46 protein-coding genes (1 of these 46 running past the window's edge) are annotated in these 57,671 nt (G+C 43.4%); 27 read left to right on the top strand and 19 right to left on the bottom strand.

What is annotated here, in order from left to right:
* Positions 1-152: 152 nt before the first annotated feature.
* On the bottom strand, positions 153-926 hold the full coding sequence (locus tag GQS54_RS13585; RefSeq protein ID WP_166424522.1) for a GntR family transcriptional regulator: 774 nt from the start codon (positions 924-926) through the stop codon (positions 153-155).
* 231 nt (positions 927-1,157) lie between these two features.
* Between GQS54_RS13585 and GQS54_RS13590 the strand changes: the two genes are divergently transcribed.
* From GQS54_RS13590 to leuD, 4 genes are read left to right on the top strand one after another with little or no spacing between them, the layout of a single operon-like run.
* Positions 1,158-2,744, top strand: coding sequence for an FAD-binding oxidoreductase (locus tag GQS54_RS13590; protein WP_166424523.1), 1,587 nt, complete (start codon positions 1,158-1,160; stop codon positions 2,742-2,744).
* A gap of 5 nt (positions 2,745-2,749) precedes the next feature.
* Positions 2,750-3,634 carry an alpha/beta hydrolase gene (locus GQS54_RS13595; protein WP_166424524.1) on the top strand — a complete coding sequence of 295 codons (885 nt, stop codon included), beginning with the start codon at positions 2,750-2,752 and terminating at the stop codon, positions 3,632-3,634.
* Positions 3,635-3,639: 5 nt separating this feature from the next.
* The gene (gene leuC / locus GQS54_RS13600; RefSeq protein ID WP_166424525.1) at positions 3,640-5,043 is read left to right on the top strand and encodes a 3-isopropylmalate dehydratase large subunit; all 1,404 of its coding nucleotides are present in this window, start codon (positions 3,640-3,642) and stop codon (positions 5,041-5,043) included.
* Complete coding sequence (gene leuD, locus GQS54_RS13605) at positions 5,043-5,693, top strand: 3-isopropylmalate dehydratase small subunit (RefSeq protein ID WP_166424526.1); 651 nt, start codon at positions 5,043-5,045, stop codon at positions 5,691-5,693. The genes leuC and leuD overlap by 1 nt, the downstream gene beginning before the upstream one ends.
* 268 nt (positions 5,694-5,961) lie before the next feature.
* Here the strand turns inward: leuD and GQS54_RS13610 are convergent, their stop codons facing one another.
* Positions 5,962-7,161, bottom strand: coding sequence for a CaiB/BaiF CoA-transferase family protein (locus tag GQS54_RS13610; RefSeq protein ID WP_166424527.1), 1,200 nt, complete (start codon positions 7,159-7,161; stop codon positions 5,962-5,964).
* 308 nt (positions 7,162-7,469) lie between these two features.
* On the opposite strand from GQS54_RS13610, the gene GQS54_RS13615 reads away from it, so the two are divergent.
* From GQS54_RS13615 to GQS54_RS13630, 4 genes are all read left to right on the top strand, one after another.
* Positions 7,470-8,402, top strand: a complete 933-nt coding sequence (locus GQS54_RS13615; RefSeq protein ID WP_166424528.1) for a hydroxymethylglutaryl-CoA lyase — start codon at positions 7,470-7,472, stop codon at positions 8,400-8,402.
* A 26-nt stretch (positions 8,403-8,428) separates the two neighbouring features.
* A complete protein-coding gene (locus GQS54_RS13620) occupies positions 8,429-8,995 on the top strand; it encodes a carboxymuconolactone decarboxylase family protein (RefSeq protein WP_166424529.1) in 567 nt (188 codons plus the stop codon).
* 102 nt (positions 8,996-9,097) lie between these two features.
* A complete protein-coding gene (locus GQS54_RS13625) occupies positions 9,098-9,748 on the top strand; it encodes a glutathione S-transferase family protein (protein WP_240919944.1) in 651 nt (216 codons plus the stop codon).
* Between the two features lie 40 nt (positions 9,749-9,788).
* Entirely contained in the window at positions 9,789-10,781 is a 993-nt protein-coding gene (locus tag GQS54_RS13630; RefSeq protein ID WP_166424530.1) for an NADP-dependent oxidoreductase, read from the top strand.
* A gap of 80 nt (positions 10,782-10,861) precedes the next feature.
* On the opposite strand, the gene GQS54_RS13635 is transcribed toward GQS54_RS13630, so the two are convergent.
* Positions 10,862-12,940 (bottom strand): ATP-dependent helicase, encoded by a 2,079-nt coding sequence (locus GQS54_RS13635; protein ID WP_166424531.1) that lies wholly within the window; start codon positions 12,938-12,940, stop codon positions 10,862-10,864.
* Between the two features lie 740 nt (positions 12,941-13,680).
* Complete coding sequence (locus tag GQS54_RS13640; RefSeq protein WP_166424532.1) at positions 13,681-14,571, bottom strand: EamA family transporter; 891 nt, start codon at positions 14,569-14,571, stop codon at positions 13,681-13,683.
* A gap of 328 nt (positions 14,572-14,899) precedes the next feature.
* Here GQS54_RS13640 and GQS54_RS13645 point away from each other — a divergent pair, with 328 nt between their 5' ends.
* Complete coding sequence (locus GQS54_RS13645; RefSeq protein WP_166424533.1) at positions 14,900-15,190, top strand: hypothetical protein; 291 nt, start codon at positions 14,900-14,902, stop codon at positions 15,188-15,190.
* Positions 15,191-15,280: 90 nt separating this feature from the next.
* Here GQS54_RS13645 and GQS54_RS13650 read toward each other — a convergent pair whose 3' ends face one another.
* Positions 15,281-15,982, bottom strand: a complete 702-nt coding sequence (locus tag GQS54_RS13650; RefSeq protein ID WP_166424534.1) for a glutathione S-transferase — start codon at positions 15,980-15,982, stop codon at positions 15,281-15,283.
* A gap of 167 nt (positions 15,983-16,149) precedes the next feature.
* Between GQS54_RS13650 and GQS54_RS13655 the strand changes: the two genes are divergently transcribed.
* Positions 16,150-18,468 carry a peptidase U32 family protein gene (locus GQS54_RS13655; RefSeq protein WP_166424535.1) on the top strand — a complete coding sequence of 773 codons (2,319 nt, stop codon included), beginning with the start codon at positions 16,150-16,152 and terminating at the stop codon, positions 18,466-18,468.
* A 67-nt stretch (positions 18,469-18,535) separates the two neighbouring features.
* Here GQS54_RS13655 and GQS54_RS13660 read toward each other — a convergent pair whose 3' ends face one another.
* Both GQS54_RS13660 and GQS54_RS13665 read right to left on the bottom strand, forming a co-directional pair.
* A complete protein-coding gene (locus GQS54_RS13660) occupies positions 18,536-18,976 on the bottom strand; it encodes an OsmC family protein (RefSeq protein ID WP_166424536.1) in 441 nt (146 codons plus the stop codon).
* A 299-nt stretch (positions 18,977-19,275) separates the two neighbouring features.
* Positions 19,276-19,575, bottom strand: a complete 300-nt coding sequence (locus GQS54_RS13665) for a hypothetical protein (RefSeq protein WP_166424537.1) — start codon at positions 19,573-19,575, stop codon at positions 19,276-19,278.
* Between the two features lie 759 nt (positions 19,576-20,334).
* On the opposite strand from GQS54_RS13665, the gene GQS54_RS13670 reads away from it, so the two are divergent.
* The 3 genes from GQS54_RS13670 to GQS54_RS13680 all read left to right on the top strand — a co-directional run bounded on the left by GQS54_RS13670 (position 20,335) and on the right by GQS54_RS13680 (position 23,871).
* Positions 20,335-22,530 carry a TonB-dependent receptor gene (locus tag GQS54_RS13670; RefSeq protein WP_166424538.1) on the top strand — a complete coding sequence of 732 codons (2,196 nt, stop codon included), beginning with the start codon at positions 20,335-20,337 and terminating at the stop codon, positions 22,528-22,530.
* A 73-nt stretch (positions 22,531-22,603) separates the two neighbouring features.
* Entirely contained in the window at positions 22,604-23,419 is an 816-nt protein-coding gene (locus GQS54_RS13675) for an alpha/beta fold hydrolase (RefSeq protein WP_166424539.1), read from the top strand.
* Positions 23,416-23,871, top strand: a complete 456-nt coding sequence (locus GQS54_RS13680) for a hypothetical protein (protein WP_166424540.1) — start codon at positions 23,416-23,418, stop codon at positions 23,869-23,871. The genes GQS54_RS13675 and GQS54_RS13680 overlap by 4 nt, the downstream gene beginning before the upstream one ends.
* Before the next feature lie 152 nt (positions 23,872-24,023).
* On the opposite strand, the gene GQS54_RS13685 is transcribed toward GQS54_RS13680, so the two are convergent.
* On the bottom strand, positions 24,024-24,920 hold the full coding sequence (locus GQS54_RS13685) for a hypothetical protein (RefSeq protein WP_166424541.1): 897 nt from the start codon (positions 24,918-24,920) through the stop codon (positions 24,024-24,026).
* A gap of 127 nt (positions 24,921-25,047) precedes the next feature.
* Between GQS54_RS13685 and GQS54_RS13690 the strand changes: the two genes are divergently transcribed.
* The 4 genes from GQS54_RS13690 to GQS54_RS13705 all read left to right on the top strand — a co-directional run bounded on the left by GQS54_RS13690 (position 25,048) and on the right by GQS54_RS13705 (position 28,507).
* The gene (locus tag GQS54_RS13690; protein ID WP_166424542.1) at positions 25,048-25,827 is read left to right on the top strand and encodes an enoyl-CoA hydratase-related protein; all 780 of its coding nucleotides are present in this window, start codon (positions 25,048-25,050) and stop codon (positions 25,825-25,827) included.
* Positions 25,827-26,243, top strand: coding sequence for a PaaI family thioesterase (locus tag GQS54_RS13695; protein ID WP_166424543.1), 417 nt, complete (start codon positions 25,827-25,829; stop codon positions 26,241-26,243). The genes GQS54_RS13690 and GQS54_RS13695 overlap by 1 nt, the downstream gene beginning before the upstream one ends.
* A gap of 68 nt (positions 26,244-26,311) precedes the next feature.
* Entirely contained in the window at positions 26,312-27,223 is a 912-nt protein-coding gene (locus tag GQS54_RS13700; RefSeq protein ID WP_166424544.1) for a DUF1838 family protein, read from the top strand.
* A gap of 624 nt (positions 27,224-27,847) precedes the next feature.
* Positions 27,848-28,507, top strand: a complete 660-nt coding sequence (locus tag GQS54_RS13705) for an NAD(P)H-dependent oxidoreductase (RefSeq protein WP_166424545.1) — start codon at positions 27,848-27,850, stop codon at positions 28,505-28,507.
* A 218-nt stretch (positions 28,508-28,725) separates the two neighbouring features.
* Here the strand turns inward: GQS54_RS13705 and GQS54_RS13710 are convergent, their stop codons facing one another.
* From GQS54_RS13710 to GQS54_RS13740, 7 genes are all read right to left on the bottom strand, one after another.
* Positions 28,726-29,232 carry an EF-hand domain-containing protein gene (locus GQS54_RS13710; protein WP_166424546.1) on the bottom strand — a complete coding sequence of 169 codons (507 nt, stop codon included), beginning with the start codon at positions 29,230-29,232 and terminating at the stop codon, positions 28,726-28,728.
* A gap of 624 nt (positions 29,233-29,856) precedes the next feature.
* A complete protein-coding gene (locus tag GQS54_RS13715) occupies positions 29,857-30,996 on the bottom strand; it encodes a patatin family protein (protein ID WP_166424547.1) in 1,140 nt (379 codons plus the stop codon).
* Between the two features lie 457 nt (positions 30,997-31,453).
* Positions 31,454-31,795 carry a 5-carboxymethyl-2-hydroxymuconate Delta-isomerase gene (locus tag GQS54_RS13720; RefSeq protein WP_166424548.1) on the bottom strand — a complete coding sequence of 114 codons (342 nt, stop codon included), beginning with the start codon at positions 31,793-31,795 and terminating at the stop codon, positions 31,454-31,456.
* Positions 31,796-31,844: 49 nt separating this feature from the next.
* Positions 31,845-32,390 (bottom strand): hypothetical protein, encoded by a 546-nt coding sequence (locus GQS54_RS13725; protein WP_166424549.1) that lies wholly within the window; start codon positions 32,388-32,390, stop codon positions 31,845-31,847.
* A 186-nt stretch (positions 32,391-32,576) separates the two neighbouring features.
* Entirely contained in the window at positions 32,577-33,242 is a 666-nt protein-coding gene (locus GQS54_RS13730) for a hypothetical protein (RefSeq protein WP_166424550.1), read from the bottom strand.
* Positions 33,243-33,252: 10 nt separating this feature from the next.
* Positions 33,253-35,502 carry a molybdopterin cofactor-binding domain-containing protein gene (locus tag GQS54_RS13735; protein ID WP_166424551.1) on the bottom strand — a complete coding sequence of 750 codons (2,250 nt, stop codon included), beginning with the start codon at positions 35,500-35,502 and terminating at the stop codon, positions 33,253-33,255.
* Complete coding sequence (locus GQS54_RS13740) at positions 35,499-35,963, bottom strand: (2Fe-2S)-binding protein (protein WP_166424552.1); 465 nt, start codon at positions 35,961-35,963, stop codon at positions 35,499-35,501. The genes GQS54_RS13735 and GQS54_RS13740 overlap by 4 nt, the downstream gene beginning before the upstream one ends.
* A 443-nt stretch (positions 35,964-36,406) precedes the next feature.
* On the opposite strand from GQS54_RS13740, the gene GQS54_RS13745 reads away from it, so the two are divergent.
* The 3 genes from GQS54_RS13745 (at position 36,407) to GQS54_RS13755 (ending at position 41,757) form a co-directional block, all read left to right on the top strand.
* Positions 36,407-37,165, top strand: a complete 759-nt coding sequence (locus GQS54_RS13745) for a DUF6515 family protein (RefSeq protein ID WP_166424553.1) — start codon at positions 36,407-36,409, stop codon at positions 37,163-37,165.
* A gap of 115 nt (positions 37,166-37,280) precedes the next feature.
* On the top strand, positions 37,281-37,430 hold the full coding sequence (locus GQS54_RS13750; RefSeq protein WP_166424554.1) for a hypothetical protein: 150 nt from the start codon (positions 37,281-37,283) through the stop codon (positions 37,428-37,430).
* Between the two features lie 13 nt (positions 37,431-37,443).
* Entirely contained in the window at positions 37,444-41,757 is a 4,314-nt protein-coding gene (locus GQS54_RS13755) for a DEAD/DEAH box helicase (protein WP_166424555.1), read from the top strand.
* A 297-nt stretch (positions 41,758-42,054) separates the two neighbouring features.
* On the opposite strand, the gene GQS54_RS13760 is transcribed toward GQS54_RS13755, so the two are convergent.
* A complete protein-coding gene (locus tag GQS54_RS13760; RefSeq protein WP_166424556.1) occupies positions 42,055-42,276 on the bottom strand; it encodes a hypothetical protein in 222 nt (73 codons plus the stop codon).
* 630 nt (positions 42,277-42,906) lie between these two features.
* Between GQS54_RS13760 and gap the strand changes: the two genes are divergently transcribed.
* On the top strand, positions 42,907-43,920 hold the full coding sequence (gene gap, locus GQS54_RS13765) for a type I glyceraldehyde-3-phosphate dehydrogenase (RefSeq protein ID WP_166424557.1): 1,014 nt from the start codon (positions 42,907-42,909) through the stop codon (positions 43,918-43,920).
* A 263-nt stretch (positions 43,921-44,183) separates the two neighbouring features.
* Here gap and ppsA read toward each other — a convergent pair whose 3' ends face one another.
* The gene (ppsA, locus tag GQS54_RS13770) at positions 44,184-46,622 is read right to left on the bottom strand and encodes a phosphoenolpyruvate synthase (RefSeq protein ID WP_166424558.1); all 2,439 of its coding nucleotides are present in this window, start codon (positions 46,620-46,622) and stop codon (positions 44,184-44,186) included.
* 561 nt (positions 46,623-47,183) lie between these two features.
* Here ppsA and GQS54_RS13775 point away from each other — a divergent pair.
* Both GQS54_RS13775 and GQS54_RS13780 read left to right on the top strand, forming a co-directional pair.
* Positions 47,184-47,888, top strand: coding sequence for a 2,3-bisphosphoglycerate-dependent phosphoglycerate mutase (locus GQS54_RS13775; protein ID WP_166424559.1), 705 nt, complete (start codon positions 47,184-47,186; stop codon positions 47,886-47,888).
* A gap of 18 nt (positions 47,889-47,906) precedes the next feature.
* Positions 47,907-48,878 (top strand): ATP-dependent 6-phosphofructokinase, encoded by a 972-nt coding sequence (locus GQS54_RS13780; RefSeq protein ID WP_166424560.1) that lies wholly within the window; start codon positions 47,907-47,909, stop codon positions 48,876-48,878.
* Positions 48,879-48,955: 77 nt separating this feature from the next.
* Here GQS54_RS13780 and pta read toward each other — a convergent pair whose 3' ends face one another.
* Positions 48,956-51,100, bottom strand: a complete 2,145-nt coding sequence (gene pta, locus GQS54_RS13785) for a phosphate acetyltransferase (RefSeq protein WP_166424561.1) — start codon at positions 51,098-51,100, stop codon at positions 48,956-48,958.
* Between the two features lie 9 nt (positions 51,101-51,109).
* Complete coding sequence (locus GQS54_RS13790; protein ID WP_166424562.1) at positions 51,110-52,306, bottom strand: acetate kinase; 1,197 nt, start codon at positions 52,304-52,306, stop codon at positions 51,110-51,112.
* A gap of 727 nt (positions 52,307-53,033) precedes the next feature.
* On the opposite strand from GQS54_RS13790, the gene betI reads away from it, so the two are divergent.
* From betI to GQS54_RS13810, 4 genes are all read left to right on the top strand, one after another.
* Entirely contained in the window at positions 53,034-53,624 is a 591-nt protein-coding gene (gene betI / locus GQS54_RS13795; protein WP_166424563.1) for a transcriptional regulator BetI, read from the top strand.
* 1 nt (position 53,625) lies between these two features.
* Positions 53,626-55,089 (top strand): betaine-aldehyde dehydrogenase, encoded by a 1,464-nt coding sequence (gene betB / locus GQS54_RS13800; RefSeq protein ID WP_166424564.1) that lies wholly within the window; start codon positions 53,626-53,628, stop codon positions 55,087-55,089.
* Positions 55,089-56,759: a choline dehydrogenase gene (betA, locus tag GQS54_RS13805; RefSeq protein ID WP_166424565.1), complete on the top strand. Its 1,671-nt coding sequence runs from the start codon at positions 55,089-55,091 to the stop codon at positions 56,757-56,759. The genes betB and betA overlap by 1 nt, the downstream gene beginning before the upstream one ends.
* 103 nt (positions 56,760-56,862) lie before the next feature.
* Positions 56,863-57,671, top strand: partial view of a BCCT family transporter gene (locus tag GQS54_RS13810; RefSeq protein ID WP_240919945.1) — the 5' portion only. 409 nt of this gene lie beyond the right edge of the window; the window shows 809 of its 1,218 coding nt (coding positions 1-809); the start codon lies at positions 56,863-56,865; its stop codon lies beyond the right edge, outside the window.

Here is a 57,671-nt window from a genome sequence, read left to right on the forward strand (position 1 = left end):
AACTTAAATACTCTATGATGTTTGGACATAAAAAGACCCCCAGTAATTGGAATGTCCAACTATTGGGGGTCACTTCAGTTGTGGCTTTTTTTATATCGCGGTAAATTGCAGAACAATTGAATGGGGAGAAAAACGAACACCTTATCGACAGCTTAACTGGACGATTCGGGGGTTAAATCCATACGGTATTGAAAGCGCTCTGGGTGATATAAAGCATGTAAATAATCTACTAATTTTTCGTTTTCATCATAAGAGCGACGGGTTAGGCTTAGTAGCGCAAAGCCAACTTCGACACCTAACTCCTTGGCTACATCTGGCGTGGCAGCCGAGGCACTAAGAATTTGCTTTACATGTTTGATTTCAATGCCGTTTTTACGGAATATCTCGAGTCGAGTAGTTGACTCTAAGCTAGCCTTTTCGTTGAACTTATTTAATCCTTTACTCCAACTTATGTAATAGCCAAACGCTTCTTGTAAACGACTTCGCACCCGAGTCATTTTGAGTAGAGTTTCGCCTTCAACTAACCCAAATTCCTGAGCAATGTCCCCAGGTGGGCGAGCCGTTGTGAGCTCTATAACTCTCGCTGCTGAATGTTGACCCATAAACTCCAACTCTTGCAGCATGCCAACTAAAGGCGCTTTCACTGGCTTAGGTTGATACTTGTGAGTGACGTGAGTGCCTTTAGCGCGGCGTCTGGCGACCAGACCTTCTGCCGCTAGCTCGTCGAGAGCCCTCTTGGCAGTGATCCGTGAAATGCTAAATGCTTGTGACAAGCCGAGCTCGGTTGGCAATTTAGAGCCGTCTTCTAAACTACCGTTTAAGATACTTTGCTTAAGCAAACTGTATAACTGGTAGTAAAGGGGGGTAGGTGACTCATCATTTAATTTGGTTTGATTTAACATAGCGAATTGAGAATCAAATGACATGGGTGATCCATCTCCATCTAGTAATGGTGGGGTGTAAGAAAATGATATATCAATATAACAAGGTAACATAACTACCGCTGTAAGTCTTTTGTCAAAAGGAACGGAATGAGTTGTTGTCAGAGGTAAACTAATGTTGTAATGTCCTAATGATAGTACAATAGACATTAATCTCAATGTGACATCGATATCAACTTCATGTTGCTCGCGAATAAAATTGTAAGGAGAAGGCTTTTGAATACAAATACTCAACCTAAGACAGACATGTTAAATGCCATGATTTCGGTATTAGGCAAAGACAATGTGTTGATTGATGACTATTCGACGAGTTTGTATGCCCAAGACGTATATACCAAAAATATTCCGGCCGAGGTAGTGGTAAGCCCAGGTGATAAGCATGAGCTAAGTAGCATGTTGAAAATTGCCGCTGAATTCGAAATGAATGTGGTGCCTCGTGGTGGCGGTATGTCATATACCAAAGGCTATGTGCCTGCTAAAACCCATAGCGTGATGGTCGATCTTAGTCGAATGAATCGAGTGCTTGAGATAAACACTCAAGATATGTATGTCACCGTTGAGAGCGGCTGTACTTGGAAAAAACTTCATGAGGCGCTTAAAGGAAAAGGCGTACGCACACCCTATTGGGGCACGCTATCGGGCAGCAAAGCGACAGTAGGGGGTGGGTTGTCGCAGAACTCTATTTTTTGGGGATCTGGCCAGTTCGGCACTGCTGTTGATTCGGTTATTGGTTTAGAAGTAGCGTTAGGTGACGGAACGTTAATAACCACTGGCTCAGGGGCACAGATTAATGGCACGCCTTTTTTCCGTCACTATGGACCAGATCTCACCGGCATTTTTACCTGTGACAATGGTGCGTTAGGCTTTAAAGCGACGGCAACGTTTCGCTTAATCCCCGAGCTACCAGCGAAGGGATTCTTGGCCTTTGATTTTAAACAAGCTGATGATTGTATTGCGGCCATGAGCGAGATTTCGCGCCAAGGTTTAGCCATGGAATGCTTTGGTTTTGATCCTTTTTTACAAGCTTTACGCCTTAAGCGTGAAAGCCTAGCTAAAGACGTTAAAGCGTTAGCGGGTGTTATGAAATCATCCGGTTCGTTTTTGGGCGCGCTTAAAGATGGCGCCAAGTTGGCTATGGCTGGCCGTGGTTACATGAAAGATGTGGGTTACTCGGTACAAATCATAGTTGAGGATCGCATTGACGCCGCAGTCGACGCGCGTATGAATGATATTCGTGCCATTGCTAAGCAATATAACGGCAGTGAGATTGAAAATAGTATTCCCAAAATTACCCGTTCTAATCCGTTTGGACCGGTTAATAATATGTTAGGGCCAGAAGGAGAGCGATGGGTGCCTGTGCACGGTTTGTTCCCCCATTCTAAAATCAAGCAAGCACATGATGGCGTAGAAGCTATTTTTGCTAAACACGGCAGTGATATAGAAAAATTCGATATCGGAGTTGGCTATTTATTTGCAGTGGTAGCGAATAATTGTTTTGTATTAGAGCCTGTCTTCTTCTGGCCTGATGCGTACACTGAAATTCATGAAAAAAGCGTTGAACCTGATTATTTAGCTAAGGTTGGCAAGCATCCTGAAAATCTACCAGCCAGAGCAAAAGTACAGCAAATTCGTACCGAGTTAAGCACCTTTTTCAAAGAGTTAGGCGGTGTGCATCTGCAGATTGGTAAAACGTATCAATTCAAAGAAGGTTTGCAACCAGATACCTATAAAATGATTCAGGGTATAAAGGCTATGGTTGACCCAAATGGCCGGGTCAACCCCGAAACATTGGGTTTGGAGTAAACCCCATGAGCAACGCACCTGTGTTTAAACACTACGTTACTTTGGGCAGCGATAAGCCTTGGCAGATTCACTATCGTAGCCAAGGCCAAGAAAAGCTGCCAGTGATTATTCTGTTGCATGCGTCGCCTATGTCGTCAGCGATTATGCTACCTATTATGAACGCGTTATCTGATTCATTTAGAGTGATTGCGCTGGACACGCCTGGCTATGGGCAATCTGACCCATTACCACAAAATGATGTGGTTATAGCACAAACCCCAAGTACTAGTTTACAGCCCTATGTGCAGGCACTAAATGAGTTCATTAACGCTTTAGAACTTGAGCAGCCGATAATATATGGCTCGGCAACGGGGGCACAGATTGCAATTGAATATGCAAAAGCGCACCCGAACACCATTAAAGGCATGGTGCTTGAAAATGCAGCGTGGTTTAAAGAAGATGAACGTAACGCCATTCTAAAGCAGTATTTCCCTGATATTAAAGCTCAAAAGGATGGCTCACATTTAGCCTTAGTATGGAAAATGTCGAGTCAGTTATTTCATTATTTCCCTTGGTTCGATACCTCAGAAGAGGCCCGAGTTGGCAATGCTGATATACCTGCACAAGTGATCCAAGACACCCTTATGGGCTATTTAACGGCAGGTGAAAATTATCATTTGGCTTATCGTGCCGCGTTTATGAATGAACGCCCAGAGCAGTTGAGTTCGGTGACCGTGCCAACGCATATAATTCGCTGGCCTACGAGTCTGCTTAAGCAATACGTGGACCGGTTGGACGAGGCCGATTTGCCATCAAATATTCAAATGCGACCTGCACAGGCTAGCATAGAAGGGCGTTTTGCTGCGCTAAAAGCGTCAGTGCAAAGCCTTAGTCAACCATCAGGTGAATAAGTATCATGGACAGAACATTATTTGAAAAAATTTGGCAGCATCATCTGGTTGAAGAACTAGATGATGGCGCGGCGCTGATATACATTGACCGGGTTTTTTTACATGAGCGTACCGGCTCAATCGCCCTTAAAAGTTTAGAGGCTGATAAGCGCTCCGTAGTGACGCCAGAACACGTATTTTGTACCATGGATCATATCGTGGATACCATTGCTGGTAGAGGTGATAACACCAAAGTCCCCAGCGGAAAAAACTTTATTCTTGCTACCCGAGAAGCGTGTCTTGCGGCCAATATTAAATTGTTTGATGTGAACGATCCCCAACAAGGCATAGTACATGTGGTGTCTCCCGAGCTAGGCATAGTGCAACCCGGAGCCACATTGGTGTGTCCTGACAGTCATACTTGTTCACAAGGTGCCTTAGGTGCCTTAGCGTGGGGAATAGGCTCTAGCGAAGCAGAACATGCCTTAGCCACCAAAACCCTGCGTGTCAGTAAGCCCAAAACGATGAAGGTCAACTTCAACGGAGAGCTTGGATTTGGCGTGAGTGCCAAAGACATGATTTTACATCTGATAGGCGCATACGGCACGGCAGGCGGGGCAGGTTATATTATCGAATTTTGTGGCACAGCGGTCGATGGCCTTGATATTGAAGGGCGTTTAACGTTATGCAATATGGCAGTTGAGTTTTCAGCTTTTACTGGCCTAATCGCGCCTGATGAGAAGGCCATCGCTTATTTAAATGGGCGTGAATACGCACCCAAAGGTAAGTTATGGGAGCAAGCTGTTATGTTTTGGCAATCATTGTTTAGCGATGAAAATGCCAAATTTGATCACGTAATCGACATCGACTGTGCCGATATTAGCCCGACTATTACGTGGGGGAATAGTCCACAGCATGCCTGTGGTGTGAACGATGTGGTACCGAGCATAAATAAAAATGCCACTCAAAATCAGCTTAAGGCGATGAATCGTGCTTATCAATACATGGATTTACAACCGGGTATGGCCTTAAAAGGTTTGCCCATTGGCGCCGCTTTTATTGGATCGTGCACCAACAGTCGACTATCAGATCTACGCTTAGCCGCTAAAGTGTTAAAAGGACGTAAAGTCGCATCAGGTGTGAACGCCATATGTGTTCCGGGCTCAACTACCGTTAAGCGCCAAGCTGAAGCAGAAGGGTTGGATAAAATATTTATTGCGGCAGGTTTTGAATGGCGCGAGGCAGGATGTTCGATGTGTTTCTTTGCGGGAGGGGAAAGCTTTGGTTATCGCCAGCGCGTCGTCACCAGCACTAACCGCAACTTCGAGAGTCGACAAGGTCCTGAAACGCGTTCGCACCTAGCGAGCCCGGCAACGGTTGCTGCTTCGGCTATTGCCGGCTGTATTGCCGATGTTAGGGAGTATTTATAATGGAGAAGTTCACTGTTCATCAAGGCGTGGCTGCCCCTATGTTGCAAATTAATATCGACACGGATGCGATCATTCCGTCTCGAGAAATGAAGTTAGTGTCTAAACAAGGTCTCGGTGAAGGCTTATTTGCAGGATGGCGCTACACCTTACCCAATGGCCGTGAACCAAGCCCTGATTTTGTATTAAATCAAGCTCAGTACCAAGGCACCAGTATTTTACTCGCTGGCGATAATTTCGGTTGTGGATCATCACGTGAGCATGCTGTGTGGGCGTTAAAAGAATATGGTATTAAGGCGGTTATTGCTCCCGGGTTTGGCTCTATTTTTTATCATAACTGCATCAGAAACGGTATTTTGCCCGTGGTACTGCAAAATGATGAAGTGCTGGCACTGGCTAAACATGTACAACAAAATCCACAATCGAATCAGTTGAACATTAACTTAAATGAATGCTATGTGAGTATGGTTATAACCAAAGGTAACGCTGCCATAGAAGGTACGGAACCCCAACGCTTTACCTTTTCGATTATGCCAGCCCAACAAGCTATGTTGCTTGAAGGTTTAGATGGCATAGCCTTAACGCTAAAGTCAAAGTCTAAAATTGAAGACTTTAAGCAGGCATATCAACGTCAATATCCTTGGCTCGCCTAGATACTAACTTTATTTTTATAAGGTGATTTGTACGAAGTGCTGCGTGAAATAACCATTCAATAGAAGTACGTTCAAAAGATAGTCATGATATATAAGCAGATTGTCTAAAGTGGACCCAATAGTTGGACAAACCAACTATTGGGCTTTTTTATGTCCTGTATCACAGATTATACAGGCATAAAAAAACCGCTGATTACTATGAGTAACAGCGGGTTTGTCTAGGATTCGAAAATAAGTGCTGGGTAGTTAAATGGGTATTGGCCTCGTACTAAGCCTTGACTACACCAAGTGCTAATAACTTCTTGATGTCGTCATCGCTAAAGCCTGCATCTTTTAAGGTGGCCACCGAGTTACCCTTATCAGTGGGGATATCATGACGCAAAGGCATACGAGCATTATTCATTTCAAGCGGTAAGCCCGGTAATTTGGTTTTATGTCCATCGGGTAGCGTAACGTCAATTAACCCACCAGCGTTTAAATGAGGGTCGTCAAACAAATCAGACGGCTTGTTAATCGGTGCGAACGGCAGACCAGATTTTTCTAACTTATTCATCAGTTCTTCTTTACTGAGCTTGGCAAATACTGCGTTGATCACAGGCAAAATACGTTCTCGCTGAGCCACACGTCCGTTATTTAATGCTAACGTCTGATCCAGTGAGAATTCTTTTAGGGAAAATGCCTCGCAGAATATGCGCCATTGGGTGTCGCTGACCACACCGATAAAAACCTGCTCGTCATTGGCACAATGAAATATGTCGTAAATAGCCCATGCTGAGCGGCGTACCGACATTGGCGGCGGTGCTTCACCTGTGACCGCTTGCTGCGCCATATGCTGACCGACCATAAAGGCAGTGGTTTCATATAAAGAGCACGTCACGCTTTTGCCTTGATTAGTATGATGGCGTTCTTCAAGTGCGGCCAAAATACCAATAACGCCAAACATACCGCCAGTTATATCAATTACTGAGGAGCCTGCGCGCATTGGTTTATCAGGTAAACCAGTCATGTAGGCCAACCCACCCATCATTTGGGTAACTTCATCTAGCGCGGTGCGATGTTCATAAGGACCACTTAAGAACCCTTTTAATGAACAGTATATCAAGCGAGGGTTAAGACTTTTTAATTGCTCGTATCCTAGGCCCAATTTATCCATTGCTCCGGGGCGAAAGTTCTCAAGCAAGATGTCAGCGTCAGCTAACAACGATAGCGCGACTTCTTTTCCCTCAGTAGATTTAATGTCTAAACAAACACTTTTTTTATTACGGTTATACATCGAAAAATAGCCGGCACCGGAGCCTTTTAAGCGCCGCGTATTGTCACCACCAAGGGGTTCAACCTTGATCACGTCAGCCCCCAAATCGGCCAAAATAACCCCAGCGGTGGGACCCATTACCATGTGTGTGAATTCAACCACTTTAATGCCTGTCAATGGAAGTCGTTCTGAATTTGGCTTCACTGAATTTGTCATAAATCGTTTTCCCAACTCTGTTGATAACGCTCTGAGTCTTTAATAAAAGACGCGCTTCTTTTTGAAAAAGACTACCTTTTGTCTGTATGATATAATATTATAACAATAGAGTTTGAATGTAAAAGAACAAGATTAACATTTGTCAATTCAAGGCCACTGCTAGCGAGCTGTGGCCTTGCGTAAGACCATTCAAGCAACGTATTTTAATTTTGCACATCCTATTCTTGTGCCTGTTATGTGTTTTCAGGCAGCGGTAGGATCTCATTATTCAGCCTTGACTAACACCAAGGCCTAAAGTTGGAAAAAACATGGCAAAGTTTGATATTGAAATCAGTGAAGTCGGGCCTCGCGATGGTCTGCAAAGTATTAGCACCATTATGCCCACGGCTGATAAGTTAGCCTGGATTGATGCCTTAGCTGCAGCGGGTATCCCGGAAATTGAGGTTGGCTCATTCGTACCTGCTAGTGTGTTACCGCAACTAGCCGACACGGCTATAGTTGCCCGTTATGCTAGAGAAATAGCGGGTTTATCGGTAGCTGTATTAGTCCCTAATTTTCGTGGGGCGCAAAATGCCATCGAAGTTAGACCGACCAAAATGAGCATCCCTTTATCGGTCAGTGAAACCCATAGCTTGCGCAACGTTAAACGTAACCACCAGCAAGTGCTTGAGGAAGTAAAACGTATTGCTGAGCTAGTAAAGAGCTTACCTAAAGACCAACGCCCTAAATTTGAAGGGGGGCTATCAACGGCATTTGGCTGCACTATCGAAGGAATTGTCAGTGAAGACAAGGTAGTGGAATTAGCCGTCGCCTTAATGGAAGCAGGTTGTGACGAAGTCGGACTGTCTGATACCACCGGCTATGCTAACCCAGCGCAGGTGCAGCGCTTAATCAAAAAAGTATGGGCTGCTGTTGGCAAAGAAAACCTAACGGGCATTCATTTACACAACACTCGTGGTCAAGGTTTAGCGAATGCACTGGCCGCGGTAGAAGTGGGCATTACCACCATTGATTCTTCAATGGGCGGTATTGGTGGTTGCCCGGCAGCACCGGGTGCGAGCGGTAATATCGTGACTGAAGATTTAGTCTTTATGCTCGAAGCCATGGGCTTAAAAACCGGCATTGATTTTGATGCTATGTTTGCTGCGCGAAAATTTTTAGCCAAGGCATTACCGAACGAGCCATTATATGGCTTTACCCCTGACGCAGGCTTACCCAAGGGATTTCAACGGGCCTTGTAATCTAGCTCAAACAGGAAAATAACACTATGTCACGTTTATCTGCTTTACCCATTGACGCATTACCTGATGATATTTACGCCATTATGACCGCGGGTGAAAACATCATGGGGTTTACCCCGAACGATGGCTTGATCATGGCGCGATCACCCGAAATGCTCAAAGCATTTTTGGGCTTAGTGCAGTCTATTTATATGCCAAGTGCGCTGGACAATGATTTAAAAAAGCTATTGGGCTTAATGACTAGCAGCGCAAGTGGATGTCAGTATTGTGAAGCACATACCCAATACGGTGCATTGAAACACGGTATTACCGAACAAAAAATAGCGGCGATATGGGAATACCAAACGAGTGACTTATTTAGCCCAGCGGAACGTGAAGGATTAGACTTGGCGCGCAATGCAGCACTAGTGCCTAATGCGGTAACCGATGAGCAGTTTGCGCGCTTAAAAACGCATTTCAGTGAAGTGCAAATAGTGGAAATCGTTGGGGTTATCTCGTTATTTGGTTTTTTAAACCGCTGGAATGCCACGTTTAAAACGGATATTGAAGCAGCACCTGCCCTGGCAAGTGCGAAGTTTACGAGCAATGGATAACTATTAAGAGTAATTATTAAAAGAAATAGCGCTTATTAAACGCGTAGTCGTAAAAAGCCTATTAATAAACGCCGCTGTATGACGGTCAAAAATAAGGAGAATATGATGCAATTGATAAATCTCAACCATTCACCGTACGCGACACGAGTGCGCATATTGATCCGCAAAAAGAAGCTGGAAATCGATATGGTTGCACCGACTTTGGCGTTAAAAACACCTGAGTTTATGGCGGCATATCCACTAGGGAAAATTCCCTTATTAGCGCTAGATGACGGTCAATATCTACCTGAATCAATTGCTATTATGGAATATTTGGAAGATGCGTTCCCTGAGCATGCATGTAGACCGAATGAGCCGCTAGCAGCGGCTAAATCACGAGTAATGGCAAGCTTTACCGATACGCATTTGGCTCCAGCTTTGTTGCCGTATTTTAAAGCCATGATGCTGCCTGAGTTTACCTTTGATAAAAACGCACAATATGACGTGGTGAGAACAGCTTTAGAAAAACTCGATCAGTGGCTAAAAGCTAATATCGTGTTAGAAAATCATGCCTTAACCATGGGGGATATTGTTCTGGCCCCTACGTTTTGGTGGGTTGATGTCACCGTGGGTTTACACACAAAGAACGACATAACCGAAGGATTCGATTCTCTCAATCAATGGTGGGATTGGGTACGCAGTGATGCTGATGTTCAGCGCGGTATAAATGAAATGGCCAGCGCATTTGCAGCCTTTCAGAGTCAGCGGTCGTAAAGCGGCCTTTATCAAACAGTTCTTAATCGGAAGAGAAAACATGAAAGAAAATATGCAGGTGCAGCTAGCATCAACGCCAGAATCACAACCTCAGCCAGAGCATTTTACCTTAGTAAAAGGCGCAATGCCGCAAGCGGGTGATAAGCAAGTGCTATGTGAGACAATGTATTTATCCCTAGATCCCTACATGCGCAGTCAGATTGCTGGCCGCCATATGTCGGGTTCGGTTAATCCTGGCGATGTAATGCGCGGTGAAACCGTGAGTAAAGTTATTGAGTCTAATCACCCGGATTTTAAGGTTGGGGATATTGTGCGTTGTTTCGGCGGTTGGCAAAATTACTCAGTGCATGACGGTGACACGATCTTTAAAGTTGAAAAAGAAATCGACAACCCTTCTTATGCATTATCCGCATTAGGTATGCCAGGGTTAACGGCTTATGCGGGAATGGTTTGGCAAGCCCAGCCTAAAGCCGGTGATGTTGTGGTCATTCCAGCTGCCATCGGTGGTGTAGGCTCAGTGGCGGGCCAGTTGGCAAAAATATACGGCTGCACCGTTATTGGTATCGCAGGTTCTGATGAAAAGTGTGATTATGCCGTAAATAATCTGGGTTACGATGCCTGTATTAATCGTAAAAAGGGCGATTTAGGTGAGCAGCTTGATAAACTTTGCCCTAACGGTATTGATATCTTTTTTGATTTAGTGGGCGGCGATATGCTTCATACTGTTTCAGAGCGTTTAGCCATTGGCGCCCGAGTGATATTGTGCGGTCTAATGGCAGACTACAATAAAACAACTCGTAGCATGGGGCCACCGCCTGCGATGTGGATCAAAGCGCGAGCAATTGTTTATGGCCTAGTGGTTTATGACTTTGAGCCACGCCGAGACGAGTTTGTGGATGCGTGCTTAGGTTATATTAGAGAAGGTAAACTTATTGTACGTGAAGATATTGCACAAGGCTTGGCCGCCGCACCAGATGCATTCTGCCGCTTGATGCGAGGCGAGAATATGGGTAAAGCCGTGGTGAAAATTTAAATAAAAATTACGCAACATATTACGCGTTATTAGAATTGGTTGGGCTCTAAATAAGTAATTTTGAGTTCTAATCAATTCACCTAAGTCTGCCAAATACCCAAAACGGTTTTTTTGATATCAATAATAGCTAACGTAGCCGTTGCTTTTTCTTTTTCGTTAAGCTCTCGTCTAGGGTAGTGGGACGTTTGTAATAATTGCAAAATTGATTCTGTTAAAAATCTGCTTTTTGCTCCATAAACATGCCGATCCCCATGTCGCTGCTGCTCTGGCACCCAATACTTCATCGGTTGAATAAGATGAAGTTCGTCTTTTGCGCGGGTAATAGCAACGTTTAGCAACCGTCTTTCTTCTTCCAAACTACGTTTATCGCCTGCGGCGTATTCATTAGGAAAGTTGCCATCAGCGACATTTAACACATACACATTATTCCATTCTTGGCCTTTCGCACTGTGTACCGTTGACAGGGTAAGAAAATCATCATCAATTAAAGGTCGTCCAGCAAGATCTCCTGTTGCTTGAGGTGGGTCTAAAGTGAGCTCAGTTAAAAAACGCTCTCTTGATGGAAATTGTTGTGATATTTGTGCCATCTGTTCAATATCACCAAAACGGACAAAGTGGTCATCATAATTAATTTCTAACAATGCTTTATAAACCTGAACCACGGCATTCACTTGCTCTGACCAAACAATTTCGTTGTTATGAATAGCACTAACCACTTTGATCAAATCCTGAAATAACGACTTTGCAACGTGAGGCATAGGATAATCCATCAGCTCGTTTAATACGTATTGTTTGACCTTAAGAGTGTGAATGACTTTTTCCGCTATTTTAGGCCCGACACTGGGCAATAGTTTCAACAGCCTAAACGCTGATATTTTATGTTTTGGGTTATCCGCCCAGCGTATTATCGACAGCAAATCTTTCACATGGGCAGCTTCTAAAAATTTAAGGCCGCCGTGTTTTACATAGGGGATATTTCGCCGAGTCAGTTCTAATTCCAATCGGTCGCTGTGATAACTTGACCTAAATAAAATGGCTTGTTGTTTTAATTCGATACCTTGTTCACGTGCAGCCAAAACCTTTTCGACAATATATTGGGCTTGCTTCGTGTCATCTTCAACAGAGACTAGTTTAGGTTTTGTACCTAATTTTCGCTCACTGAATAATTCTACTTTGTAACCTTCTGATCCTTCGCCGAGCAACGCATTTGATAAATCCAAAATACCTTGGTGAGATCGATAATTTTGAGTTAATGAAATTACCCGTGCGGGAGGATTAAACTGCTGAGGAAACGTTAATATATTATCTACATTGGCGGCTCTAAAAGAATATATAGACTGGGCATCGTCACCGACCACGGTCAATCCCTCACCAGTAGGAAAGAATCCCATCAAAATGCCAGCTTGTAACACATTGGTATCTTGGTATTCATCGACCAATATATAATCAAACTGTTCACGTACATGTTGCGCAATTTCAGGTACTTGGGCCATGTGATAGCAGTATAAAAGAAGGTCATCATAATCTAGGCACACTTGTTCCATTTTTGCTCTAGCGTAGGCAGCAAATAGCATTTTTAACTCTTGATGCCAATCCCTACAATAAGGAAAGTGTGCGTCAAGAATATCTTCTATCGTTTGCTGGCTATTAACACAGCGAGAGTATATATCGAGGCAGGTTTTCTTTTTCGGAAAGCGATTTACGCTAGATGTGAAATTCAGTTCATGACGAATAACATCAATCATGTCAGCGCTGTCATTTCGATCCATGACCGTAAAGTCGCTTTCCAGACCTATGGCAGTTGCATGCTCCCTAAGCAAGCGGGCTGCAATAGAGTGGAAGGTTCCCATCCATGTTATTTTACTAGGTTGATAGCGGTTTTTGTCTTTGGCGCTTTTTTTATGTCGTTGTTGTTCGATGATTCGATTTGCTCGTAAAGATAATTCGCCCGCAGCACGACGAGCAAACGTCATTAGCAATATTCGGTCGGGGGATTCGCCATTTAAGATAAGCTGCGCCGTTTTATGTGCAAGCGTATTGGTTTTACCTGTTCCTGCACCGGCAATAATGAGTAAGGGGGACTTATTGAGCATGCCATTAGCGTCTGTACATTCAACTGCTTTTTGTTGTTGTATATTTAGCAACATTGTATCGAGCATTCTCTTACCTAATCATATTGTTCTTATTAGGCAATATAATTGATTTCTTTTTAACTGTATATAAAGCCAGTCATTAAGTGGTGTGATAATGATCCGCTTCTCGCTAAATCAACTCGGTATTCTAAAATAAGTGGGGCGTGTTGATGCGCTAGGCTGATTATAAAGACGGTCTTGTCTTTAGGTTTTTAGCCACATATTTACTCAGCGTAGCCTTATGACCAAATCAACGATATTACCTATCAACGCAATTTTAATGATGCTAACGCCGTTATTAACAAATCTGAAATTTTTAAAGCACTTAAAACTAAGTGACTAGCATGGGACTCAATTTCCGACTAATAATAACTCCATAACAGACAGTAGAACGTGGATCCTATTTTAGCGTTGGGCTGGACAGTGACTGGTCAGTGACTGGACAGTAGACATTATGCAATAACGCAACGTTGAACATTTGCCGAGATTGCTCAAGTTTATATGAAAATTCGCGCTAACAACGCCATCAAACCAACGGGTAAAGGTTACTTTTTTGACTGCACACAATAATTAAAACCGACTTGATGACAGGCTAATAATACATTCAGCGATTGCTCGTGTTCTAAACTGCTGAAGAGTTTTTAATCGTTTTTATAAAATAAAATCGACCACTAGGAGAACAGAGTACTGGCATATAAAGTTGCAATCCCGTTTGGCCTTATCAACACACGAACCGTTATATATTTTTAGTTTGCAACGACTGAAGGTTAACCCTTTACCGAGCTATTGTCAGTGTTAACAAGCAATAGCGCAGCTAACTTACGTTTTTCAATATACTGGCCTAACGAAGCACCAGCAATAATCATAATTAAGGTAATAAGGTTGACAGGTTTTAACACGACTTCAGGGATAAATATTGCCATCCAAACGACTGATAGCAAGGGGGCTAAATAAGCCAGCGCACCAATGACTCGGGTGTCTCCATGACGAATAGCATAATCCCACGTATAAAAACTTAACCCCATTGGCCCAAGGCCGAGTAAACCAATAACAATCAGGTCGCTACTTGAAGGAATAACGGCTTGAATGTCTGCCGTTAACGCATAGCTACTTAACGCAAGAATACCTGATATCAAACAAAACCCAGCGACTGCTGACATTGGCATATTGGTGTAACGGCGGTTAGACAGCGTATAAAATGCCCATAATAATGCTGCGATAAAAGCTTCACTATAGCCAAAAATATCTGCAGCATTAATGGTGATAGATTCTTGAGATAGCGTTAATAAAACGCCAGTAAAACCCAAAATAGCACCAACAATATGACCGATATTAAGACGTGATTGGGTAAAAAAAGGTGTGCCCAGCACAATAAAAAGTGGCCAAAGGTACTGGATCATATTAACGCTCATTGCTGGTGAGCGGCTAAACGCATCAAAGAGTAAAAAATGGTATCCGAACATACCAATAACCGCACTTAGCCAAACCTTCTTGGGTAACCTCCATTGCCGCCAATATCTCAGCCCAGGTAATGAAGCGAAAATAAGGACTAACCCCACTGATAGTAAAGACGGAATATGCGTTATCGTGACGGTTAAGACCGCCAAAGATGACCACATGATGATGGTCAATAATGCACTAACGTACGCTTTATTCATTTTCTACTCAAAATTATTGTTAGCTGTAAATGGTTGATTAATATATTTTATATTAGGCAATATGTTCATCAAGTGTACTTTAAGTATGTTGGATCCAGATTGCCGGTAATTAATGTGAAAGGGTTATAAACTTCCAGGCTAAATCATATCGCGTATCTTCGTATTTAACACTTGTTGAGTAGGAGTGACGCCGCTGAATTGGCTCTTAATCGTAAAATAAAGCATTTGGTAAAAAATGTATTCAATCTAATGGTAGTCAAATCGGCAATTTTTATGGAACAGGTGTATTCTTATTATATTGGTCGCTTTGAATAGTGATGCCCAACTAATGTTAAAACGTATATTTAGAACGCTTATTATCGTCACACCGCTTCTTTCATTTGACGCTATGTCAGGCGGTAAACCAATATGCTATCGGTTTGCTTGTGCCACATTCTCGATAAATAGCTACGGGATCACGGAAGTGATTTTTACTTCTCGGACAAAACAAGAGCTAAATTGCTGGGTTAAAGTGCAAGCCGCCCCGGTTAAATTTAAGCTAAAAAGCACATCGCGCATTTTCAGTGCGGGATATGGATTTTCATCTTCTCAATTTCTATGGCGTTGTGATTTGCCCTAACGTTTGACGACTAACGACTAACGCCTAACAATTAATATTACTTACGCGCTAAGGCGCATAATCTAGCCAATATACTGCCAACGACCGTCACTAGATATCGCCAAATGTTACCACCGTCTGTTCGGGCGACCATAATGGGTATTTAGCCATAACTTTGGTAAACATCGGACTTTGTAAATACTGGTTAAGCCAACGCTTTACGTTTGGATAAGGTGACTGCAAATACCACTGCCGCTCAATTCTGGCGAATTGTCGAATAAATGGCAACAGCGCTAAATCTGCCAAACTTTCATCATTATCAAGCAAATATGCATGCTCACTTAGGCGTTGCTCTAGATTTTGAATATAAACTTCGCATGCTTGTCGGCAGTCTTCCAAATTAGTTTCATGATAGCGCTTAGCGCACTTATACGCTTCTAAGCACGTTTTAAACTCATGGTCGAATAAGTCAATTAAGCTCAACATATCAACTAGTTTTGCTGGTGGCTCAATGTCGATTTTACCTAGCTGCGTACTTAAGGCTGCTGCGCGCAGCAAGTTTAACGGATCACGTTTGCCTAGCACCCAAAGCATAATATTGAGACTCTCATCAATGACTTCGCAACCATTTATATTCGAATCAAGCACCAAAACAGGCACGGTTCCTTTAGGTGATGCAGCAAGCATTTCTGCTGGCTTATTTTTGAGTACGATGTCTCGAAGCTCAACAGGTAATTTAGATTTATAGATAGCCAACCGCGCTCTCATCGCATAAGGGCAATTTCGTAAAGAGTATAGAATAGGTAAGGTCATCGAATGGTATTCGCCTTGGTCTTGTTCATATTTAACATAGGGCCTGTTGTCCATTGCTGTATGGGCAGATTTTAGCGGTATTCAGAGAGGGATTATACGGGTAAAATGCCCCGCTCAAATAATCTCGAACGATTACCGATACAGTCCTTGGCAATTAAGTTGAATAAATGAACTCTGAAATTGAATTATTAGCACCTGGCGGCGATGTTGACGCGATAAAAGCGGCCATCATCGCGGGCGCTGACGCAGTATATTGCGGCTTAGATACCTTTAACGCCCGTAACCGCGCGTCTAATCTCTCCTTTGAGGAGCTTGTTGGCGTCATTCGTTTAGCGCATGAATATCAATGCCAAATATTCTTAACGCTAAATATAGTGATTTTAGAACGTGAATTTAAATCTTTAAGCAAACTGTTGACTAAACTGAGCAATACCACGCTAGACGGCGTTATCGTGCAGGATATCGGTATGTTTTACATTTTGCGAAAGTATTTCCCTACACTTGATATTCACGCGTCGACCCAACTAACTACACATAACGTTGGACAAATTCCGTTTCTTAAGCAGCTTGGGGCGTCGCGGGTTAATTTATCTCGTGAATTAAACTTAAATGAAATCACAGATATGGCCGCAACTGGCCATCAGCATGATGTACTAACGGAAGTCTTCGTACATGGTTCACTATGTGTCGCATTTTCAGGGTTATGTTACTCCACATCCGCCAGTGTAGGTAACTCAGGTAATCGAGGACGTTGCAGTCAAGCGTGCCGTGAAGAATATGAAACAACGCCGTCAGGCAATAACTTTCCATTAAATATAAAAGACAATTCTGCCTTTTTCGATTTACCGGCATTAATTAATGCTGGCGTGCATTCGTTTAAAATTGAAGGGCGGATTAAAGGCGCGAGTTATGTGCACACCGTTGTTGATAGCTTTCGAAAACAAATAGATGGTTTTATCACTACGGGTAAGTTAACCCAAGACGGTGAGCGGTTATACAAGGTATTTAACCGAGATTTTTCCAATGCGTTTTTACGTGGTGACTTAAACCAGTCAATGTTTATTGAAAACCCACGAGATAACTCAAAAAACCATGCCATTGAGGCAAGCAATGCGATTTCGGTTGTGCAAATTCATAAGGTTGAGCAAAACTTAAACCTCGAAAAAGATCAGATTACTGCCTCGGTCTTTCAAAAAATTAAGCATTTGAGCATTGATAAGCTGACTCTTAACCTCGTTTTTTCTGGCGAAGAAGGGGGGCCGTTGACCGTTACCGTAACCACACTAGCAGCGTCGACCCTATCATCTATATCACCAGCCACGACGAATACCTATGTGCTGCAATCCGATGATGTGCTAACGAAAAATGACAAAGCACCGCTTGATCACGCTACCATCAATAAGCGCTTCAGAAGTTTAGACAACGCGGCATACATTTTGACGTCCCTAGATACTGCCCAATTAGCTGATAATGTTAGCATGCCATTTAAGGCGCTAACCTTACTTAAGAATGAAGTTGCACGGGTGTTAAATAGTGGTCAAAAAGTGCTGCCAGAAGTCCTACTACCCACATTGGACCGCCACGCAAAATTACCGCCAAAAAAAGCCAAGACTCGGGCTGACTTATCGTTGCTAATTTGTGACGAAGCCGACGTGAGTTTAGCTGATGTCACGGACGCCGATATTTACTTTAAGTTGCCAGATGCATACAAGCGTGGCTGTACTAAATACGTGAAATTTTTGCTTGATAACCCACGATTAATCCCTTGGTTTCCGTCAGTATTAATTGGCAAAGATTATGATGTAGCGCTTAATATTTTACAGCAGGTAAAACCAGCGCTTATCGTGACTAACAACACAGGTATTGCTTATAGAGCCTACGAACTCGGTATAAAGTGGATTGCTGGGCCGTTTTTAAACACTACCAATAGTTATGCATTGCTTGCGATGCAAGACGGATTTAATTGTAGTGGCGCGTTTATTTCTAATGAAATTAATAAGCAGCAAATCAGCAGTATCGCTCGGCCAAAGAATTTTAAAATGCTGTACAGCATTTATCACCCGATTTTATTGATGGCAAGCAGACAATGCTTTTTTCAACAAAGTGTTGGTTGTGAAAAACCCCGTATAGACAATGGGTGTATGCTTTCTTGTGACAAATCTACTAGCATCACTAACTTAAAAGGTGATTCGTTTGCCATTGATAAACAAAAAGCTGGTTACCCTAGTATCTATAACCAAGATCAGTTCTTAAATACTGAAATCATTGACGATCTGGCTGATTTGTTTGATGAATTTATGATTGATTTAACTAATATCGGCGCTGGCGATAAAGAATCTCCTGATAAGGCGCAACTTATTGGGCAGTTTGAACAGCTCCTTAGTAGCGACTCGGCCAAGGGGAATGATATCAGTGTAGTGATTAATCATTCACTTAAGACCATGGTGCCAGAGTCCACTAATATTCAGTACCACAATGGTTTGTAGAGCATAGTTTTAAAGCACGCATTGTAATAACCGGAGGGTAAACGCCTCCGGTAAACCGATTTAACCGTTACTCATTGGCTCGTATTATTTCGCATTCGATATGTGTTTCGCATGAAAGTGAATTATTAACCAGACATGACCCTTCGGCCTTCATCAGCAATTTTTCAGCTTTTTCGCTGTTTTCATTTGCAGGTATAAGCAACTTCACCTTCGAAATAACATGGGTGAACTGTACTTTGTGCTCTACTTTATTAAGCTCTCCGACAGATTCACATTCAATGGAAATCCATTCTAATTTTGACGCTCTGGCGATAGCTCTAAATGAAAGAATAAGGCAGTTTGAAACCGCTGCGATTAAAAGGTCTTCTGGTGACCATTTGTCTCCCGGTCCATTGAACTGTTTAGGGGGTGCTACTTCAATATTTGGTAATTGTTCAGCACTGGTCGTCAAATTTCCCACAGCTTTTCCTGCTGCTTTGACCTTGTATTGATGTGGTAAATCGCTCATTGAAATTTATTCCTAAGTTGAATGTTACTACGACCTGACCTGCTAAAAAGAGTTATGCGCACAATGCGGCTGCACAATACTCAACTTAGCGTGTTAAATGTGTCAAATAAGTATCCTCGTAAAAATGAAATTACTTACAATTATTTCACCAAACTAAACGCGCCTCGATTATCCCTATAGCATAACCTATGGCTAAATCTTCGGGATAATATTGTTCGAGGGTTTTCTTAATATCAGCAGATAATGAACTTGCATGGTAGTTTAAACATATTCCCTCAACGGCTTGCGTTCCTATATCGTTATTTATTATTAACAATTTCCGAGAAATGTAGAAGGGGAGGTGTGCTACTTTTTGCTTGATGCACGTCAAATTTAGCGAGTATAGTTCTTTCTAAAGTATCTGAACGGGCATGACTGGTATTTCTAGGTTTCGAACTAACTCGCCTACTGCTCCCACTGCATTGCTCAACTAATTCAGCACGTAAATCATGGGTTATTTTGGGTCCTTCAATTGAAAAAACCTTAATAGCATACTCAATAGCGCCAGATTGAATAGCCTCGTTTAATTCAGGCTTTAGGGGATCACTGAACATTTTCACGATAGTTATGGCTTCTTTTTTAGCTCGGGTTCAGTGGCCCAAGACTCAACTTTTGGCTGAAACGAGACGAAAAATAGCGTTACGCATATTGTCTCTCTAATCCGTGTGTCAGTTATTAATTTATCGAACTATTACGGTTAAATTATTTGTCTGAAGATCGCGATATTCCAAACCTTTACTCACAGAAAAACAGCCAGGAAAACTATCATCTGCTATTTTTCAGCGCCAGCCTTGAGCTACATCAATTTTCCAGCAAGGCCGCATAATTAAAAGGACACAGGTCTACGTCCATAAGAAAGTATTAAGCCACTATAATGAAGCAGTTGAAGTGATCGATTGGGCCAACTGAATATTCACATTACCGATGATGTCCTCACCCCTTTTTGCGTGTTTAATATCCGACTGTGTGCTTTTAAAAATAGTAATCCTACGTTTATAAATATCTCTGAAAAGCTTCTTTAACCTACTTGAAGTACCTTTTTAAAGTAGGCTTTTAATCGCTTCATAAATCTAAACGTTATTAAAATTATCAGTTTTTGAATTATTTGGTCTAAAGAATACAACAATAAACTGAGTGGTTAACTTACCTTAAACATGAGTTTACAACGCTATTTATAAGGTAAATATCCTAAATATCAATACGTTAGTTGTTTATCAACCCGTATCTACTCCTTGAATATTACAACCTTGACTTTGCTTATTGTTATAATAATATGTCATTAAGCTCATTCGACATTAAAATAATATAAAGGGGACATCATGAGTACGTTTATAAAGAAGGGGTACCTTGCTACCGCGATTGCTGCAGTCTTAGCGTCATCTATTTCTCCTGTTTTTGCGCAAGAAGCCGGAAAAACCGAAGGTGCTAAAGCTAAGGAACTAGAGAAAATTATAGTCACCGCGCAAAGACGTGCTCAGTCAATTCAGGAAGTCCCCGTTGCGGTTACCGCCATCGGTGCAGCCGACTTAGAGTTGAAACAAGTCACTAATGTATTGGACCTGCAATATGAAATTCCGAATATTAGTCTTGCGACTAATACAGGTACCGCCAGCGGTGCACGGATATTTTTACGTGGTGTTGGGGAAGATGAATCTCGAGTGTCTGCTGACCCTGCTGTGGGCGTTTACGTCGATGGAATATATGTTGGTCGTCAGGTCGGTGCGCTATTTGACTTAGTCGATTTAGAACGAGTAGAAGTGTTGCGGGGTCCTCAAGGTACGCTCTATGGACGTAACTCGAACGGTGGCGCGATTAAACTCATTAGTAAAGCACCAGAGTTAAATGAAAATTACGGTTTAGTTAAAGCTACAGTAGGCAGTGATGGTCGTTTAGACGGGCGCTTTACCGGTAATTTGGGGATTTCGGATACGGCGGCGATCCGCGCAACTGTATTAAGTAAATCACGAGACGGTTTTCATACCGTTAATCCAAATGGTGATTTTGCGGATCAAGCCGGAACAGAAGCGGGTGAGAAAGACACCAAAGCATTTCGCATCGCCTTGTACAACGAGTTCAATGAAGACTGGACTATGAACTTGGCTTTTGATTACACCAAAGATAATTCGGATCCGGTGCCTGACAGTGTTGCCGAAGCACACGATGCAGATGATAATTTATTCACCATTGAGCCTGTACCTGGTGTGACTTGCTCGGCGGCAACACCGGCTGCTTTTTTAAGCCTAGGGTGTTTCAATGACTATCGCAGCGAAGTTGAAACCAGCGGCGTATCGTTAAATGTACAAGGTCAAATTGGTGAATACGACATTAGCTTCCTGACTGGCTATCGCCAAATGGAAGATGACTTATCCAGTCGGATTGGTTTTCCCTACACACAGCAAACTGACCAAGACCAATTCAGTCAAGAAGTCACCTTGAGTTCTAATTACGAAGGGGCATTTAATTTTGTTACCGGCATTTACTACTTTACCGAAGATGTACAAATGGATTCGGTTTTTGTCTTTCCTTCCGAACTAGGAATTGAAACGGAAGCCTATGCTGCGTTTGTGCAAAGCACTTATGATTTTAACGAGACGCTAACCCTAACGACAGGTATTCGTTATACCGATGAAAGCAAAGAGATCGATGCCTTGATGCTTATCAGCGGTGGTAATCGTAATGAGCAACTCGATTTTAGCAATACTACTTATAACATCGCGCTAAACAATCAGTTTACCAAAGATGTGATGGGCTACGTGTCTTACTCTACTGGCTTTAAAAGCGGTGGTTGGTCACCGGATTGTTTTGCTGTTCAAAGCGCCTGTTTTTTACCCGTTGAAGAAGAAGAGTTAGACGCGTTTGAAGTTGGCGTACGCAGTGATTTACTTGATAATCGTCTTCGTTTAAACGCAACGTATTTTTACAATAGTTACGACAATTTGCAAATAGCTTCCTCTGTGCCAGGGCTGGGTTTCACCCGCTTTAACGTGGACGAAACGAGAATCAGTGGATTTGAGTTAGAAGCTCTGTTTGAAGTAACTGAAAGCTTAACGGTGAATGTTACCTTAGGTACTATCGATGCTGAATATAAAGAGCTCACACTGGCCCAAGCCGGCGGCTTAACCAACAACGGTTCAAGTCCTAGTTGCAACGGTGAAGTGTCGATCGAATGCGCCAAAGATCTAGAGCTCAAAAATGCACCTGATTACAAAGGTACCATTGGTTTTACTCACAGGATGCCTATCGGTGAGGGCTTGATTACAAGCCGTATAGATTTTTCGTTTGAAGATGACTCATACAGTTTAGTCGCTAATGCGCCATCACATGCGCTTACTTCTGTGGGGACCATTATCAATGCTCGCATTGCTTACGAGCCAGACAGCGAAAAATGGGCCGTAGCATTATGGGGTAAAAACCTCAGTGATGAAGTCTATGCAAGGGCAGCGGTTGCAGGAGATTTTACCCAATATGCGGCCGACCCGTTAACCTGGGGAGCTGATTTCGAATATCGTTTTTAATTTGATATAAGCCCTTGCTCGCAAGGGCTTTATTCGTTTTCTTTGAAGTAGATTTACATTCTCGGGGGATAATATGAGCAATCCTAAGGTGACACGACACTTTGCCGATGGTCAGTTCGGACAAATACATTACCGTATGGCAGGTAAGGCTTCGGCTAAACCTGCTATTGTGTGTTTGCATATGGTATCTAAATCGAGTCGTTCATATCAATACATTATGCCGTTTTTAGCCAAAGATCGGCTGGTGATAGCCATTGACTATCCAGGGTACGGCGAGTCTAGCTTACCCCATGATGAATCTCAGGCGACGATTGAAAACTACGCCCGAGCGATGTGGCAAGTACTCGATCATCTCAATATTAAACTAGCTGATTTAGTGGGGTATCATACTGGATGTATGGTGTCGGTGTGTGCTGCTCGGCAATTCCCTTTACGGATTAACAAGGTTATTAATATTGCTGCGCCGATTTTTCAAGAGGAGGAAATTCAGCTGTTTTGCGATAAGTATGCTCCCTTGCCAATTGATGAAGCGGGTACGCGATTTATCATTATGTGGCAACGTATTCTCAAGCATCGCGGCCCCGGTATGACTTTGCAGATGTGCGCCGATTCCATGGCAGAAAATTTACGTTTTGGTGACGCTTACGAATGGGGGCACATGGCCGCTTTTCAGCATGCTAAACGCTATATTGAAAACATAAAACAACTATCTCAACCATTATTCGTGATGAATTTAAATGATGATATGCACGAGCACAGCAAACGGGTTGATGAGTATTTGCAAAATGGTCTACGCAAAGACTATATGCACTGGGGAGCGGGATTTTTAGACGCGTATCCTGTGGATGTGGCAAATGAAATTATTTTTTTTCTTGAGGATGTCTCATGAGCAATCCCCTTAGTAAACTTATGCCAGCGGTACTTGAACACGCAGGCATATGGCAAGGAACATACCGGCACATTAATACCCAAGGTGAAACCTTAGATTTTCATAAAAGTCAGGTTGAATGTGTATTTCCTGAAGAAGGTCCGGTGGTTTATATCCAACGAAATCAATTTACCTGGGATGATGGGCGAGTATTCAACGTGGCGTTTGACGGTGTTATTCAGCACAACAAAATATACTGGGATACAGAAACGTTTAAGGGCTATGGTTGGGTCGCCAGCCCAAATATATTTTTACTTGAACTAGAACGTAAAGACGAACCTGGTGCTTGGTTTTACGAAAGCATTGTAATGGGTGCTGATAAAAAACATAGAGCCAGAACGTGGCACTGGTTTAAAGAAGGGGTGTGTTTTAAGCGAACGTTATGTGATGAACACTTACTGATAAGTGAGTAAACGCTATGCTATGAGCGTATCAACTTCATTTGATTAGTCCCAGACGAACGACACCGGGATAAACAATGCAAATATCGTTCTTAAGCAAGAAGGGCCAATCCAGGTGATTTGGCCCTTTTGCTTATGGTGATACTGATTCGCTATAAAGGCGCTTAGCTAACGGGGCGCTCAAGTAATTCGATTAACTCACCTGCCGGACCGGTCGCTAAAATGACTTTTGCGCTGGGGTAGTAAGCGTTGTCTATATGGTGAATGGGCAATTTAAGCCGTTTTGCTGCAAACTCAATGTTATCCACCATACACGTGATCATCGCAATGCCTGAGGGCAAAGAGTCATTATTGAGCACGCTGAGCTGTGCGTTGGTTACCTGATCAATTTCAAATAAGCAATTACCCGCCAATTGCAGGGTGGCAACAGGGTATTGGTGTTCAATGTCGTGCCCCCAAGCATTATTTAATACCGTAACTTTGGTATCAAATTTTAAGCCTGTAACCTGATTTAACGCCTCATAAAAGGCGAGGCTAGCATCGCGATTACGAGTACACAGTACAGGAATAAACAAACTGCCCGTGCGTGCTTGAGTCATGGGCAGGTTAAAAGGCGGCACTGGCTTATCGATTTGCGTGATATAGCTTACTTCATCACAGGGGCCAATGACCTGCATAGCTTTAATGGCATCGCTGATTTGTAAATAAGCGGGTTCGCCGATTATTTTAAATACGGTGGTATCAATCTCTTTACGGATGACGTCTACGTTCGCTACGTTCACTTCTAGGGCCATCCAGCCTTGCGTTTTTAAAGGGGTAGTTGAAGTGCTGTTTCTGTCTTCTATAATGCGCAACCAAGCGTGGCCGTTAGCGGCAGCTAATATATGCATTGGGTTATTCAACAGAGCAGGGGCGTTCCACAAATCGCACATTTTTTGGGTGACGATGTCTTCGCTCACCAAGGTGTAACCCATGCCCGACTGGTATGAATGACTGGAAAATTTAAGATGAGGCGCTAACAACGTTGCGCCGACGACAGGACCTAAAAGGGGATCACTCATATTGTGCTCTTTGTTATGGGACAATTGCCAAATCGCAATTTAAAATTACGACGAATAGATGATAATTTGGCGTAACGCATCGCACAACGCAACCTTGCGCTATACCGACACCGGAGCTTATTGATTTATGTCAACAGTCACCTTGAATATTAAAGGCAAAGTCGCCTATTTAAACCTTAACAGGCCAGAGAAATACAACGCGTTAACGCAAAATATGTGGCAAGCCATTGCAGATGCTTGCGATTCCCTCGCTGAGTCCCCGGCAGTGCGAGTTTTAGTGCTTGGTGCAGCAGGGGAAAAAGCATTTTGTGCTGGCGCTGATATAACTGAATTGCAAAGCATGTTAAGTAACCCACAGGCATTTGCCGCTAGCAACGACGTTGTGCAAGCAGCCCAGCAAAAATTAGCAGCACTGCCTTTTGCCACTATTGCCAAGATAAACGGCGTCTGTGTTGGTGGAGGTATGGGATTGGCCATGTGTTGTGATTTCAGAGTCGCAGTGACTGAGGCTAGCTTTGCCATTACGCCGTCAAAATTAGGATTGTTATACAGTGTGGCGGATACTAAACGCTTAGTGGACTTAGTTGGTTTACCTAGATCCAAAGAGTTATTGTATTTGGGCAAAAAAATCGATGCCGCAACGGCTGCTCAATGGGCATTGGTTAATCACGTTGTAACAAGAACTGACTTAAATACAACCACAGATACCTTAGTGCAAGCGATACTCAACGTCAGCGCGTATTCAGTCAGTGGAACGAAGCGCTCGTTAGCTCATATATGTGCGCTAACGACTAATGAAGCCGAAACATTAGCTATTCAAGGCGTATTTGATAACGCATTTCACGGCGATGATTTTAAAGAAGGCGCTGCGGCCTTTACCGAAAAGCGTCCAGCAAGGTTTTTATAATGACGAATATTGAATTTGATAGTAGCTTTGTCCAATGCCAAAAGCAGGATGGTTTTTCGGCGCATATGGGGCCATTTTTTGAGAAAAAAATCGAGGGTGTTATGCACCGTGCACTGAAAATTGAGGCTCATCATCTTAATCCTGAAGGGGTGGTACACGGAGGGGTAACACTGGCGTTTGCCGACTATATTATCTATCGCGCTATTGGGGATGAAATAGGCCATGACATTCGTTTTGCTACAATCAACTTAAACAGTAATTTGATTGCCGCAGGTAAAGAGGGCGACGTGTTGTATGGCGTCGGCAGCGTGGTGCGTAAAACCCGAAGCGTTATTTTTGCACAAGGACAAATATTCACTAATAAAAACATTATTTTACAAGCAACCGGTGTGTGGAAAATCATAGGTGCTAATTGATAATTCTCAATGCGCTAAAATTGGGATCACTTAGTCTAACTAAGGTCAAAAATAAGAGAATGGAATACATGAAAATACGTAAACTAGCATCACTCCTTTTGCTAGCAAGTGCCTCTTTTAGCAGTGCATTTGCCGCCACAAAAATTGATTTAAATACGCCTGAGGGCGCCAATACCGCAATGCGTAAAATTCAATGTTCAACCATTGATGATAAGCCGGTATTTTATTGGTGGAAAGGCAAGGTTTTTTCACGTCGTCAAGGCGAAGTAGACAAACATATTTTTAATGTTGAAGGCATGAATGTACGTACCTGTGGCACGGTAGACGGTGGTAAAAAAGGTAAAGCCTACCGTTTAGTGACACGTGAGATTTTACTCTATACCGATAAAAAAACGGGTAAGCCATTAGATACCTGGGAAAACCCGTGGACCAATGAAATCGTTGATGTGCATCATGTGTTAAACGATCCTGTTAATCAGCCTCCTAGCTTCCCACGAAACGAAGACGGTAGTGCGTCACCTTGGAAACAAAAATTTGGCGGAGACATCAACGGTGACTACTGGTGGATGACCTTCCCAGTTCCACTTTTTTATCATAATGACCTAGGTGGCGATTACCAGAAGCAAGTAGGCGGCGTATATCATGCCTCTGAGCTATTTAACTTCTCTGGCGATCTGGATAGCCTCACAAGCAATGACAAAGATACCGCAGATGTGCACGTAGGTTGGGTACGTATTTCCGATTGGCTACCCTTTATGATGATGAGCGGACGTGAAGGCTCTATCTATATACATACCGCGGGGCGCAAGGTTGAAAGTTTTGATGATATGGGAGAAGTAATGAAAACATTTATCAACGAACATGCTCCTAAATACAAAACGCCCCCTCCAACCGATGATGACCGTCCAAATGAAACCAGCTGGACAGGCTATAAAAAAGTCGTTAAAGGCGAAGAGTTTACACGCCAGAGAGCGCAATAAAACGCTCTGATATAATAAGCGTCGCAAAGTTTAAAAAGGTTAGCTTCCACGCTAACCTTTTTTTATGGCGTATTTCATTGAGCTTTTAGGTGCTTAGTCGCGCCTATCACTGACTCAACATAAAGTTCACGCTTCGAAATCGAGTTAACTAATTTGCTTTCCTGTTTAATATCCAAAACAGCCTGTCGTGAAGTCTATTAAAGATTGCGCCACCATTGAATAGCTAATAACACCGCAAAATGAAGCCACTGAGTGAACGGTCATAGCGTCAACGAGTAAGCATTTTTTTAATACGCCTGAATATGTGATTAAAAACCGGAAATGGTTCGATATACCAAAAGGCATTCTCACTCGGCCATGATAAACGCAAATGCAGTTTGGTTCTTGTTTTGACAACCCGAATCAGTTTTGTTCATCGGTAGCATCCTTATACATGTCCGAGTGGAATCATCACCTATTCTGTTGGTATGCAAATAGAATCGATGGACAGAAAATTTTTGGTGAAATTTCAAAGGAGGGGGCAACAAATGATATATAACAATCAAACTATGGCTGAGACACATACAATACCGCTATCATATTGGAAACGTTACTCATCCTATCTAGCAGCAAGTCGAGGTTAATATGAAATTCTTAGTTTTTTTGGGCACGGCGCGTGACAGTACCCCCCCGAAGCCTGCACGCTTGGGAGTTCGGGTAGCCAAGGCGATTTTGGCAAGTCTTAAAAGCCGATATGACAAGCATGAAATAGAGTTAATTGACGTTTTAGATTATCCCCTTGAAACTATCTTTAAACCTCACTTCGCCTATCCCAAAAGTAAGGTGCCTCGTGAACTCGATAATTTAGCGGAAAAGATAGCAAGTGCTGATGGATTTATTATGGTTAGCCCAGAATATAACCACTCAATGAGTCCTGCGTTGGCTAATCTTTTGAACCATTTTGGCAGCTCTTTGTTTGCTTATAAGCCAAGCGCAATTGCCACCTATTCAGCAGGGCAATGGGGCGGCATGCGCGCAGCTATCGGGATGCGAACGTATTTATCAGAGCTTGGCTGCTTACCCGTTTCAGCAATGATACATGTGCCCAAGGCGCAAGACGTTTTCAACGCTAACGGCTCTGCCCAAGCTGGGGTGGATCAAGACTCTTGGTTTGACTATTTTGACCGAACAATCAAACAGATGGTTTGGTGGGCTCAAGCCGCGAGGGAGCAGCGCGCAATAGTTGACCCCCATAAGTTAATCGGTGACTTTAAGAAGGATCCCTCACAACGAAACGTTTCCTGAGGAAACGATAGCTCACTTATTTTTTAGCTGAATTTATCTCTGCAATCGAAGGATGGGCTTATTCGGCAATGAATAACCATGCTCATTTCGGGTTATATATTAATGATGCAATGCCATAGCTGATCAGCTAGTGCCGTAAGCTAAAACATCAACTAAGGGTTTAGAGGTGCAGTTGATGTTTTATCAGATAAAATAGCATTTACGGACACGTCACTTTTTTATGCGGAGGTATTGATCGGCGGGGCGACTTTATTCATTAATTCAACTGAACGTCGCACACCGTCTTTTGAATAACCATCGTTTTTTAATTCCACTAACAGATCATTCAGCTGAGTTGCTGTATCTTGATCTTTAGTGTCATTAGCGATAGAAGATAACATGGTTTTAAAAGAATCAAACTGAGACTCTTTACTCGCATCTGGTTCCCCATATAGACTGATTTCCCCGTCCATACGTGCCATTATTTGCTCCATTTTTTGGTCACGTTCGTGTACAGCTTTCTTGTGCTCATCTTGAGATAAATTACCGTCGCCATTGCGGTCCATATTACTGGACATCTCAGCAGAATCAGTGCTTTCAATGTCTTGTGTAGTGAGAGCCTCCATAAACTCAGTCGCACTTACTGTTCCATCTTGATTGGTATCGGCAATATCAAATTGCTGTTGTGATTGTTCTTGCTTACTGGCAGACGGATCAACGCCTCCACCGATAGACATTATACTCATTGCTTGCTCCCGCTGGTTAAAATCAGTTATACCAAAGCATGAATAAGTCCAACTAATGTAAAGATTTCGTAAAGGTGTACTGGAGCTAAATAAGTCTTTGAAATTTATATAATAAAATTTTTTATCGAGAAGGAGGCTAATTAAAAAAGCTTTTTAAAATGGATTTTGCGAGGGTTGTGGCAATTGTTTGCCAGTTTCAGAAAGGCCACAAGGCAATATTTAACATACCACCCAACGTAAAAGTAGCAAAAGGCAGTTTTTATACGCTTAACGTTATTCAAACAACCAAGGATGGTCTGTTATGTTTTAACCTCAAAAACTAAATCAGTACAGTTGATTCACCTCATTACCCAAGCAAGTCATGCTCTTGTCGTCGCTTTACTTTGTACGATAAGAGCATGCATTCAGTGCGATATTATTAAGCCGCTATATATGGCCTTAAAATAAATATAATCAACGTTTTCAAATTCTACATAGGCACAAAGCCACCAGTAGGTTCCCAATGAATAATGCTATTTTTATAAAATTGAACTCACTACTTATACCGCATAAATCAAAAAATCAGGTGAGCCCCGTGGTTAAATAAAAAGCTAAATAAAGCAATTAAAGAAATATGATCCTAGCTTAAGCAGATAAGCGCTGGGAAGCGGCTGACTGTTGTCTAGACAATTGATTGCTGGCTAGTTGTTTCGCGACTAAGGCACTTGTTATACTCTGGTACTCGTTGAAAGCGCTTGGAGTTGAATCGTCTTTGATTATTTCACTCCGCTTATTTTGCTCAGTAACGTTGTGTTGAAGTAAATAGGCTTTACCGGCCGCAACACCAACTTTGTGGTCGTGTTTAAGGTCATTGTCTGTACTGCCTAAAAGCTTACTCTGTAGTTTTTCATCGGCAAATATTTGCACTATTTCAACATCCGATGGTGGGTTTGCAATAAATGCTAATTCTTGTTGATATGCTTTTTCGTGTTGTACTAAGTAATCAATGGTTTTGGGGCAATAGCCAGAAACACACACCAATGATCTGAGTTTGTGCACCCAAGCTGATTGTGCTTGAAAATGAGCATTGACCGTGCGTATCACCACTATTTTCCTGGCCCCTCGATTGTATGCTTCACGCACGGGTAATGGTGCAGCCAGACCTCCATCAAGATAAAAATCTGCTTGTGGCTGTACTTTTCCTAGCCCGATTGTATCGTCTGGGGCACTGGATTCATTGGCTGCGCGAGCGTCTAACCAAGGCGTTAGTTTCACACCTTGTTTGTACAGAAACGGCAGGGCGCTAGATGCTTTTAACAATTCGCGCCACTGGTGGCTTTCACCCGTTGGGCTTAAAAAGTAAGGCGCTCGGTCTCGTGAATTGGTTGCAGTAATCAACAGTTCTCTCTCGCCCAATGACTGCTTGGCAGTTGCAAAATCAATCGCTCGATTGGCTTCGGTGGTTTTGTCGAAGTACCAATCTAAATCTACTATGTGTTTGCCCACTAAGCCACGACCTAACTGAAAGAAGCGTTTGTTACGCGATAAACCGCGGATAAGCCGTTTGGCATAGCCTTTCTGCCGCGCTAAATAGCTAGTTAAGTTCTGCGAGCCCGCAGATGTACCAATAAACATATCGAATGGGTCGTAACCTTCTTCCAACCAAGCGTCAAGCACACCTGCGGTGAATATCCCTCGCTGCCCGCCACCTTCTGCAATCAGTGCTAGCTTAGGCTGCGCTGTATTGTTTAAAGCAATAGGGGCTGATACGTTTAGGAATTTCATGATGACCTTCTTATATTATTAACGGAATAGTGTCGGTGGTTTGATCGCTATGTTTATTTGTATGCAGGTAACTGGCTAGCGCGAATATGATGTTGGCTGTGCAAACAATGGGGCTATTGTAAGGAAGGTTCTTTGCTTGGGATAATTGAAAGAATCAATCGTCTTGATTGATAAACTTGAATGTGAGAAGTGATTTACCGCAATGAGCACCGACTTAAAGTTGCCTAAAGTGCTTTTATTAATAAGGCCCAGAGCAAGATAACGACCCAACTTAGCAAATAGACTGACGGCTAATATTTTATGAAACGGTCAAGTCTTGGTTGATAAACGTGCTGATCTAAGAACGTCGAGAAATTTAGCCATTTTTCATGCTCTCAAAGCGGCCCCATCTTATTTAACGACAAGGTCTGCCTTTTTTGAGTCTACAGTTTAAATGTTCTTAGAAACCAGTAATGACCTAGTATTCAAAATCTACAAAACTTGCCCGGTGAATATCTACTACCTCTACGGATACAAAAACACTGTTCAAAGCGAGTGTTTTCAATTCCGATAACACAGCATTGGATATTTCACTTTTTTGTTGATCCGTACGGCCGCTCAGAATATGTGCAGAAATATGTAAAAAGTCTTTTTGCTTACCGTATAAACGAAAGCCAGAGCGCTTTTCAGTTCGAAGTTTTATGGCCTCAGGCGGAAAGTGACCGCTGTTTTTTGCTCCTTCAAACACGCTATCCATTAGGGTTTTTTCATTGATTTGTTGCGCTAAAGACGCACTATATTCGATAACAAAATTTGGCATTCAAGTTTACCTCTTAAATCGTTAAAACGTGTTTTTACTCACGGCGCAATTATTGATCTGCGTAGCGCATTAGCCACTGTTGACGTGCGCCTTGGCGCTCTGAGTCTGTTGGTGTGTCACCACTGGCTAATTCAATGGCAATTTTCTCAATGAGTTTGTCGCGCTCGGCAATTAATTTATCTGCACTGTCAAATAAATCCTGGGCTTGGGGGAAATCAGCTTTGATATCCTCAATGTTGAGTAAGTCGTAATAGGCTTGTTCTACTGCATCATTAAACATACTGCGCTGGGCCTGAAAAATAACGAAGTTTTTGGCCATATCTGAATCAATATAGTTGATGTCCTCCTGTGACATGTCCGCTTCTTTGGCGACAGCTAACGCTTTGTCTAGCCATTGTGAAATGGCCTTTTCATCATGCTCTTGAAGCGCTTGCTTAACGCCATCGACTAAATCAGTGGCGGTCAAAATTTGCTGACGAGAGATAACGGGTAACTCTTGTGCTTGAGAAACTGGATTTTCAATTTGCCCTTGATCGGATAACCATAGGGTTGTGCCAATAGCGATTAAAATAACGAGAGCGACGATAACTTTCATGTACTTACCTTTTTGATTCCGCAAGCTATAGCTGCGATTTTACGGTGGAATTCAATACTGCATGCGCGCAGCTTATATTGAAAAATTAACGCGCGATAGGGTAGCATAAATATGTTAGATATCCGCTTAGCGCTGCTTAAGTTTTAGCGAAAAATAACGGCAAGAAGCGAATATATGCTTTGGGGGTTATTCAGGACAGGGTGCGCCAGCGCTGGCCCATAACATAACAAAGTCGGCGGTTTCTTGTGCAGAATAGGGTGCGGGCTCGCGGCCTTTACCTGGACTCCAGCCCCAATGTACCAGTTCGTCTTCTTCAATATGATGGGCAACATCTTCAAGTGTGCGCCCACCATTACGTGCGGGATCTTTAATCTGCTCGCAAATTTGCTTTGAGCTTTGCTGCCACCAAAACATTTCTACTGGGGCGAGCATCCATACTGGTGCGCCTGGAGGGCCGTGAGGCTCATCAGAATTACTCTGGGCATGGCAGGTGCTACACATGATTGTTTCAACACCAATGCGGCTTTGACCACCTGAAATATTCATTCCATGCACGCTGGTTTTGCCGTAATGGGGGCCTGACCAACGTGGTAGGTTGTCTTTGGGTACATGGCAATTTGCGCAGCGAGGGTGAGAGAATACTTCATACACTTTATTCCAAGCTTGCGTTGCATTTTGGCTATTAACTGCCTCAAGGCTGTTTGTTCGCTCAAGGCTGTCTTTCCGCTCAAGGCTGTCTTTCAGCTCAAGGCTATCCGTTCGCTCAAGGCTGTCCGCAGTTTGAGCAAAGGCGTAAAAGCCAGGTAGCAGAATGAGTACAGCGGCTCTTAGCATGAATGATTTGATTTGCATGGTGGCGCTCCTATACAAATTGAATGTGTTTGTTAAATGGCATTTCACGAATACGCATACCCGTGGCGGCGAAAATTGCATTGGCAAGGGCAGGAGCTGCAGGCGGAGTGCCTGGCTCACCGATGCCGCGAATACGCTCACCATTTTCAAGTATTTTAGTGTGTATCACAGGCGATTGATGCATGCGAATAGCGTCATAACTGTGAAAATTAGTCTGCTGCACTTTTCCATTTAACAAGGTAATTTCGCCCATCATTGCAGCCGCCAAACCAAAATTAACCGCTGATATTAATTGCGCCTCGATATTAAGTGGATCAATGGCAATACCCACATCAGCAACGACATAGACATTTAAGATTTTGATCCCTCGAGGCGTATTGACCACCTCGATAATTTCAGCTACTGGCACGCCGAAAGAGGTTACAAGCGCCACACCTAAGCCATGCTTAGGGGGAATTTCACGTCCCCAATTGGCCATTTTTGCTGCTGTTTGTAATACATTGCGGGTCGGCTGGTGGGTGACAAGCCCTAAACGCATTTCAATGGGGTCCGCGTTTGCTTTAATGGCTAGCTCGTCAATCATTGATTCATTGAAAAAGCCATTTTGCGAAGCGCCCACAGAGCGCCATGAACTAACCGGAATGCCCATGGGCACGCGATACCCGGTAACGCGATAGTTTTCTATTATGTAGGCCTGATCCCATAATGCCTGCACAATGGTGCTATCTGGCCCGGGAATCGACACGCCTAAGCGACTCATTTGCGATTCCATTACCGAAGGGGAGGATATTTTTACGTCCAAAGCACTGACACTATCGCCGTCAGTCACGCCTTCAAAGCGCGCCACAGCGAAGGGCCGGTAACTGTCATGAGTCATGTCCTCTTCGCGGGTCCAGGTGACTTTTACTGGCGTGCCCTCAAGTTGTTTGGCGACCATGACGGCGTAGATAATGAAGTCCATTTCTAAGCGTCGGCCAAAGCCGCCGCCTAAATACGTGGTGTGAATACGAATGTTTTCTTTTGCTATGCCTGACACCCGGGACGCTTCAGACAACGCATACGTGGCCATCTGCGTACCGACCCACACATCAAGCTCGCCATTTTTCATCAATGCGGTGGCATTCATGGGCTCCATGGTGGCGTGAGCAAGCAATGGCGCACGGTACTCGCGATGTATCGTCGCATCGCCAGCCTGACCAAGAATGGCTTCTACGTCACCGTCACTGCGCATTTGGCTGTCTTGATGTTCATCTGTAAAAGCAGCAATGGCTGATGCAAATAGCGCATCGGTTGTTTGCGCATAATCGGTTTTTGCCCAATCAAACTCGATTTTTTCTGAGGCTTTAAACGCATACCAGGTATTGGTTGCAACCACTGCCACCCCTATATCTCCCAGTGGTAAAATCGCCTTAACACCCTTCATATTCACGGCATTATTAGCCTTATAGGAATTGCATTTCGCACCCAGATTCGGGTTGACTTTAACCGTGGCGTAAAGCATTTCGTTTTGTAACACATCAATACCAAAGGTGGCGGTACCGGTGCACTTCTCGACCATATCCACTCTGGGAACAGGACGACCAATTTGCTTCCACTGACTTCGTGGTTTGAGTTTTACGTCATCAGGTAACTCTATGCTTGCCGCTAAGCTCGCTAATTCAGTGTACGAAATGCGTTGGCCGTCTTTTGTAATCACTTCACCGTTGTCGGTTCTCAAGGTGTTTTTCGGTAAGTTTAACTTAGCGCTCGCCGCTAATAGTAGCGCCTCTCTGGCAGTGGCACCTGCCATGCGCATTTTTTCAAAGGCATCCACGGTAGAAGACGAGCCACCCGTGACCTGTACACCGAAAAATTTTGCCGGTACATGCATAAAATTTCGCGCCATGTTTGCCATGGCACTGTCATCTTGTGGGGGGAATGGAACGCCTTCTTCTAATACCGCAGCGTTGAAATACGCATTTGACGGCACTCCGTGCTCGACCTTAACGTTTTGCACGTCTATGTCTAATTCTTCTGCGACTAGTGCCGCTAATGTGGTTTTCACCCCTTGGCCCATTTCAGCCCGAGGCACAATGATGGTCACCCCGGTAGCATTAATAAGCACATAAGGTGTAAGCGCGGTATCACCTTGGGCTAGACCTTTTTCAAGAGGATTAGGATAGGGCTGTTTATACTTGTATACACCGAACAGCACACCTCCTGCGATGGCCGCAGAGCCAATAACGAAAGCTCTACGAGTGATTTTACCCAATGTACTCATGCATTTTTCTCCCGAATATTTTGTGCCGCTGTTTTCACCGCGGCACGGATTCTCGGGTAAGTGCCACAGCGACATAAATTCGCTGACATTGCACGGTCAATGGCTTCATCATCAGGGTTGGGGTTCATTTGCAACAAAGCCGCCGCTGACATGATTTGCCCTGGCTGGCAGTAACCGCATTGTGCGACTTGGTGTTCAACCCACGCAGCTTGCACTACATGCATCGCATCCGGCGTGCCTAAGCCCTCTATGGTTGTGACTAGGCCCGACACTTGTCCTACAGGTATCGAGCAAGAACGTGCAGGTTGTCCGTTTATGTGCACAGTACACGCACCGCACATCGCAATACCGCAGCCAAACTTGGGGCCTGTGATATTCAGTTCATCACGTAACACCCACAGCAGGGGCATTTCATCATCCACGTCCACGTCGTGGGATGTACCGTTTACGTTTAACTGCATGTGAGCACCTTATTTATGGCCATTTATCTGTAGAGTAAATTAACTTGTTACAAAAAAGTAATAATATCTTATGATTGATGCTAATTGCGCGGTGACGAAAACCCAATGTGCAATCCGTAAAAGCTGAAATGTAAACGCGAGTAATGGTCTGGCTCGTATTTGAAAGGCGTGACTTCATATTTTAAGAAGAAGTGCACGTACGTCGACATTAACCTTGCCCATGTTGAATATTTTCGCTGTTGTAGAAAGTTGCTGTTGTAAAAAGTTGCTGTTGTGGAAGGCTACCGTTATTGATGTTAAATAAAAAAAGGCACGGAAAGTTAAGAAACGTTAAGAAGTACAAAGTTTATGTAAAATAGTATGCACAAAGCGTTGCAGTCAGTTTATATTCAGTTTTGCGGCCTAATATCACCCATAACGAAAATCGTTATTAAGGAATCACTATGAATATAAAATGGTTGTTACCCTTGGTTATTAGCTTAAGTGCTTTATCTCCTCTAAGTCAGGCACAGTATAAAAATGAGCGGCATAATGGCGATGTGGTTGTGAAGAAGGTCACTGACAAGAAAGTCGTTAATAAAAAAGTGCTGGTGAAAGAGACTGTCGTTCACCACTCCCCCGAGTATAAAACGGTTATACAGAAGAACGTTGTGCATGCACCGTCGGTGCACAAGCCGGTAGTAAAGAAACGGGTGGTGTATAAAACCGGCGCGTTAGTGCGTAAAGCACCAGTAAACAGTATTTCTTTGCGCTTTGGTGGTGTGTCGTTTGTTTTTCACGATGGCCTATATTATCGCCACGTCAAGCAAGGTTATAAGGTGGTGCGTCCGCCCGTTGGGCTCAGGGTCAATCATCTGCCTGCAGGGTACGAGCGTCTTGTTATGAGGGGCAGTGCTTACTATTTTTCTCAAGGCATTTATTATGTGTTTGATAATGGCGCTTACCGAGTGATTGACGAGCCTGCTTACTTGGGGGACGAATACGTCACTGAAGATAACTCAGTTGTGGAAAATTCGCTGGAATATCAGCAATCGACCGCTAATGACACAGGATATGAATTGGGTAAGGCGTATGACTCGCTACCAAAAGGTGCCGAGCCGGTTAGCAAAGATGGCCAACAGTATTTTAAATATTACGACATTTACTTTTTGCCACAATCATCAAACGAAGGTGTTCACTATATAGCCGTTAAACTCGATTAAACGTTCGCTGGGCTTGAGCGTGCCTTTGAATGTTTGATGTATGAGCAAAGAAAAACGCAGGGCTTAAGATCTCGGTAACTGTTGATTAGCTTTCGCAATCAAAATAGCAAGCGTTATGGGTTTGGCTAGCGCGAGTAGCGATAGCCAATCTAGGCTAAACAACGCAGCATTGGATTGGCTGGGGGAACTTGAAGCTGACTCAAAGCAATTGTTTCGCGGCATTGTTTTTGATAACTTCACGCTACTGAAAAAGAATCGTTATTAAGAATCAATTGACTATGAAGCTTGCTGCTTTAATTCATTCCCAATCTCATCATCAAATCGAAGCGTTATATCAAACGTTTTTAACCCTGAGCGAAGCCGAGCAAGCGACGCTATTCATTTTATCCGTCATTCATAAGCCCATTGGGGCGCTAAAGTTAGCGCTGGTAATCGATTTACTAATTAATCGAGGCTTACTGGCATTGCCCAAAAAGCACTATGTGCTTAATCCTGAGAAAAAAGCGCAACTAACCTTAGAATCGTTGTTAATTAACAACCGAGAAGGCTTGCAACTCAATCCGCTTCTGGGTAATTTTTTAGTGAAAAAAATTGACCGGCTGTCTATCGCCGTAGACCTTGCGCCAGGGCAACGATTACGCGAAATCATCATGGCTAGCGAGCAAGTTGTGCCAATCATAAACAGTTATAGCTGGCAGAATAAAGAAGCTGATAGAGCTAGGGTGATCCGAGACTTGTATTATTTAAATCAAATGGATGACTTTGAAATCGCGTTAGATTTTCATAAAAACCCACAAATTATTGAGCATACAAAGAACAGGGTACTGCTTGATATTTTGTTCTTACCCTTTGATTTAAAATCGTTTTCACAACTTTCCCGCGCTGTTCAATACCAAGCATTCGCGACTCTTTTCAGAACGTTTCAAATTGAAGGGCAAAGCTGCGCGTACCCCATTCAGCTATTAGAGCAAGTTTGCGCAGCTGCGCCAGAAAAAACAGAGCAGAGTTACAATAGTGACTGTCAACATCTATTGGCTGAGCAGTATTTATATCAGCTGCGCTTCGATGACTTTTTGCGTATTCAAAATACAGAAGACAAGAGCAGCTACGGCTTGCAGCTGCAGGGAATGCATTTGTTTTTAACGGGGCAGAATGAGCTTGCTATTGGCTACTTTGAACAAGCCATGCTGGCAAAAAACAAGCTAACGAAGCGCAAAAAACAATACTTGAATGAGTTGCCGGGTTACTTCTACAAATTGGCGTTAATGGTTAAGGCGAATCAAGATGATGTGAATGCGTTTGGTACCGCATTGCAACAAGTGGAATATGAAGAAAGCGATCGTAAAGTTAACAGCGATTTTTACTATGTAGGACAAGGCCTTGTTAAGCCAATTATGTGCCTTTGTGCAGGCATACAATACGACATTAATATTGGTTACAATAGTATCGATGATAGGGCTGATTTTTTCGCCCATCAGCTATGCTATTTCAATTATTTTTTAGGGCAGGTTTGGTGTAATCAAAGCAAAGACCCGGCACTGGCAACGTTAGCGTTAAAATATCAAGGGCATTTTATGCAGCTTGATTACCCGCTTTTTGCGCAAATATGTGGGCAATTTGCCGCCAGTTTCAGTCACGAAAAAGCCGAGAAAATACCATGTTCAGCGCTAGTTTCCTCGTTAAAATCACCAGTGCCTTTAGTGGATTTCACTCGCTTGATCGTGACTAAATCACAGTGGGATTTAGCCCTTGATAAACTGATTGCCCTTAACCCAAATGCACTTAAAAATGATGCACCCGCTAAAGAGGTGCTCATTAAACCGGTACGCTTAATTTGGGAATTTGAACAGAGTTATGCTCACAGTCTAACCGCGCGGGAACAAAAGCTAAATAAGTCAGGCTGGAGCAAAGGGCGAGTGGTCTCGCTAAAGCGCCTCAAAGAAGAAACCCATAAGTTCGACTATTTGAGTGAAAGTGACAAGAAGCTTTGCCATGCCATTGATGCCTATCAAAACTGGGGCTACTACTCAAAAGTTGATTACATGCTGCAAGGGTTACCCGCCCTGCAAGCGGCTGTTGGCATAGACAACCTTTACAAAGCGGACGACCTTAACCAAAAGATTGACATCACCCAGCGCGAGCCAGAATTGTTGGTTAGCGAGATAGGCGATCAACTTTGTTTAAGTATTGCTGATTTACCCGACGATATCGGCGAGTACGATGGTCAGCCGGCCTACAATCTAAAAGCGATTTCTGATAGTCAGTATCAGCTAACCGTGTTCTCAACATCACACCTAAAAGTGGCCGAAATTATCGGCGAATCTGGTTTGCTTATTCCCATCAGTGCCAAACAAAAAGCCCTTGAAGGCATTTCAGCTATCGCGCCGTTCTTGAATATTCAGTCTGATATCACAGAGCTTGATACAGGGTTAGAAACCCATGAGTGTGACACTAATTTGGTGGTCAATATTCAGCCGAATCAAAGCGGCCTAACGTTTACCTGCGTCGTGATGCCATTTGGAGAGAACGGCCCGGCGTTTAAACCGGGGGTGGGCAATGCCAGTTTGACCACAGACTTAAACGGTAAGCGCATGGCCACTCAGCGGGATTTACAGCGAGAAGAAACCCTACTCGATGAGCTAGACCAAGCGTGCCCGGTGTTTTTAGACATGGCGGATAACGTTCTACTGTTAGATGATTTACAAGTTGCGCTGAGTGCCCTTGAACAGTTAGAAATAGCCCATAAGCGAGACACATTTGATTTAGTGTTGCGCTGGCCTAAAGGTAAAAAAGTGACCCTGTCGAAAACCCTAGACAGTGAACATCTGCAACTGGCGGTGAGCCAAAAAAATGAATGGTTTGATATTACTGGCGACTTACAAATTGATAGTGAGCAAGTCATTGAACTAAGGAAACTGCTCGAGCTCGTAAAAACCAGTAATGGCCGTTTTATCGAGCTGGGCGAAGAGCAAATACTCGCGCTGTCAGATGATTTACGCCGTAAACTTGAGTTAATCAACCAAGTCACCGACGACGGTAAGTTCCATCCACTAGCCAGTTTGCAAATGGAAGAAGCCACTACAGGCATGCGCATGAAAACGATTCATGCATGGGAGCAGCAAACCGAAAGAATGCATCAAGCGAATGCAATCAAGCCACAAATTCCTTCGACCTTTCAAGCGCAATTGCGTGATTATCAATTGGTTGGGTTTGACTGGGCTTCACGCCTTGCTCATTGGGGCGCAGGTGCCTGCCTAGCCGATGACATGGGCTTGGGTAAAACCTTGCAAGCCTTGGCGATTTTATTGTCGCGGGCCAGCCTTGGGCCAAGTTTAGTTATCGCTCCTACATCGGTGTGCTTTAACTGGCAACAAGAGGCGTTTAAATTTGCGCCGACCTTGAATATAAAGTTATTCGCCGACTCGACTAATACACTGCAGCGCGAAGTGCTGTTGAACGATTTAGGCCCGTTTGACTGCGTGATCATCAGCTACGGATTACTGCAAAGAGAGAGTGAAATACTAAAAAGCGTGCATTGGCACAGTATAGTGGCGGATGAAGCCCAAGCCCTGAAAAACCCGCTTGCCAAGCGCACAAAAGCCGCTTACGCACTGAAAAGCGACTTTAAAATGATCACCACAGGCACGCCCATTGAAAACAACTTAACTGAACTGTGGAGCCTGTTTCGTTTTATTAACCCTGGGTTGCTTGGCAACATTAAACGCTTTGGTGAGCGCTTTTCAGTGCCAATCGAAAATGCTCAGGAAGATCCGTTAGCTGCCCGCAAGGCCAGCCAAGCCCTTAAAACGCTGATACAGCCGTTTATATTACGACGTATGAAAAACCAAGTGTTGACGGAATTGCCATCCCGTACTGAGATTAATATCCGCGTTGAAATGAGCTCTCAAGAGCGCGATTTTTATGAAGCGCTTAGGCTGAATGCCATAGACAATATTAGTCAAAGTGGCCAACAAGCCAACGCAGGTGAGCAGCGTATTAGAATGCTTGCCGAGCTAGTGAAATTACGCCAAGCCTGCTGCAACCCGAAATTGGTCATGGCTGAAACCACAATTCCCAGTGCCAAGCTCGCAGCGCTCGATGAATTATTAGAAGAGCTGAAACTAAACAATCACAAAGCGCTCATTTTTAGCCAGTTTGTTGGGCACCTACAATTGATTAAGCAACACATCGAAGCCAAAGGTTTTAGCTATCAATATTTAGATGGCTCAACCCCGCAAAAGCAGCGACAAAAAAGCGTTAATGCTTTTCAAAGTGGTGACGGAGATATTTTTTTAATAAGCTTAAAAGCAGGCGGTTCAGGCCTAAATTTAACCGCTGCAGACTATGTAATACATATGGACCCTTGGTGGAACCCAGCGGTAGAAGAGCAAGCCTCAGACCGTGCCCATAGAATCGGTCAATTACGCCCTGTGACCGTTTACAGGTTAATTGCTCAAAACACCATAGAAGAAAAAATTGTTGCCCTGCATCAGCATAAACGTGACTTAGCGGACACGTTATTAGAAGGTAATGAGGCTGTTACTAAGCTGTCGGTAAATGACATGCTGAATTTACTGAAAGAGACCTTTTAGGCATGATGTCCGCACTGTAAGCTTATGCACTGTGCCGTCGCCATCAGGAATATTAGTCGATTGGTAATTTACTCTAATGAGTCTGTGTTACTACTAGGCATTTCAACCCTGTGTTGCAGTTTCATTGGTAGGGGCTATCGTATTTAGCTATCCAGCATTGTTAGTCACTCGCATATGATATCGGCAATTAAATAGGAGCGAAAAGTACAGTCACGAGAGGACTGTCAGCATAATAACTCGCCCCGATTTTCATAAACATCGGCTCCACTAAAATAAACAAAACTAATGCGTTTAGGATTACGGTGTTGCAGGCGTACCTTTAAGTAATTTTACAATATCATCATTGCCATTTTCTTCAGCCAAATGAACAAGATGACTTTTTTGCAACTCGTCAAATACCTCATTGGCTAACAACCCTTTTAATCGATTTGTATCGCCACTTGTAATTGCCGTTTTCAACGCTTCTATATCCAACATGGGATTTTGCTTTAGGTTACTTTCATCATTGTAGTCAGTCATAAAAATTCCTTATTACGGTTTGTATTATTAATGCGTCAGTAATGAATATTTGGGTTTAGAACGGTTTATTCAACCTTTAATTAGTGCTCATAAATGCTGCTGGTTATAACATTAGACTGAGGCAGATTAAATTAAACGTGTATCGCCTAATGCCTTCAATATTGTTCAATTTATCCAGTCTTAGTTGGTCGGGGGTGCTCAATCAAAATAAAAAAGGAGCCCTCCCAAAATATAAGTGGAGGACTCCAAAGAGGTTGGAACCAAGTTTTGAGGAAATCTATCAATTAAAAAAGTGCAATTAATAGACTTTCATCATAATGATAAAGACCTATTACTTAAATAAGGGGTTTCCGTATATCAGCACTTGGTAACTAGTGGTATTCCGCAATCAATCAGCGCCTGACAGGTCTAGTCTTTTAATATTCCCTATCTATTATTCTTTTTTTATGTGCAATTTCACTGGTGGCTAAGTGTGAATAAACAACTTTGCTCAAAAATACCAAATTATTGATGACCATCAATATCAATCTGCCAAGCAGTGTAATGGTAGTGCTGCATACATTAATCTTCGAATTTCAAAATTTGCAGTTATATGTATTTTCCTTAGTTAAATTTTACGGAGGGGTTAAAATGGCGATAAATATTGCAATTAATGGTTTTGGGCGCATCGGACGCATGGTCACGCGGGCCCTTTATGAATCTGGACGCACTGATGAACTGCGCATAGTAGCCATCAACGATCTCGGTGATGCAAGCACCAATGCCTTACTGCTAAAACATGATACAGCCCACGGAACGTTTCAAACTGAAGTGAGAGTTGACGGTGATAATATCGTGGTCGGTAATGACGAGATACGTGTATTAAAAGAGCGAGACCCTTCGAAACTTCCGTGGGGCGAATTAGACGTGCAGGTCGTTTTGGAATGTACTGGATTGTTTCGCACACGTGAGACCGCGCAAATGCACATTAGCGCAGGGGCGAAGAAGGTACTGCTAGCCGCTCCAGCCAGAGACAGCATTGACGCAACGATAGTTTACGGCGTTAACGACGATACACTTTTAGCTCAGCATAGCATCGTATCGAACGCTTCTTGTACGACCAACTGTCTTGCACCACTGGTGAAGCCATTGCACGAGGCTATCGGTATAGAAAGCGGTACCATGACGACCATTCATGCCTACACGAATGACCAAGTATTAACGGATGTTTACCACAAGGATATTCGCCGGGCGCGCTCTGCGACTATGTCAATGATCCCGACAAAAACCGGTGCAGCCAATGCTGTTGGCCTTGTTTTACCCGCTTTAGATGGCAAGCTTAAAGGCTTTGCCGTGCGCGTTCCTGTTATTAATGTTTCTATGGTTGATTTAACGTTTATAGCGAGTCGTAATACCAATATTGATGAAATTCATTCAATTATGCGCACAGCAAGTAATGGGGCTTTAAAAGGTATCCTTGACTATTGTGATGAACTGCTGGTTTCCACCGATTTCAATCACAATCCCGCATCTTCAACTTACGATGCCAGCTTAACAAATGTGATTGACGGCAAACTAGTTAAAGTCTGCGCTTGGTATGATAACGAATGGGGATTTTCTAACCGAATGCTGGATACCGCTCTCGCCTTAGCCAAAGCACTTTAATATCCAATGGAGCGTTGTATGCGGGAGTAGCCTCCCGCTAAAATGTGCCTGAGTTATAAAATATAACCCTGTAGCAGAGCAATGTCAGTGCGCTACCTAAATTGGCGCTTGATAAACAAGACTAATCGCAATTAAAACCACAATAATAATACCAGTCACTTGCCCGGTATCACCAGCATTGTCATTCGGTTATAGAAATAAAAGTGGCAGCACCATAGTGCTGCCACTTTATTCTTTACAACGGTTTAGCGAATGACGATTTTTTATGCAGACTTAGCAGTTTGCGCTAAGCGTTTCTCTACTTCCAATACATGTCGAGTGGTGGCCAGTACCGTGTCTGGATTTAGGCTCATAGCATCAATGCCTAGCTCAACCAGATATTCGGCTATTTCAGGGTAGTCTGATGGGGCTTGACCACAGATACCCGAGTGACGACCGTTGCGTTTGGCGCCTTCTACCGATAAACGCAGCATTTCTTTCACACCAGGGTCGCGTTCATCGAAATCAAAAGCAACAATTTGCGAATCGCGATCCACCCCTAACGTTAATTGCGTTAAGTCGTTTGACCCGATGGAGAACCCGTCGAACAGTTTTGCGAAAGCGTCGATTTGAATAACATTGTTGGGAATTTCGCACATCACATACACTTGTAAACCATTCTCACCGCGCGTCAGGCCGTTTGTTGTCATTGATTCCAGTACTTTTTCACCTTCTTGTACACGGCGGCAAAACGGGATCATCAATTTTACATTGGTCATGCCCATTTCGTCCCGCACGCGTTTCATAGCCTGGCACTCAAGGGCAAATCCATCGGCGTAAGCCGGGTGGGTATAACGAGACGCACCGCGAAAACCAATCATTGGGTTATCTTCGTCGGGTTCAAAAAATGTGCCGCCTAACAAGGTTGCATATTCATTACTCTTGAAGTCGCTCATGCGCACAACACAGGGTTTTGGATATACCGCTGCTGCGATAGTAGCAACACCTTCAGAAAGCGTCTTGACAAAAAAGTCTTGGGGAGTTTCGTAGGCGATGCACATATCGTTGATTTTGCTGCGGGTGGCATCGTCGGTTTTCTCTGGGTGTTGTAGGGCCATCGGATGCACCTTGATGTATTCATTAATAATAAATTCCATCCGTGCTAATCCAATACCGTCTACAGGCAAAGAAGCTAAACTAAACGCGCGATCAGGATTACCCAAGTTCATCATAATTTCGGTTTTGGGGTGAGCCAATTGGCTGAGGTCAGTTTTTTCAATTTCAAAACTCAATATACCGTCATGGATATTGCCCACTTCACCTTCTGCGCAGCTCACGGTAACGGCTTGGTCATTCAGAAGCAGCTCCGTCGCATCATCGGTACCAACAATGGCAGGAATGCCAAGTTCACGAGCTACAATGGCAGCGTGGCAGGTTCGACCCCCACGGTTTGTAACAATCGCCGAAGCGATTTTCATGACCGGTTCCCAGTCTGGGGTGGTAGTATCCGCAACTAATACTTCACCAGGCTGAAAATCGCTTAGTAGCGCAACATCGTTAATGATTCTTACTTTGCCAGCGCCAATTCGTGTGCCAACGGCTTGCCCACGGGCAATAACGTTTGAGGTTTCCTTGAGGTGATAGATTTCAAGGACGGCCCCCTTTTTTTGCGACGATACAGTCTCAGGGCGGGCTTGAACAATATAGAGTTCGCCGTCGATACCGTCTTTAGCCCATTCCATATCCATCGGTTTATAATGACCAGCGTCGTCAGAATAATGATTTTCAATTTTAATCGCGTAGTCAGCTAATATCATGACATCGGCATCAGAAATACTGAAATGCTTTCTTTCGTCCTCGGTGGTGTCGATATTGTTGGTATATTCCACTGCAATATTATCTGTGTTAAGCGTGTCGGTAAAAACCATTTTTAATGCTTTTTGGCCCAGACGGCGTTTCAGTACGGTGCGATGGCCTAGATTAAACGTGGGTTTGTGTACATAAAAACTATCGGGTTCGATGGTGCCTTGTACAATATTTTCGCCTAATCCAAGAGCGCCGTTAATAAAGACCACATCTTTAAATGACGTTTCAGTATCAAGGGAAAACATAACGCCGCTGGCACCAATATCGCTGCGAACCATTTTCATTACCACGACGGACAGGAAGACGGTGTAGACGTCAAAATTGTTATCGTATTTATAGTGAATTGAACGGTCGGTAAAATTTGAAGCTAAACAACGTTTATAGGCATCGAGCAATGCTTCATCACTGCTGATATTAAGGTAGCTGTCATTTTGACCAGCGAACGATGCTTCAGGCGAATCCTCAGCGGTTGCAGATGAACGCACGGCCAAAGAAATGTCATTTCCGTACTCTTCTTTGAGCTGTGCATAGCCGTTTAAAATAGCTTTTTTGAGATCGTCTGGCAGCACGCAGTTTAATACGATCTGCCGTGCTTTTTTACCTCCTGCCTGTAAATTTTTAATATTATCTGGGTCGAGTCCATCAAGAGCCTCATGCAATAATGGCCAAGCTTTATTAGATTCAAGTACATAATTGTATGCTTCAGCGGTCACAGCAAATCCGTTGGGTACGCGCACACCTTCAGCCATTAGATTTTGATACATCTCACCCAGTGAAGCGTTTTTACCACCGACTAATGCGACATCGGAATTATTAAGCTCCTTGAACCAGCGAACATACGGTGTTGAATCTGTCATAAAAATGTACCTTGTGCTGAAGATTAGAATTTAACTAGGCTTTGTGTTGCCTGGTGATGCTGCGGGCCAATATTTTTTGCAATTAGATTCGCTTTTGCGACGCTTATTAATACTGTACAGATTTCTTTGAGCGCAAAAATCAGCATGGCGAAACATCGAGTAATACTGCTGACCCTATCAAGGTGATGATGAGTTAATTACGCATTAGCAATATCATCGATTTTAACGCCAAATTGACGTTAATTATAAGCCAAAAAACCTTGGTAGTCGGCGGAGCATTATTTTACTTTATGCTCAATTTACGGCAGTTTAAATTCGTAATTTCACGTAAAAACTAGTGGCTAATACCTAGTGATACGGGCGTGTCTGTGGGCTTCCAATATGACGACTAATGCAATGCTGCAAAACGGATAGAAATGATTCTTTCAAAGATGGGGCAGCCCTGCGACATTTCTGTGAATAAATCGCAACATTGCGCAATTTAGGTATAACCCCTCATTATATTTACGTCCCTAGCACGGCATAATTGGCAACTTGTTGAATTCACCAACGAGATAATACATGTCGCTATTGACCTTAATTCGCCACGGACAATCCATCTGGAATCAGCAAAACCGCTTTACAGGATGGGTCGATGTTTCGCTAAGCGAGGCGGGGGTAGAAGAAGCGCAGCGGGCGGCGAAAATGCTAGCTGAGCAGCGTTTTGATCTGGCCTTTACTTCTGAGCTACTACGCGCTCAAGACACCCTATATGAAATACTCCGGCACAATCATTTATGTAACCAATATGTGCGCATTCATGACGTTGGTAGTGAATGGTATGAACATTTCGAATCATTGCAAACTGACACGCCAGAGTTAAAAGTCTACGTTTCCCAGCAGTTGAATGAGCGTTACTACGGTGATCTACAAGGACTTAATAAAGATAAAGCAAGACAGCAGTTTGGTGACGACCAGGTACATACTTGGCGACGTAGTTATGACGTCGCACCTCCTAACGGCGAGAGTCTTGCGATGACCGCCAAGCGGGCTATTGCATATTATCAGTCGCATATTGTTCCTCATCTGCAACGGGGTAAAAATGTGTTGATCTGCGCCCATGGTAATTCGTTGCGTGCAATCATTATGCATATTGAAAACATGACAGCAGAAGAGATTGCTGATTATGAGTTAAAAACAGGCTGTCCGCATATTTACCAGTGCGATGCACAGATGAACATACTCAGTAAACAAGTACTCGATAATAAGAAACCAACGCTTCTTTAATCATTGTGGTGACATAAAATGACCAAAAAATTAAAACACATTGGACTATTTACCTCTGGTGGAGACGCCCCTGGTATGAATGCCGCTTTATATGCAGCGGTAAAAACGGCTGCTGCCAATGGCATTAGTGTCAGTGGAATTCGTAAAGGATTTGAAGGTTTGATAGACAATGACATCGTTGCGCTTACGACCTGTCAATTGCAAAAAACGATGCACCTTGGTGGCACTATACTTAAAACAGCGCGCAGCGATCGTTTTAGAACGATTGAAGGGCGAAAAATTGCCCTGCAGAATATCCATAAAAATGAAATAGATGGGCTTATTGCGATAGGGGGCGACGGCACATTTCGTGGGATTTCGCTTTTGTCAGATATCAGTGATATTCCGTGTATTGGTATTCCAGGCACCATAGACAACGACACTGTTGGCACTGATTACACCTTGGGGTTTGACTCTGCGGTTAATACAGCAATGACGTGTATTGACAATATAAGAGATACGGCAGAATCCCATAACAGGATGTTTGTTGTTGAAGTCATGGGCAGAGACTCCGGGTACATTGGTGTGTATTCGGGTTTAACCTCGGGAGCTGATTCAATATTAATTCCGGAAAGTCCGCAAGATCTCGAGTACCTCTTGGATAAAATTAAGGGTTATAACAGCGAAGATGCGTTTATCGTTGTGTTGTCTGAAGGCAATAAATTAGGTCTTAATTATGTATCGTCAAAAATACGCCAAGTTAATGATGAAATAGACTTACGCTTTTGCAAACTTGGGCATATTCAAAGAGGAGGCAATCCTTCAGCCTCTGACCGAATGTTGGGTATAAGGCTGGGCGTAATGGCAGTCAATGCGCTTGTCCAAGGTGAAAGTAATAAAATGGCGGGAATTTGTGATAATCAGCTCGTCTTGACGCCTTTTTCAAAGATAGCAAAACAACATAGTATCGATAGAGAGCTGCGAAGCTTAGTAGAATTATTTTGTCATTAACGGTAGTGGTCAATACTCGATGACCACTACCTTATTGCCTTTTGTTGCGGTTTTTTAATTCTAAGCTATTCAGCTATTCAAGAGTTTTGCTGGGTGGCCTGAATGGCCGTTAGTGCAATGGTAAAAACGATATCATCTACTAGGGCTCCACGACTCAAATCATTCACTGGCTTGCCCATACCTTGAAGCATGGGGCCTATGCTGACCAAATTAGCACTTCGTTGTACGGCCTTGTAGGTGGTGTTCCCCGTGTTGAGATCTGGGAATATAAAAACCGTAGCTTGACCAGCCACTTTGGAATTGGGGGCTTTTTTACTGGCGACGTTTTCCATAATAGCCGCATCGTATTGTAGCGGCCCATCAATCAATAAGTCGGGTCTTTTTTGCTGTGCAAGTTGCGTCGCTTTTTTTACCTTGTCTACGTCAACCCCAGTACCTGAATCGCCCGTACTGTAACTGATCATGGCAACCTTAGGCTCAATGCCAAAGGCAGCGGCTGAATCGGCAGATTGAATGGCAATATCCGCTAATTGCTCAGCCGTAGGATCGGGGTTTATTGCACAATCTCCGTACACCAATACTTGTTCAGGTAACAGCATAAAGAAGATTGATGAGACCAACGATGCGCCGGGCGCTGTTTTTATTAATTGCAGTGCTGGCCTGATAGTATTTGCGGTAGTGTGTACTGCGCCCGAAACTAATCCGTCTACGTGGCCTTGGTGCAGCATCATTGTACCAAGCACAACGTTGTCGAGTAGTTGCTCTTGAGCCACAACAGCCGTTAAGCCTTTGTGTTTACGCAGTTCTACTAGCGGCGCAACGTATTGGTTTCGCAGTTCTTCAGGTTGTTGAATTATTACACTGTCGGGCAGTATTACACCTTGTTGTTCGGCGACTCTGAGGATCTCAATTCTGTCGCCTAATAACACGCATTTAGCAATGCCGCGTTCAGCACAAATAGCGGCCGCTTTTATCGTACGCGGCTCATCACCCTCGGGTAATACAATGGTTTTATTAGCCGCCTTTGCCAATTGAGTCAATTTAAAGCGAAAAGCAGGTGGAGACAAACGCAATACTTTAGCTGCACCCTGCGTTATTGAGTTTATCCATTTAGGGTCAATGCAACTTGCCGCATGATCCATCACGCGGTTGATGCGCTGCTCATCATCGACAGGCACTTCTAAGTTGTAAAAATGCAGATTCAATGAGGTTTGCCAAGTGTTGTCGTAGATTAACATTACGGGTAGGCCACTTTCCATGGCTTGTGAGCATAATGCCATCACTCTTGGGTCGGGCTCATATCCGCCCGTCAACAAAATAGCGCCAATCTTGGTACCATTTTGCGCGGCGAGACAGGCCATAACAAACATATCGTTACGATCCCCTGATATAACTAATAAGGCCCCTGGTTTTAAAACCCACACCATATTGTGGATTTCACGCGCACACAAATTCACACTACGCAATCTGCGATGTTTGTAGTCACCTTCATTGATCATTCTGGCATTGAGGTGTTTACGTACGTCATTCACCCGGGGCGCTATTAATTCGAAATTCCAATTTATACACCCTAATAACGCAAACGATTTGTTGAAAATAGCCAACTTACCAAGTTTATCGATAATTTTTTCAGTTTGGCTTTCATCATGATGTTCGATCAGTTCAGTGCTCAAATGTCCTCGTTCATCAAGTGGTGCGTTTATTTTATTGAATATACAGCCAAGTACTTTTTTGTTTTTGTGACCGCCGTAGTTGTCAGCGACAATTTCTAGTTTATCGTTTAGCTGGGTCGAACTTAAATTGCCCGGCGCGCTAACCAATACAATTTTGGCATCTAAGGCATTGCAAATTTCGCGATTTAGTCGCACTGCATAAGGATGGCTTGGGGTTGAAACAAGTCCCTCTATTATGCAGATGTCTTCGTCGCTTGAATGTTGTTCATATAAGGCGATGATTTCTTCGAGCAATATATCCATGTTGTCATTGCTGATCATGTCTTCTACGTAGGCGGAGGTAAGCGGTGTTGCTGGCTTTATTAAGCCTAATTGACTGATGATAGTGGTTGATTTTTCTGCTTCGTCATCACCATGACGCGGTTGCCCCATTGGTTTGAAAAAGTTAATTTTCAAACCTTGTTGTTGCATGGCTCTAACCAAACCCAAAGATACACTGGTAAGCCCAACACTGCTGCCCACTGGTATTAACATAATTCTGCGTGCCATGACTTCTCCTTACGCTTTAAATGCGTAGTTAATGGTCTCTTTTGCAATAACCCATTCTTCATTGGTAGCTATGGTATATATCGGTTTCGAGTGTTTACTGCTTATTAAGCCTGAGCGACCGAAGCGTATTTCGGAATTTAACGTGTCATCAATGGCTAAACCCAAGTGACCCAATTGAATAATCGTTTGCTCGCGGATGTAACTAGAGTTTTCACCGATCCCACCGGTAAATACTAAAGCATCTAAAGGGCCAATCACGGCTAAATAAGAGCCAATGTATTTAACTAAGCGATAAATAAACATATCTAGGGCAAGCTTGGCTTGTTCGTTGCCTTTGGCTTGCTCGTCTTCTAACGCTCTGCAGTCGTTCGTTAACTGAGAAATACCCTGTAAACCAGAGTCTTTGTTCATCAGTGAACTGACCTGAGCAGCGCTATAGTCCAATTGCTCAATCATGTACGTGGCGATACTTGGATCAATGTCACCGCATCGTGTGCCCATCACGAGACCTTCCAGCGGTGTGAAGCCCATACTGGTATCGACTGCTATGCCTTTTTTGATGGCAGTGATACTGCATCCATTGCCAAGATGAGCCGTGATTAAGTTACACTCTTCAATGTTTTTATTGAGTCGCTTGGCCGCTTCGCGAGAAACAAAGTAATGACTCGAACCGTGAAAGCCGAACTTGCGTATGCCGTATTGCTCGTAAAGCGAGTAAGGCAGGGCATATAAATAAACATGTTTAGGTAATGTTTGAAAAAAGGCGGTATCAAAAACTGCCACCTGTGGTAGCTCTGGAAAGGCCGCCTGTGCGCTTTCGATGCCGGCGACATGGGCTAAGTTATGTAACGGAGCCATTTTTGCTAAATCTCGGATCTGTTCTTTAACCGTGTCATCAATCAAGCATGCATGAGTGAAAACCTCTCCGCCTTGTACTACCCGATGCCCAACCGCAATAAGACTCGAATGCAGTTCATCAAATTTGTTTAGAACCGCGCCAATATTACTTAGCGCGTCTTTATGGGAGGCGTTATCTGGCAGTTCTATAATTGTTTTTTCTTGCCTAAAGGCATATCGCAGCAGACCATTAGTCGCGCCAAGATTTTCAGCAATCCCTTGTAAAGGAGTATCACCAGATTTGGCGTCAATAATGGCAAATTTAATAGATGAGCTACCACAGTTGAGCACGAGTACGTGTTGATTCATAAACGTTTTCTATCCTATTTGGATGAATGCGAAGCTAACAATATTAGCTTGTCTAATGCACTTTGGGTAATAATTGTTATTAACATCAACAGCTGAGTTCAGTTCAAGGGCGTACATTGTACAGGGCTGCATCAGTTGCCACTTGTCTATGATCAATAACGCTAGAAGAACGTACTTTGCTAAATATTGTGCTAGCTGATCTTAGTTAGATATACAGCGCTTAAAGCTGAGTTAACTGCTTAACAAATGTTATTCAAATACCTCGTTTAGGCTTACTTTACATACGCATTTATCACACCTAAGTTCGACCGTGACGACTACTTCTTATCGATGATTTAAAACGTGCATTGATGCGTACATTTCTGCCAATTCTTATTTCACTCAATGCATTAAAATTACTATTTAGAGCTGTTATTTAAAACACCATTCTCATCATATTTATTAGATTAAATTAGTTAGTGCTCAATGTTATTTGTAGCTTGACTATCAGTGTCCTATAAACTAAAAAAACTTACCATTCTATTGGATGTTGCTGATTTTATTGGTTTTTGATCATAAATTTGAATTTATTTTAATCTTTTTTAGATGACGGTATTTGTACGGCATTACAGTAACTTAGGTTCAATTCAACGCATTTGATATAGCCCATTCACAGTTTGTCAACATTGAATTATTAACTCTATTGCCCTAAGGTTTGTTTTTTATTGAACGTTCAATTAACAAAAATATGCCTAAAGTTGGAATGCAACCAGTTCGACGTCAGCAGTTAATAGACGCAACTATTGAGTCAGTGGCCGAATTTGGATTACAGGCCACGACCATTAATCGCATCAGCGAAAAAGCGGGCTTATCGTCCGGCATTATCAGCCATTATTTTGCTGGTAAACAGGGCTTGATCGAAGCCACCGTGCGTTATTTGTTATCGAACTTAAAGAAGGTGCTGATGGAAGGGCTCACCCCGACGACGACACCAGAACAAAGGTTAATGCTAATCATTGAAGCGAATTTTTCTCGACTACAGCAGCAAAGCGAAACCACTAAAACGTGGTTAAGTTTCTGGTCGCAATCGATGCATGATTATGAATTACACCGTTTACAGATTGTAAACAGCCGACGACTTTTTAGTAACTTGGCCTGTTCATTTAAACAGTTAATGAGCGACGACGATGCCAAATTAGCAGCACAACTATGTGCAGCGATGATTGATGGCTTGTGGTTACGGGCAGTGCTAAGTAAATCTGATGAAAATGAATTTGAACGCTGTGAATACTTAGCAAAGAACTATGTAAATTCACTTATCAAGCAGTATGGAGCTTAATTTGACAACACCGGTTTACCAAAACTTTATTCATGGCCAATTCTTAGGGAATCAAAGTGGCGACACTTTCGAGGTGAAAAACCCTGCCACCGATCAGGTGATTTACCGAGTTGAAGTGGCTGATGAGACTATTCAGGCCGCCGCTATTAAAAGTGCAAAGCAAGGTTTTGCCATTTGGTCTGGTATGACGCCCATTGAGCGCAGTCGTATTTTATTAAAAGCAGTGAATCTACTACGTGAACGTAATGATGAGCTGGCAAAAATTGAAGTGCTAGACACAGGTAAACCTTGGCAAGAAGCCGAGTGCGTTGATGTGCAAACCGGCGCAGATGTCATTGAGTATTTCGCCGGATTAGCTCCAGCACAAGTTGGTCAACAACAAATGGTGGGTGATGATTTTTACTACACCCGTAAAGAACCCCTTGGAATATGTGCTGGCATTGGCGCGTGGAACTATCCATTGCAAATTGCTTGCTGGAAGTCAGGTCCTGCACTCGCTGCAGGCAATGCACTTATTTTTAAGCCGTCAGAAGAAACCCCGTTAGGCGCAATTAAGCTAGCTGAAATTTTTACTGAAGCGGGTGTGCCAGCAGGTGTATTTAATGTGGTGCAAGGTGCCGCAGAGGTGGGGCAGTGGTTAACGCAAAGCTCTGATATTGAAAAGGTTTCGTTTACCGGCGAAGTAGGCACAGGTAAAAAAGTAGTCGCCAGTGCAGCGGGCTCGTTAAAAGATGTGACCATGGAGCTTGGCGGAAAGTCGCCTTTATTGGTATTTGATGATGCCGATGTATCTCAAGCTGTAAGCGCAGCCATGCTTGGTAACTTTTACACCCAAGGCGAAGTGTGTACCAATTGCACTCGGGTTTATGTGCATAAAGCCGTTTATCAGGCCTTTATTGATGAGCTTAAAACCCGTACCGAACAAAATATTATCGCGGGCGATCCTCTTGATCCTAGCGTTAATTTAGGCGCACTTATTTCAAAAAATCATCAAAACTTGGTGATGAGCTACATCGATAAGGGGATTGCAGAGGGCGCGACGGTATTAACTGGCGGCACTATGCTTAATCCTGAGTCTGCACCTAACGGCTACTTTGTTGCACCAACCGTGTTTGTGGATTGCCGTGATGACATGACGATTGTCAAAGAAGAGATTTTTGGGCCCGTTATGTGTGTATTGGTATTTGAAGACGAAGAAGATGTTATTCAGCGTGCAAACGATACCCACTTGGGCTTAGCTGCCGGTGTGTTTACCCAAGACATAAAGCGCGCGCATCGCGTGATACACCGCTTGCAAGCCGGTATATGTTGGATAAACAGTTACGGTAACTCACCAGCAGAAATGCCTGTAGGGGGTTACAAACAATCGGGTATTGGCCGTGAAAACGGCATTGAAACGCTCGATCACTACACGCAAACCAAATCTATTTATGTGGGTATGAGCAACATTGAGAGCCCGTTTTAATGGCGGGACTTAATTACGATTACATCATAGTCGGTGCTGGCTCTGCGGGTTGCGTACTAGCCAATAGACTCTCAGAAGACTCTGATAAACGAGTTCTGCTGCTGGAAACCGGCGGTAGTGATAACAATATATTTATCAAAATGCCCACCGCGTTATCCATTCCCATGAACAGTGATAAATACGCGTGGCAGTTTCACACAGAATCAGAACCTTATTTAGATAATCGCAAAATGCATTGCCCCAGAGGCAAAGTGTTAGGTGGCTCGTCGTCTATTAATGGCATGGTGTATGTTCGTGGTCACGCCAAAGATTTTGACGAGTGGCAAGAGCACGGCGCCGATGGCTGGGACTACCAGTCCTGCTTACCGTACTTTCAAAAGGCAGAGTCATTCTATTTAGGTAAAGATGCTTACCGTGGCGATAGTGGACCTCTTGGGGTCAATAATGGCAATGAAATGGCCAACCCACTTTATAAAGCCTTTATCGAAGCCGGACAACAAGCAGGCTACGCCGCAACTGATGATTACAACGCTGGGCAGCAAGAGGGTTTTGGCCCGATGCATATGACCGTAAAAGACGGTGTGCGCAGTTCGGCAAGTCGCGAATACCTTGATCCAGTTAAGTCACGGAGTAACTTAACCATAGTGACAGGTGCACTGGCTGAAAAAGTCTTGCTCGATGGTAAACAAGCCGTTGGTGTTCAATACAGTGTTAACGGCGAAAAGGTAACAGCTAAAGCAAGTAAAGAAGTGGTGTTAAGTGCAGGCTCGATTGGCTCACCGCATTTATTGCAGCTTTCTGGTATTGGTGATAGTGAAACCTTAAAAAACGCGGGTATTGCGGTGAAACACCATTTACCCGGCGTAGGGCAAAACCTTCAAGATCACTTAGAGTTTTACTTTCAATATAAGTGCAAGCAACCCATTACCTTAAACGGCAAACTTGGTTTGATTTCAAAAGGCTTGATTGGCGCACGTTGGTTATTTACCCGCAAAGGTCTTGGGGCGAGCAATCATTTTGAATCTTGTGCTTTTATTCGCTCAAAAGCAGGTGTGCAATGGCCCGACATTCAGTATCACTTCTTACCGGCAGCCATGCGCTACGACGGCAGAAGCGCGTTTGCGGGTCATGGTTTTCAAGTGCACGTAGGCCACAATAAACCGAAAAGCCGAGGTGCGGTGACTATTCAGTCAGCGGATCCTACGATAGCACCCAAAATTCAATTCAATTACCTACAACATCAAGATGATATTGAAGGGTTTAGAGCTTGCGTGCGTTTAACTCGTGAAATTATCGAGCAAAGTGCATTCGATGCATATCGAGATGATGAAATTCAGCCAGGTAAGCACATACAAACGGATGAAGAAATCGATGCTTTCGTGCGCCAAGCAACCGAGAGTGCTTACCATCCTTCGTGTTCATGCAAGATGGGTGAAGACGATATGGCCGTGGTTGATTCAAGTACTCAGGTGCATGGCATTGCGGGGTTACGTGTGGTTGATTCTTCAATTTTTCCCACTGTACCAAATGGCAATTTAAATGCGCCTACTATTATGGTGGCAGAAAAAGCAGCAGACATCATTTTGGGTAAACCAGCGCTTAGTCATTCACCGGTAAGTGTTGCTATTCCAAGTGATTGGCAAACGATACAGCGTAGTTCGAAGATTTAATCTGGCCACCTGAAGCGCAGCAAAATCGATATTTTGCTGCGTAATGCGAGTCACAAAACAGGAAGAAATATGCAGCATTATCGTTTATTTTGGGGAAGTTTTAATGACCTTATGGCTTAACGCAGGGATCATTTTTACTCTTTTAGCCATTGTGGTTATTTTGATTAAGTGGGGAAATGTACAATGTATCGGCGTGACGCCGGTCAGGTTGTTTACCTTTATCGCGATCTTATTCACATCAGGCCTAGACGTGGGTTTGATTATGTTTCCGCTCACTGAATTCGCCGGTTATGCCGACTTAAAAGCAAGCCCAGAGTATGCATTTACCAATCCAATGGCCATTGAGTTTGGTTATTGGGGGTTTCTGATTTGGGGATTTTATTTTGTTACCTGTTTCTATTTCTGCGTGGTAGAGCCCAAAGTTAGATTTTTCGAAATTCCCTTGGTCAAATTTATCAATAATGTAGTGATTATTGGTACCTGCGCATTTACTGCTTCTTTGTTACTGGCGAACCTACCTTGGTATATCCCGGCTATTGGTGATGGAGAATCTGTTGTTCCTACCTTCTATTTCATCGTGTTCGCGGCAATCTGTTTCGCCGTTTACTCCAGTACTGACATTAAATACGTACGGCTGCTCAGTATCTCGACTACGTGGTTGTTTATCGCCTTAATTGCTTTTATGTGGGCTGGCGCATTTATGGGCAGCGAGAGCCAAGTGGCCGCGTTCAGCCATAATTTAGAGCTGATAGGCAGTTACTTCGGCAACATAGAAGACTTTGTACTGCCGCTGAATGTTTACCATGAGTTTTATCTATTCTGGTGGTTTGCATGGAGCATAATGATTGGCCAATTTACCTCGCGTTTTGTCGGGGGGTTACGCACTTATCAAGTGTTGGGCGCCATGCTGAT

The organism is Paraglaciecola sp. 20A4 (assembly GCF_011378905.1).
Classification (GTDB): domain Bacteria; phylum Pseudomonadota; class Gammaproteobacteria; order Enterobacterales; family Alteromonadaceae; genus Paraglaciecola.

Coding starts and splice junctions, on each gene's coding strand:
- GQS54_RS13585 (WP_166424522.1), bottom strand. CDS start 926: ATGTCATTTGATTCTCAATTCGCTATGTTAAATCAAACCAAATTAAAT.
- GQS54_RS13595 (WP_166424524.1), top strand. CDS start 2,750: ATGAGCAACGCACCTGTGTTTAAACACTACGTTACTTTGGGCAGCGAT.
- leuC (WP_166424525.1), top strand. CDS start 3,640: ATGGACAGAACATTATTTGAAAAAATTTGGCAGCATCATCTGGTTGAA.
- leuD (WP_166424526.1), top strand. CDS start 5,043: ATGGAGAAGTTCACTGTTCATCAAGGCGTGGCTGCCCCTATGTTGCAA.
- GQS54_RS13610 (WP_166424527.1), bottom strand. CDS start 7,161: ATGACAAATTCAGTGAAGCCAAATTCAGAACGACTTCCATTGACAGGC.
- GQS54_RS13615 (WP_166424528.1), top strand. CDS start 7,470: ATGGCAAAGTTTGATATTGAAATCAGTGAAGTCGGGCCTCGCGATGGT.
- GQS54_RS13620 (WP_166424529.1), top strand. CDS start 8,429: ATGTCACGTTTATCTGCTTTACCCATTGACGCATTACCTGATGATATT.
- GQS54_RS13625 (WP_240919944.1), top strand. CDS start 9,098: ATGATGCAATTGATAAATCTCAACCATTCACCGTACGCGACACGAGTG.
- GQS54_RS13630 (WP_166424530.1), top strand. CDS start 9,789: ATGAAAGAAAATATGCAGGTGCAGCTAGCATCAACGCCAGAATCACAA.
- GQS54_RS13635 (WP_166424531.1), bottom strand. CDS start 12,940: ATGCTCGATACAATGTTGCTAAATATACAACAACAAAAAGCAGTTGAA.
- GQS54_RS13640 (WP_166424532.1), bottom strand. CDS start 14,571: ATGAATAAAGCGTACGTTAGTGCATTATTGACCATCATCATGTGGTCA.
- GQS54_RS13645 (WP_166424533.1), top strand. CDS start 14,900: ATGTTAAAACGTATATTTAGAACGCTTATTATCGTCACACCGCTTCTT.
- GQS54_RS13650 (WP_166424534.1), bottom strand. CDS start 15,982: ATGACCTTACCTATTCTATACTCTTTACGAAATTGCCCTTATGCGATG.
- GQS54_RS13655 (WP_166424535.1), top strand. CDS start 16,150: ATGAACTCTGAAATTGAATTATTAGCACCTGGCGGCGATGTTGACGCG.
- GQS54_RS13660 (WP_166424536.1), bottom strand. CDS start 18,976: ATGAGCGATTTACCACATCAATACAAGGTCAAAGCAGCAGGAAAAGCT.
- GQS54_RS13670 (WP_166424538.1), top strand. CDS start 20,335: ATGAGTACGTTTATAAAGAAGGGGTACCTTGCTACCGCGATTGCTGCA.
- GQS54_RS13675 (WP_166424539.1), top strand. CDS start 22,604: ATGAGCAATCCTAAGGTGACACGACACTTTGCCGATGGTCAGTTCGGA.
- GQS54_RS13680 (WP_166424540.1), top strand. CDS start 23,416: ATGAGCAATCCCCTTAGTAAACTTATGCCAGCGGTACTTGAACACGCA.
- GQS54_RS13685 (WP_166424541.1), bottom strand. CDS start 24,920: ATGAGTGATCCCCTTTTAGGTCCTGTCGTCGGCGCAACGTTGTTAGCG.
- GQS54_RS13690 (WP_166424542.1), top strand. CDS start 25,048: ATGTCAACAGTCACCTTGAATATTAAAGGCAAAGTCGCCTATTTAAAC.
- GQS54_RS13695 (WP_166424543.1), top strand. CDS start 25,827: ATGACGAATATTGAATTTGATAGTAGCTTTGTCCAATGCCAAAAGCAG.
- GQS54_RS13700 (WP_166424544.1), top strand. CDS start 26,312: ATGAAAATACGTAAACTAGCATCACTCCTTTTGCTAGCAAGTGCCTCT.
- GQS54_RS13705 (WP_166424545.1), top strand. CDS start 27,848: ATGAAATTCTTAGTTTTTTTGGGCACGGCGCGTGACAGTACCCCCCCG.
- GQS54_RS13710 (WP_166424546.1), bottom strand. CDS start 29,232: ATGAGTATAATGTCTATCGGTGGAGGCGTTGATCCGTCTGCCAGTAAG.
- GQS54_RS13715 (WP_166424547.1), bottom strand. CDS start 30,996: ATGAAATTCCTAAACGTATCAGCCCCTATTGCTTTAAACAATACAGCG.
- GQS54_RS13720 (WP_166424548.1), bottom strand. CDS start 31,795: ATGCCAAATTTTGTTATCGAATATAGTGCGTCTTTAGCGCAACAAATC.
- GQS54_RS13725 (WP_166424549.1), bottom strand. CDS start 32,390: ATGAAAGTTATCGTCGCTCTCGTTATTTTAATCGCTATTGGCACAACC.
- GQS54_RS13730 (WP_166424550.1), bottom strand. CDS start 33,242: ATGCAAATCAAATCATTCATGCTAAGAGCCGCTGTACTCATTCTGCTA.
- GQS54_RS13735 (WP_166424551.1), bottom strand. CDS start 35,502: ATGAGTACATTGGGTAAAATCACTCGTAGAGCTTTCGTTATTGGCTCT.
- GQS54_RS13740 (WP_166424552.1), bottom strand. CDS start 35,963: ATGCAGTTAAACGTAAACGGTACATCCCACGACGTGGACGTGGATGAT.
- GQS54_RS13745 (WP_166424553.1), top strand. CDS start 36,407: ATGAATATAAAATGGTTGTTACCCTTGGTTATTAGCTTAAGTGCTTTA.
- GQS54_RS13750 (WP_166424554.1), top strand. CDS start 37,281: ATGGGTTTGGCTAGCGCGAGTAGCGATAGCCAATCTAGGCTAAACAAC.
- GQS54_RS13755 (WP_166424555.1), top strand. CDS start 37,444: ATGAAGCTTGCTGCTTTAATTCATTCCCAATCTCATCATCAAATCGAA.
- GQS54_RS13760 (WP_166424556.1), bottom strand. CDS start 42,276: ATGACTGACTACAATGATGAAAGTAACCTAAAGCAAAATCCCATGTTG.
- gap (WP_166424557.1), top strand. CDS start 42,907: ATGGCGATAAATATTGCAATTAATGGTTTTGGGCGCATCGGACGCATG.
- ppsA (WP_166424558.1), bottom strand. CDS start 46,622: ATGACAGATTCAACACCGTATGTTCGCTGGTTCAAGGAGCTTAATAAT.
- GQS54_RS13775 (WP_166424559.1), top strand. CDS start 47,184: ATGTCGCTATTGACCTTAATTCGCCACGGACAATCCATCTGGAATCAG.
- GQS54_RS13780 (WP_166424560.1), top strand. CDS start 47,907: ATGACCAAAAAATTAAAACACATTGGACTATTTACCTCTGGTGGAGAC.
- pta (WP_166424561.1), bottom strand. CDS start 51,100: ATGGCACGCAGAATTATGTTAATACCAGTGGGCAGCAGTGTTGGGCTT.
- GQS54_RS13790 (WP_166424562.1), bottom strand. CDS start 52,306: ATGAATCAACACGTACTCGTGCTCAACTGTGGTAGCTCATCTATTAAA.
- betI (WP_166424563.1), top strand. CDS start 53,034: ATGCCTAAAGTTGGAATGCAACCAGTTCGACGTCAGCAGTTAATAGAC.
- betA (WP_166424565.1), top strand. CDS start 55,089: ATGGCGGGACTTAATTACGATTACATCATAGTCGGTGCTGGCTCTGCG.